Annotated in this window: 43 protein-coding genes and 2 riboswitches (1 of these 45 running past the window's edge); of the genes, 22 read left to right on the plus strand and 21 right to left on the minus strand. The window is 39.7% G+C overall.

Annotated features, from left to right (window positions below):
• Positions 1-128: 128 nt before the first annotated feature.
• A complete protein-coding gene (gene tpx, locus GQR55_RS11280) occupies positions 129-710 on the minus strand; it encodes a thiol peroxidase (RefSeq protein ID WP_166420662.1) in 582 nt (193 codons plus the stop codon).
• A 232-nt stretch (positions 711-942) separates the two neighbouring features.
• On the opposite strand from tpx, the gene GQR55_RS11285 reads away from it, so the two are divergent.
• Together GQR55_RS11285 and GQR55_RS11290 are read left to right on the plus strand one after the other, a co-directional pair.
• On the plus strand, positions 943-1,947 hold the full coding sequence (locus GQR55_RS11285; protein WP_010553397.1) for a response regulator: 1,005 nt from the start codon (positions 943-945) through the stop codon (positions 1,945-1,947).
• A gap of 3 nt (positions 1,948-1,950) precedes the next feature.
• Positions 1,951-2,922, plus strand: coding sequence for a diguanylate cyclase (locus tag GQR55_RS11290; protein ID WP_166420663.1), 972 nt, complete (start codon positions 1,951-1,953; stop codon positions 2,920-2,922).
• Between the two features lie 428 nt (positions 2,923-3,350).
• On the opposite strand, the gene GQR55_RS11295 is transcribed toward GQR55_RS11290, so the two are convergent.
• The 4 genes from GQR55_RS11295 to GQR55_RS11310 all read right to left on the minus strand — a co-directional run bounded on the left by GQR55_RS11295 (position 3,351) and on the right by GQR55_RS11310 (position 8,914).
• Positions 3,351-4,865, minus strand: a complete 1,515-nt coding sequence (locus GQR55_RS11295; RefSeq protein ID WP_166420664.1) for a SpoVR family protein — start codon at positions 4,863-4,865, stop codon at positions 3,351-3,353.
• Positions 4,866-4,884: 19 nt separating this feature from the next.
• A complete protein-coding gene (locus tag GQR55_RS11300) occupies positions 4,885-6,168 on the minus strand; it encodes a YeaH/YhbH family protein (protein WP_166420665.1) in 1,284 nt (427 codons plus the stop codon).
• 31 nt (positions 6,169-6,199) lie between these two features.
• Positions 6,200-8,122 carry a PrkA family serine protein kinase gene (locus tag GQR55_RS11305; protein WP_166420666.1) on the minus strand — a complete coding sequence of 641 codons (1,923 nt, stop codon included), beginning with the start codon at positions 8,120-8,122 and terminating at the stop codon, positions 6,200-6,202.
• 210 nt (positions 8,123-8,332) lie between these two features.
• Complete coding sequence (locus GQR55_RS11310; protein WP_002960323.1) at positions 8,333-8,914, minus strand: Fe-Mn family superoxide dismutase; 582 nt, start codon at positions 8,912-8,914, stop codon at positions 8,333-8,335.
• Between the two features lie 266 nt (positions 8,915-9,180).
• On the opposite strand from GQR55_RS11310, the gene GQR55_RS11315 reads away from it, so the two are divergent.
• The 5 genes from GQR55_RS11315 (at position 9,181) to GQR55_RS11335 (ending at position 17,957) form a co-directional block, all read left to right on the plus strand.
• Complete coding sequence (locus GQR55_RS11315; RefSeq protein WP_004335359.1) at positions 9,181-9,519, plus strand: Grx4 family monothiol glutaredoxin; 339 nt, start codon at positions 9,181-9,183, stop codon at positions 9,517-9,519.
• Between the two features lie 348 nt (positions 9,520-9,867).
• Positions 9,868-10,047 (plus strand): hypothetical protein, encoded by a 180-nt coding sequence (locus GQR55_RS11320; protein WP_166420673.1) that lies wholly within the window; start codon positions 9,868-9,870, stop codon positions 10,045-10,047.
• A 641-nt stretch (positions 10,048-10,688) separates the two neighbouring features.
• A complete protein-coding gene (gene gltB / locus GQR55_RS11325) occupies positions 10,689-15,146 on the plus strand; it encodes a glutamate synthase large subunit (RefSeq protein WP_166420674.1) in 4,458 nt (1,485 codons plus the stop codon).
• Between the two features lie 9 nt (positions 15,147-15,155).
• Positions 15,156-16,571 carry an FAD-dependent oxidoreductase gene (locus GQR55_RS11330; protein ID WP_007584567.1) on the plus strand — a complete coding sequence of 472 codons (1,416 nt, stop codon included), beginning with the start codon at positions 15,156-15,158 and terminating at the stop codon, positions 16,569-16,571.
• 363 nt (positions 16,572-16,934) lie between these two features.
• Positions 16,935-17,957 (plus strand): GGDEF domain-containing protein, encoded by a 1,023-nt coding sequence (locus GQR55_RS11335; RefSeq protein ID WP_346774259.1) that lies wholly within the window; start codon positions 16,935-16,937, stop codon positions 17,955-17,957.
• Between the two features lie 370 nt (positions 17,958-18,327).
• Here GQR55_RS11335 and recN read toward each other — a convergent pair whose 3' ends face one another.
• From recN to nadK, 3 genes are all read right to left on the minus strand, one after another.
• Entirely contained in the window at positions 18,328-20,001 is a 1,674-nt protein-coding gene (gene recN / locus GQR55_RS11340) for a DNA repair protein RecN (RefSeq protein WP_166420676.1), read from the minus strand.
• 75 nt (positions 20,002-20,076) lie between these two features.
• Complete coding sequence (locus tag GQR55_RS11345) at positions 20,077-20,634, minus strand: hypothetical protein (protein WP_166420677.1); 558 nt, start codon at positions 20,632-20,634, stop codon at positions 20,077-20,079.
• Positions 20,635-21,024: 390 nt separating this feature from the next.
• Positions 21,025-21,909, minus strand: a complete 885-nt coding sequence (nadK, locus tag GQR55_RS11350; protein WP_166420678.1) for an NAD(+) kinase — start codon at positions 21,907-21,909, stop codon at positions 21,025-21,027.
• Positions 21,910-22,063: 154 nt separating this feature from the next.
• Here nadK and GQR55_RS11355 point away from each other — a divergent pair, with 154 nt between their 5' ends.
• Both GQR55_RS11355 and grpE read left to right on the plus strand, forming a co-directional pair.
• Positions 22,064-23,029: an HrcA family transcriptional regulator gene (locus GQR55_RS11355; RefSeq protein ID WP_166420679.1), complete on the plus strand. Its 966-nt coding sequence runs from the start codon at positions 22,064-22,066 to the stop codon at positions 23,027-23,029.
• A 58-nt stretch (positions 23,030-23,087) separates the two neighbouring features.
• Positions 23,088-23,699 (plus strand): nucleotide exchange factor GrpE, encoded by a 612-nt coding sequence (gene grpE / locus GQR55_RS11360; protein WP_166420680.1) that lies wholly within the window; start codon positions 23,088-23,090, stop codon positions 23,697-23,699.
• Between the two features lie 35 nt (positions 23,700-23,734).
• Here the strand turns inward: grpE and GQR55_RS11365 are convergent, their stop codons facing one another.
• Positions 23,735-24,937, minus strand: coding sequence for a Bcr/CflA family efflux MFS transporter (locus GQR55_RS11365; protein WP_166420682.1), 1,203 nt, complete (start codon positions 24,935-24,937; stop codon positions 23,735-23,737).
• A 196-nt stretch (positions 24,938-25,133) separates the two neighbouring features.
• Here GQR55_RS11365 and GQR55_RS11370 point away from each other — a divergent pair, with 196 nt between their 5' ends.
• Entirely contained in the window at positions 25,134-25,931 is a 798-nt protein-coding gene (locus GQR55_RS11370; RefSeq protein WP_165728240.1) for a M48 family metallopeptidase, read from the plus strand.
• Positions 25,932-25,999: 68 nt separating this feature from the next.
• Here GQR55_RS11370 and GQR55_RS11375 read toward each other — a convergent pair whose 3' ends face one another.
• From GQR55_RS11375 to GQR55_RS11385, 3 genes are all read right to left on the minus strand, one after another.
• On the minus strand, positions 26,000-27,016 hold the full coding sequence (locus tag GQR55_RS11375) for an alpha/beta hydrolase (RefSeq protein WP_166420683.1): 1,017 nt from the start codon (positions 27,014-27,016) through the stop codon (positions 26,000-26,002).
• Positions 27,017-27,189: 173 nt separating this feature from the next.
• A complete protein-coding gene (locus tag GQR55_RS11380; RefSeq protein WP_166420684.1) occupies positions 27,190-27,978 on the minus strand; it encodes a nucleoside-binding protein in 789 nt (262 codons plus the stop codon).
• A 133-nt stretch (positions 27,979-28,111) separates the two neighbouring features.
• Positions 28,112-29,425 carry a Na+/H+ antiporter NhaC family protein gene (locus GQR55_RS11385; protein WP_165728273.1) on the minus strand — a complete coding sequence of 438 codons (1,314 nt, stop codon included), beginning with the start codon at positions 29,423-29,425 and terminating at the stop codon, positions 28,112-28,114.
• Positions 29,426-29,787: 362 nt separating this feature from the next.
• Here GQR55_RS11385 and dapB point away from each other — a divergent pair, with 362 nt between their 5' ends.
• The 6 genes from dapB (at position 29,788) to ribB (ending at position 38,317) form a co-directional block, all read left to right on the plus strand.
• Complete coding sequence (gene dapB, locus GQR55_RS11390) at positions 29,788-30,591, plus strand: 4-hydroxy-tetrahydrodipicolinate reductase (protein ID WP_166420685.1); 804 nt, start codon at positions 29,788-29,790, stop codon at positions 30,589-30,591.
• 362 nt (positions 30,592-30,953) lie between these two features.
• Positions 30,954-32,090 carry a glutamine-hydrolyzing carbamoyl-phosphate synthase small subunit gene (carA, locus tag GQR55_RS11395; RefSeq protein WP_007375827.1) on the plus strand — a complete coding sequence of 379 codons (1,137 nt, stop codon included), beginning with the start codon at positions 30,954-30,956 and terminating at the stop codon, positions 32,088-32,090.
• A gap of 16 nt (positions 32,091-32,106) precedes the next feature.
• Positions 32,107-35,325 (plus strand): carbamoyl-phosphate synthase large subunit, encoded by a 3,219-nt coding sequence (carB, locus tag GQR55_RS11400; RefSeq protein WP_166420688.1) that lies wholly within the window; start codon positions 32,107-32,109, stop codon positions 35,323-35,325.
• Positions 35,326-35,373: 48 nt separating this feature from the next.
• Positions 35,374-35,850, plus strand: a complete 477-nt coding sequence (gene greA, locus GQR55_RS11405) for a transcription elongation factor GreA (protein ID WP_166420690.1) — start codon at positions 35,374-35,376, stop codon at positions 35,848-35,850.
• Between the two features lie 352 nt (positions 35,851-36,202).
• Positions 36,203-37,261 carry a S66 peptidase family protein gene (locus GQR55_RS11410; protein WP_166420692.1) on the plus strand — a complete coding sequence of 353 codons (1,059 nt, stop codon included), beginning with the start codon at positions 36,203-36,205 and terminating at the stop codon, positions 37,259-37,261.
• A 76-nt stretch (positions 37,262-37,337) separates the two neighbouring features.
• A riboswitch (FMN riboswitch) is annotated at positions 37,338-37,523 on the plus strand.
• A 140-nt stretch (positions 37,524-37,663) separates the two neighbouring features.
• Entirely contained in the window at positions 37,664-38,317 is a 654-nt protein-coding gene (gene ribB / locus GQR55_RS11415) for a 3,4-dihydroxy-2-butanone-4-phosphate synthase (protein ID WP_166420712.1), read from the plus strand.
• Between the two features lie 71 nt (positions 38,318-38,388).
• Here ribB and GQR55_RS11420 read toward each other — a convergent pair whose 3' ends face one another.
• Positions 38,389-39,042, minus strand: a complete 654-nt coding sequence (locus GQR55_RS11420) for a nitroreductase family protein (protein WP_166377689.1) — start codon at positions 39,040-39,042, stop codon at positions 38,389-38,391.
• Positions 39,043-39,217: 175 nt separating this feature from the next.
• Here GQR55_RS11420 and GQR55_RS11425 point away from each other — a divergent pair, with 175 nt between their 5' ends.
• The gene (locus tag GQR55_RS11425) at positions 39,218-40,156 is read left to right on the plus strand and encodes a LysR family transcriptional regulator (protein WP_166420693.1); all 939 of its coding nucleotides are present in this window, start codon (positions 39,218-39,220) and stop codon (positions 40,154-40,156) included.
• Between the two features lie 12 nt (positions 40,157-40,168).
• Here the strand turns inward: GQR55_RS11425 and GQR55_RS11430 are convergent, their stop codons facing one another.
• The 3 genes from GQR55_RS11430 to GQR55_RS11440 all read right to left on the minus strand — a co-directional run bounded on the left by GQR55_RS11430 (position 40,169) and on the right by GQR55_RS11440 (position 45,620).
• Positions 40,169-41,059, minus strand: coding sequence for a dienelactone hydrolase family protein (locus tag GQR55_RS11430; RefSeq protein ID WP_166377693.1), 891 nt, complete (start codon positions 41,057-41,059; stop codon positions 40,169-40,171).
• Between the two features lie 230 nt (positions 41,060-41,289).
• Entirely contained in the window at positions 41,290-44,439 is a 3,150-nt protein-coding gene (locus GQR55_RS11435) for an efflux RND transporter permease subunit (RefSeq protein WP_166420694.1), read from the minus strand.
• Positions 44,440-44,441: 2 nt separating this feature from the next.
• Positions 44,442-45,620, minus strand: coding sequence for an efflux RND transporter periplasmic adaptor subunit (locus GQR55_RS11440; RefSeq protein ID WP_166420695.1), 1,179 nt, complete (start codon positions 45,618-45,620; stop codon positions 44,442-44,444).
• Positions 45,621-45,790: 170 nt separating this feature from the next.
• Here GQR55_RS11440 and GQR55_RS11445 point away from each other — a divergent pair, with 170 nt between their 5' ends.
• Positions 45,791-46,054: a YkgJ family cysteine cluster protein gene (locus GQR55_RS11445; protein ID WP_166420696.1), complete on the plus strand. Its 264-nt coding sequence runs from the start codon at positions 45,791-45,793 to the stop codon at positions 46,052-46,054.
• A 206-nt stretch (positions 46,055-46,260) separates the two neighbouring features.
• Complete coding sequence (locus tag GQR55_RS11450) at positions 46,261-46,731, plus strand: hypothetical protein (protein WP_166420697.1); 471 nt, start codon at positions 46,261-46,263, stop codon at positions 46,729-46,731.
• A gap of 107 nt (positions 46,732-46,838) precedes the next feature.
• Here GQR55_RS11450 and GQR55_RS11455 read toward each other — a convergent pair whose 3' ends face one another.
• A complete protein-coding gene (locus GQR55_RS11455; RefSeq protein ID WP_166420699.1) occupies positions 46,839-48,713 on the minus strand; it encodes a TonB-dependent receptor in 1,875 nt (624 codons plus the stop codon).
• Between the two features lie 180 nt (positions 48,714-48,893).
• On the opposite strand from GQR55_RS11455, the gene GQR55_RS11460 reads away from it, so the two are divergent.
• A complete protein-coding gene (locus GQR55_RS11460) occupies positions 48,894-49,382 on the plus strand; it encodes a peptide-methionine (S)-S-oxide reductase (protein WP_166420700.1) in 489 nt (162 codons plus the stop codon).
• A 300-nt stretch (positions 49,383-49,682) separates the two neighbouring features.
• On the opposite strand, the gene GQR55_RS11465 is transcribed toward GQR55_RS11460, so the two are convergent.
• The 4 genes from GQR55_RS11465 to GQR55_RS11480 all read right to left on the minus strand — a co-directional run bounded on the left by GQR55_RS11465 (position 49,683) and on the right by GQR55_RS11480 (position 54,969).
• Positions 49,683-50,234: a DUF4136 domain-containing protein gene (locus GQR55_RS11465; RefSeq protein WP_166420701.1), complete on the minus strand. Its 552-nt coding sequence runs from the start codon at positions 50,232-50,234 to the stop codon at positions 49,683-49,685.
• A gap of 140 nt (positions 50,235-50,374) precedes the next feature.
• Positions 50,375-53,149, minus strand: a complete 2,775-nt coding sequence (locus GQR55_RS11470; RefSeq protein WP_166420702.1) for an ATPase — start codon at positions 53,147-53,149, stop codon at positions 50,375-50,377.
• Positions 53,146-53,694, minus strand: a complete 549-nt coding sequence (locus tag GQR55_RS11475) for a hypothetical protein (protein ID WP_165728258.1) — start codon at positions 53,692-53,694, stop codon at positions 53,146-53,148. The genes GQR55_RS11470 and GQR55_RS11475 overlap by 4 nt, the downstream gene beginning before the upstream one ends.
• 3 nt (positions 53,695-53,697) lie before the next feature.
• Positions 53,698-54,969, minus strand: a complete 1,272-nt coding sequence (locus GQR55_RS11480) for a hypothetical protein (RefSeq protein ID WP_166420703.1) — start codon at positions 54,967-54,969, stop codon at positions 53,698-53,700.
• A 222-nt stretch (positions 54,970-55,191) separates the two neighbouring features.
• Between GQR55_RS11480 and nhaD the strand changes: the two genes are divergently transcribed.
• On the plus strand, positions 55,192-56,439 hold the full coding sequence (nhaD, locus tag GQR55_RS11485) for a sodium:proton antiporter NhaD (protein WP_007375803.1): 1,248 nt from the start codon (positions 55,192-55,194) through the stop codon (positions 56,437-56,439).
• A gap of 101 nt (positions 56,440-56,540) precedes the next feature.
• Positions 56,541-56,713: riboswitch (Lysine riboswitch) on the plus strand.
• 75 nt (positions 56,714-56,788) lie between these two features.
• Positions 56,789-57,671, plus strand: the 5' portion of a protein-coding gene (lysC, locus tag GQR55_RS11490; protein WP_166420704.1) for a lysine-sensitive aspartokinase 3. It continues 521 nt past the right edge of the window; only the first 883 of its 1,404 coding nucleotides appear in the window; the start codon lies at positions 56,789-56,791; its stop codon lies off the right edge, out of view.

The raw sequence follows: 57,671 nt of genomic DNA on the forward strand, positions 1-57,671 counted from the left end.
GGACCGTTCGAATTTCAAAAACTCGGTACACCATTAAGTCAAAACATGCTTAACTGAATGGTGTTAGCCAATTGGCGGTTTTTGTTTTAAGGCCGTCTAATATTAATTAGTACTACTTATTATGCGTATTACAACGTTTTAAGTTTTTCAATCACGCTGCTATATTCTGGTTCAGTAGAAAGGCTTCCAACTAATTGTTTATAAATTATGTTATGGCTTTCATCTAAAATAAATACAGTTCGCGTTAATAAGCCCATGTCTTTGATTATCAATCCGTAATTCTGGCCAAAATCTCGCCAAACAGAATCAGATAGCGTAGTGACTTTATCAATGTTTTCAGCTTTACAAAAACGTTTTTGAGCAAAAGGTAAATCTGCACTAATTGTTAGCATTACAACACTTGGGAATTGTGAGGCTACTTTTTCGTTAAAGTGTTTTGTTTGCAGGCTACAAATACCGGTATCAAGGCTCGGTACTACACTTATCAATACAGCTTGGCCTTTATAATCCTCAAGTGTTACCGGGATGAAGTTGTCATCAACAACTTTAAAGTTTGGCGCGCTATCTCCTACTGAGACACCTTGACCTAATAAAGTGACTGGTTTGCCTTGTGCGGATACTTTTCCTACATCAAGCGTATTTTCTGGATAGTCTGCTGCAATAGCCACAGAGCAAAATGCACTCAAAGCAAAGGCAAGTGAACGTAACATAAGGTATTTCCTTTTAAATTAACGCAATGGGCGTCAGTGTATTATACTGCGCTATGGTAACCAAGTGATTAAACCTGCTAATAGAGTAGGTATTAGCTCTGCGATATAAAAATTGTAACTGGGCTAAACTTTGATTAACATGGAGTTACAAAAGATATCTTTGATAATAAAAATAAAAACCTTTATACAATGATTTTAATGCTCATGACGGGTTTAGAAATAGAGAGATAATATGTCAACATCAGTATTAATATGTGATGACTCGAAATTAGCTAGGCGTCAGTTAGCTCGTTCATTACCTGAAGATTGGGACATTAAAGTTGAATTTGCACTTGACGGCGTTGACTGCATAAAGCAAATAAAATTAATTGAACCAGAGATACTTTTTCTCGATTTAAACATGCCAGAAATGGATGGCTATGAAGTATTAATAGCTATGAAAGAACAAGGGCTTAATATACTCACTGTTGTTGTCTCTGGTGATATACAACCAAGTGCACACCAAAGAGTGCTTGAGCTGGGTGCTATCGATTTTATTCAAAAACCATGTTCCCCCGAAAAACTAGCCAGCATAATTGAACACCATGGAATTAAAGACAAAGCCATGCGTGAACGTCTCTCTCATTCATTAGGAGAGCAAGTTGACCCTGATGTACGTGACATATACCAAGAGCTCACTAACGTTGCTATGGGCCAAGCAGGGGATTTACTTGCGCGCCTGCTTAATGTGTTTGTAAAGCTTCCAATTCCGAATGTAAATATTTTAGAAGTTAACGAACTCGATATGGCGCTACGCTCTATTGATAATAACGCTGCTACATCGGGTGTGTGCCAAGGCTTTATTGGCGGTGGTATTTCTGGTGAAGCCCTATTACTTTTAAATGATTCAAGCTTTAAAGAAATAGCCTCATTGATGAATTATGATGGCGAGTTAAACGACAAGGTTGAACTTGAGCTGCTAATGGATATTAGTAATATTTTGATAGGCGCTATTTTAACAGGCCTTTCAAAACAGCTCGATATGTCATTTAGCCAAGGGCACCCGATTGTACTTGGTCAGCACAGAGACGTGTCTGAGCTGGTAAAATCGAATAAATCACGTTGGCAGCGCACGCTTGCTATAGAGATTAGTTACGGTATTGAAAACCATGATATAAATTGCGACCTCATGCTGTTATTTACTGAAGATTCACTTAAAACTTTGAAGTACAAAGTTGCTTACCTATTAGAAGATTAAGTTATGGCTGCTGATTTAGAAATGACTGAGATCCATTGGTTAATGGATATGTTTAATACCGTAGATGTAGGCCTTGTTGTACTAAATAGAGACTATAAAGTGTGTGTATGGAATGGCTTTATGGAAAACCATTCTGGGCTTTTACCAAGCGCAGTAAAAGATAAAGACCTATTTGACTTATTTCCAGCAATAGACGAAAAATGGTTTAGAAGTAAATCTGAGTCGGTTTTTGTTTTAAAAAACCGCTCTTTTACTATTTGGGAGCAACAGCCCTATATTTTCAGGTTTAAAAATTATAGACCGATTACCGGTAAAGCTGATTACATGTACCAAAATGCGACGTTTATACCGCTTACAAATACGATGGGTGAAGTGAGCCATATTTGTATTATTTTGTACGATGTAACTGATGTCGCGGTAAATAAAAAAGAGCTTGAAGAGTTAAATAAAAAATTAGAACAAGTTAGTCAAACAGATAGTTTAACGCAGCTTGCAAATCGTGGGCATTGGGAAGGTACGCTACGCCAAGAGTTTTTGAGGGTTAAGCGAAGTGGTGGCTGTAGTACATTATTAATGTTTGATATTGATCACTTTAAAAAAATAAATGATGAATACGGGCATAGTTGCGGCGATGAAGCGCTCCGTCATCTATCAAACTTATTACGTACAACGCTACGCGAAACAGATATAGCTGGCCGTTACGGTGGTGAAGAGTTTGTAGTAACTTTACTTGATACTGATAAAGAGGGGGCGACTATATTTGCTGAACGTTTAAGAGTACATATTGAGTCAAATCCAGTTAAGTATAAACACTTTGAAATAAAAATGACGGTGAGCATTGGCTTTGCTGGCAATAGTAATGATTTTAAAAATCATGAGCGTTGGATAGAAGCTGCCGATAAAGCGTTATATCACTCAAAAAATACAGGCCGAAATAAAGTGACGGCCTATGAAGATATAAAAAATGACGCTTAAGCGTCATTTTTTATATCTAGGGCATGTTGATCTTTGGTGGGTGAATTTGCAGCAGTATGTTTGGTTTTTAGGCAAGGCAGAGCCTATGTAGTGTGGTTATTCCCCATGAATAGGCGATAACGCAGCATAAATACCAAACATGCGCTGCCCAAAGGGTTCTTTCTAGGGACGATTAACTCTTTGTTGCCTACATGGATGTCGGTAAGGGGCGTGAGCAGGACGCGGAAGCTTTGCTCGGTTTTTACTTAGCCTACTAGGTTACAAACCTCGCGCCGCGATTTAATCGCCCCTAGATTGAACAAATTTCAATCCACAAAGATCAACACGCCCTAGAATTTAAGATTAAATAATACTGTGTTTGTATATTCTGCTGAGCCAATCCAATAAGTATGAAAACCAATCAATATGAAAAGCTTTATTGCCCCTTACTATTGTGCTGTATGGCGAGAGTCATCGACTGGGCATTGACCAATTATAGAGGCTTCACCAGAACTTGACTCCTGTTCTAGTTTTACTTTAAAGCCCCATAGCCTATAAAGATGCTTGAGTACTTCTTCGTGCGAGTTTGCTAGAGGAATATTGTTATGAGGCACATAGCGTAGGGTTAGCGAACGGTCACCTCTAATATCAACATCATACACTTGAATATTAGGCTCATGATTACTCAAGTTGTACTGCGCTGAGAGTGCTTCTCTCACTGCTTTATAGCCGTTGTCGTTATGTATTGCACCTATTTCTAAATGCGGGTTGTTAGCATGGTCAATAATCGTAAATAATTTAAAATCACGAATTAATTTAGGCGATAAAAACTGGCTAATAAAGCTCTCATCTTTAAAGTTTTCCATTGCAAAATGCAGGGTATCTAGCCAATTACTGCCTGCATACTCAGGGAACCACTTTTTATCTTCCTCCGTTGGATACTCACACATTCTGCGAATATCAACCATCATATTAAAGCCTAACGCGTATGGGTTAATACCTGAATAATACTTACTGTTATAAGGGGGCTGATAAACTACGTTGGTATGGCTTTGTAAAAACTCTAACATGAAAGAGTCGGTCACTTTTCCCTCGTCATATAAATGATTAAGAATGGTGTAGTGCCAAAATGTTGCCCAGCCTTCGTTCATTACTTGAGTTTGTTTTTGTGGATAAAAGTATTGCGAAATTTTACGAACAATACGTATCACTTCACGTTGCCAAGAATCGAGTAATGGGGCGTTTTTTTCAATAAAATACAAAATATTTTCTTGGGGTTCAGAAGGGAAATGACGTACTTTCTTTTTGGTTTCTTGCTGTTGCTCAGGAATAGTTCGCCATAATTCGTTTACTTGCGATTGAAGGTAGTCTTCGCGCTCTTGTTGGCGTTTTTGCTCTTCAAATAGCGATATTTGTTGTGGACGTTTGTAGCGATCGACCCCGTAATTCATTAATGCATGACATGAGTCGAGAAGGGCTTCTACTTGTGTAATACCGTGCTTTACTTCACAGCGACTTATGTAGTTTTTAGCAAATACCAAGTAATCAATAATTGAACCTGCATCTGTCCAGGTTTTAAATAAGTAATTACCTTTAAAAAAAGAGTTATGCCCGTAACATGCGTGCGCCATTACAAGCGCTTGCATAGGTAGGGTGTTTTCTTCCATTAAGTACGCAATACAAGGGTCTGAATTTATCACTATTTCGTAAGCAAGCCCCATTTGTCCGCGCTTATAATTTTGCTCGGTTTGAATGAATTTTTTACCGTAAGACCAATGGCTGTAGCCAATAGGCATACCAACGCTTGAATAAGCGTCCATCATTTGCTCTGCGGTTATCACTTCAATTTGATTAGGGTAGGTGTCTAACCTATAGTGAGCTGCAACACGGGCAATTTCACCTTGGTACTCATCTAATAAATCAAAGGTCCAATCGGGGCCATCGCTCAATCGTTTATCATTCATAATGCTACCTCGCTTTTGGCTATGCAGAGTTTTGCTGTTGACGACCTTTTTTAAATAGCTCCCTAAAAATTGGGTAAATATCTTCAACGCTTTGAATATGCTGTATGACGAAATTATTATGACTGTGTGTTATAGATTCATATTCGCGCCATAGGCTTTGATGAGCACGAGTGGTTATTTCAATATAAGCAAAATAACGTACTGCGCTTAAAAGGTTATTACGTAAAATTTCACCACACTGCGGGGTATCGTCCGCCCAGTTATCGCCATCAGAGGCTTGTGCGGCGTATACATTCCACTCGTTTGCGTGATAACGCTCTTTTATTATTTCGTTCATTAATTTAAGAGCGCTCGAAACAATGGTACCGCCAGTTTCTTGAGAATAAAAAAACTCTTGTTCGTCTACTTCTTTTGCTTGTGTGTGGTGGCGAATATAAACAACGTCTATGTCTTTATAGCTGCGTGTTAAAAATTGATAGAGCAAAATATAAAAGCGCTTTGCCATGTCTTTTGTTGGCTGATCCATTGAACCTGACACATCCATAATACAAAACATTACCGCTTTGCTGGTGGGGTGAGGGCGCTTTTCGTAATTACGAAAACGTAAATCGTAGTTATCAATAAACGGGACCGATTTAATTTGTAGCTTTAATGCTGCAATTTCTTTTTGTAATAAAGCAATTGCCGCTTTATCGCTATGTGGTTCACTAAGTAATAGAGCAAGTTGTTCTTCGAGCTCTTTTAAACGGCGTTTTTTACCTGCACTCATGGCAACACGCCGTGCAAGCGAGCCTTGTAATGAGCGAACAATATCAATATTGCTTGGCATGCCGTCGCTACAAAATCCGGCGCGGTGGGTTTTCATTTGCACTAACTTATCAAGTTGGTTTTCTTGTAAGTTAGGAAGTTCTAAATCTTCAAACAGTAAATCAAGGTATTCATCTTTTGATATTGAAAATACAAATTCGTCTTGTCCCTCGCCCGAATCGCTGGCGTCACCTTCACCGGCACCACCGCCTTGTCCGCCTTTAGGGCGCTCAATTTTATCACCGGTAGAAAACTGATCGTTACCAGGGTGAATTTGTTCCCTATTACCACCTTGCCCTTGATGAAATGTAGGTTCGCTGATATCGCGTTGTGGAATAGAAATACTCTCACCAGAGCTTGAGTCGGTAACGCTGCGTTTGTTTATCGCATCTGAAACCGCTTCTTTAATTTGCTTTTTATAGCGCCTAATAAAGCGCTGACGATTAAGCGTACTTTTATTTTTTCCGTTTAAACGCCTATCTATAAAATGCGCCATATTGACCTCCTATATACTACGACTATGAAGGTTATTGCGATTTTCTAACCCGTAAATACCACTCAGAAAGCAAGCGAACTTGTTTTTGTGTATAGCCTTTTTCGACCATACGGTTCACAAAGTCTTCGTGTTTTTGCTGATCCTCAGCTGATGTTTTAGTATTAAACGAAATAACGGGAAGTAAATCTTCGGTATTAGAGAACATTTTTTTCTCAATTACCGTGCGTAGTTTTTCGTAGCTTGTCCATAGTGGGTTTTTACCGTTGTTATGCGCACGGGCACGCAATACAAAGTTCACTATTTCATTACGGAAATCTTTAGGGTTAGAAATACCCGCTGGTTTTTCTATTTTTTCAAGTTCCGCATTAAGTGCCTCGCGGTCAAATAGCTGTCCGGTATCGGGGTCGCGATATTCTTGGTCTTGTATCCAAAAGTCTGCATAAATAACATAACGGTCAAAAATGTTTTGTCCGTATTCTGAATACGATTCTAAATAAGCGGTTTGCAGTTCTTTACCTATAAATTCTACATATTGCGGAATTAAATAGCCTTTTAAAAAGCTTAAATAGCGCTCTTCAACTTCGCTACTAAATTGCTCTCGCTCTATTTGTTGCTCAAGTACATAGAACAAGTGCACCGGATTTGCGGCAACCTCAGTGGTATCAAAGTTAAACACGCGAGATAAAATTTTAAACGCAAAGCGGGTAGAGAGCCCCGTCATGCCTTCATCAACACCTGCGTAATCACGATACTCTTGATACGATTTTGCTTTAGGGTCGGTGTCTTTTAGGGTTTCGCCATCGTATACCCGCATTTTTGAATAGATACTTGAATTTTCTGGCTCTTTTAAACGTGATAGCGTCGTAAATTGTGCCAATGTTTTAAGTGTACCCGGTGCGCATGGCGCGTTGTATAGCTCGCTGTGCTCAAGTAATTTGTCGTAAATTTTAATTTCTTCGGTTACACGTAAGCAGTAAGGTACTTTTACAATATAAACACGGTCTAAAAATGCTTCGTTGTTTTTATTGTTTTTAAAGGTTTGCCACTCAGATTCATTAGAGTGAGCGAGGATCATGCCATTAAAGGGCAGAGCACTAATGCCTTCTGTGCCGTTGTAATTACCCTCTTGGGTTGCAGTAAGTAAAGGATGCAGCACTTTAATAGGTGCTTTAAACATTTCTACAAACTCCATCAGCCCTTGGTTAGCTAAACATAAAGAGCCTGAGTAGGCGTATGCATCCGGATCGTTTTGAGCAAAGTGCTCAAGCTGGCGAATATCGACCTTACCCACTAGCGCCGAAATATCTTGGTTGTTTTCATCTCCTGGTTCGGTTTTGGCAATGCCTATTTGGTTTAAAATTGAGGGGTAGCGTTTAACCACTCTAAACTGGCTTATATCACCATTGAACTCTTTTAAGCGTTTGCCAGCCCAAGGCGACATAATGGTTTTTAAATAGCGCTGTTTAATACCGTATTCTTGGCTGAGTACGTCGGCGTCCTCTATTGGGTCAAATAATGCAAGGGGATGGTCGTTAACCGGAGAGCCTTTAATTGAATAAATAGGCACTTGTTGCATTAAATACTTTAGTTTTTCAGCAATGGATGATTTACCCCCACCAACAGGTCCAAGTAAATAAAGCACTTGTTTGCATTCTTCAAGCCCTTGGGCGGCATGTTTTAAATAAGAGACTATTTGCTCAATGGCGTCTTCCATACCATAAAAATCAGCAAAGGCAGGGTAGCGCGCAACTACTCTATTTGAAAATAATCGACTTAGTCGTGCATCCGTTGCGGTATCTACCATGTGTGGTTCGCCAATTGCCATTAGTAGGCGTTCTGGTGCGCTGGCGTAGGCAGACTTATCGGTTTTACAAATCTCAAGAAATTCAGCGATACTGTATTCTTCTTCCTGTGCCGCTTCGTATCGTGCTTGGTAATGCTCAAAAATCGTCATAATAACCTCCGAAACCCGCTGTAAAAAGGTGCTTACCTTTTAAAGTCTAGTCACGAATGTGTATTTTTGTGCAATAAAATTAAAAATTTAAGTGAAAAAAGGTCATGTTACTAAAAGCGTTTTATTAAATGATGAGGCGCTTAGGTATGATACACAAGAAACAAAAAAAGACGCCTAAGCGTCTTTTTAAAATTAGCGTTTAAAGGCTAATTAAGCGAAGTTAGCGTTCGCGAATTCCCAGTTAACAAGCGACCAAAAACCTTTAAGGTAGTCTGGACGAACGTTACGGTAATCAATGTAGTAAGCGTGTTCCCATAAATCCACTGTAAGGATTGGAGTAACGCCATCATCAGTTAATGGTGTAGCAGCGTTAGATGTATTAACGATGTCTAGTGAACCATCAGCAAGCTTAACTAACCACGTCCAGCTTGAACCAAAGTTATTTACTGCTTTGTCGTTTAATGCATCTTTAAACGCATCAAAAGAACCCCATTTAGCGTTGATTGCATCAGCAACTGCGCCAGTAGGCTCGCCGCCGCCGTTTGGAGATAAGCTGTTCCAGTAAAAAGTATGGTTCCAGATTTGTGCTGCGTTGTTAAATACGCCGCCTTCTGATGAACATACGATCTCTTCTAGAGATTTGTTTTCAAACTCAGTACCAGGGATTAAACCATTAAGCTTAACCACGTAAGTGTTGTGGTGTTTGCCATGGTGAAACTCTAGTGTTTCTTTTGAAATATGTGGCTCAAGTGCGTCGATTGCATATGGTAGTGACGGTAGTTCAAATGCCATTTTTTTATCTCCATCTTCTTTGGTTGATAGTCCATTTGGTAATACGTAATGCCTGTTGGAACAGAGCGCTTACCTATACCAAGCGGTAATATAGTGTTACTATAATTGTTGAGTATTTTACTCAAGTTTAAGCAAACAGCAATGCTATTGCGAAAGACTATTTCAATTGCGGCTTTATTTGCCCATTTTAAGTTATATATTTGTGGTCACGATGAGTTATTTTCAAGACCTAAATATATTTAGCTATCGTTACTTTGAGGTTGTAGATGGAAACCATTGATAAAATTAAACAGCAAATTTCAGAAAACCCAATAATCCTTTTCATGAAAGGGTCACCAAAATTACCAAATTGTGGTTTTTCTTCACAAGCATCGCAAGCGTTAATGTCATGTGGTGAACCATTTGCATACGTCGATATTTTACTTAATCCAGACATTCGTGCTGAACTTCCAGCATATGCAAATTGGCCAACTTTCCCACAGCTTTGGGTAGATGGCGAGTTAGTTGGTGGTTGTGACATTATTATAGAAATGTTTCAACGCGGTGAGTTACAGCCGTTAATTACCGAAACTGCTGCTAAATATAAAGAAGCTGACGCAGAGTAATTTATTACTCAACCTGAACTCAGGTTATTAAGCTCTTTAAACACAAAGCCACTTTTTAAGTGGCTTTGTTGTTTTTAATCGTTGAAAATCTACGAGTAGGGAAGACTCGCCTGCACGTTTAACCCCACCTCTTTTTGTTATGTAAACTTATGTGCTATTAATGTTTTTCTGCAATTTATACCAATTCCAATAAATAGCTGATCTATTTTACTTGCTAAAACAACCCATTTCTTTGTTGTCAATTTCGTAAAGGGAACAACCATTTACATCAATTTACGCCTAGAACTGAATTGTTTTTTCGGCGTAAAATTCAGATCACATACTTAATGGAATTGGTATTATTTATAAATGGCCATTCCCGAATTACTCCTTGTACTTTTTGTTGAATACAAAGGCACTAAAGCATTCCATTACTTGCTAGCTGATTTTTTTACTGTTGTCGTTTTCATTTATGACAAACGCTTGCGTTACACATTCGACCTAAATGTGTATTTCACTGGTATTGGAATCGACTTGTATGCATTTTAAACAAGTCAATAAGTAGATGCTCTAGCTGAATTTAATCTGCTTGTAATCCAATATGTGAATTTTTTATTTCTTAGCCTCACTACCAATGATCTATTAACTAATTTACTAACTCCGGACTCTGTAATAGGGCAAGTGCATCTGTGGTTCTTACTTTCTAGATCTTTAATTTATGTCTACATGGAACACTGCTTTAAATAAAAATTCACTATTAACGTACAAAAAATGAAATGAACTTTCATAACTATACTAATGAGCAGCAATAATCGGGGATGTTAAGCCATTAAAGTAATGAAATAGCATAAAACTATCTAAATGTTAACTGAATAGCCCCTCCACCACTGAATACTTATTCACTCTTGGTTGTGCTTACGTTTACGTAAGCTGTAACGTTTAGGGCTCGTGTTTTTTACAATATGTTAAACTTGACACCAGTGTCATGAAAAAATAGTGGTTGAAATAACGCTAAATGTTAAAAATAATGATAAAAAGAAATCTTGCTATGAAGTGAGAAATATTCAAGAATGTGAATATGTATTCAAAGTGCTATTGACTCTATTTAAGATAGAGGCTAGTTTTGTCCGTCTGTTAGCAAATCGTCGAGCAGTTCATCCACGCTAACAGTGCAGCAAGGGGAGGGGTCTATGTTATACGACTCAAAGTTAGAAAAAGAAAATTGTGGCTTTGGCTTAATAGCCCAAGTTAATGGTCAAGCTAGTCATAGGCTTATTCGTACTGCTATTACGGGGCTTGATCGCATGCAGCACCGTGGCGGTATATCTGCTGATGGTAAAACAGGCGATGGCTGTGGTTTGTTATTACAAAAACCAGATAGCTTTTTCCGTGCTATTGCTAGTGAACATAACTGGCACTTAGGAAAAAACTATGCAGTGGGTATGATATTTTTAAATTCAGATCCCGTATTAGCGCAGACTGCAAAAAAAATACTTAGCGAAGAATTAGAAAAAGAAACGTTAAATATTTTAGGTTGGCGTGTTGTGCCAACCGACCCATCAATGCTCGGTCCTATTGCTGTACAGCAATTACCAGGTTTTGAACAAATTTTTGTTAGCGCGCCAGAAGGTTGGCGTTCTAAAGACTTAGAGCGCCGCTTATATGTAGCACGCCGCCGCGCTGAAAAGCGCATTGTTGATGACGAAGCTTTCTATATCGCAAGTCTATCTGGTTTGGTAACTATCTATAAAGGCTTAATGATGCCTGCGGATTTACCTAATTTTTACTTAGATTTAGCTGATATTCGTATGACGAGTGCGATTTGTGTGTTCCATCAGCGCTTTTCTACTAATACTCAACCGCGTTGGCCTTTAGCCCAACCTTTCCGCTATTTAGCACACAATGGTGAAATTAATACCATTGAAGGTAACCGTCAGTGGGCACGTGCACGTTCTTATAAATTTGCGTCACCGCTTATTCCTGATTTACAAAGCGCAGCGCCGTTTGTAAACGAAACCGGTTCTGATTCATCAAGCCTAGATAATATGCTTGAGCTATTTTTAGCTGGTGGCATGGATTTATTCCGCGCTATGCGTATGCTCGTGCCACCTGCATGGCAGAAAAACCGTGCAATGGACGACGATTTACGTGCATTTTACGACTTTAACTCTATGCACATGGAACCTTGGGATGGCCCGGCAGGTATTGTAATGTCGGATGGTCGTTTTGCGGCATGTAACCTTGACCGTAATGGACTTCGCCCTGCGCGCTATGTAATTACACAAGATGGTTTTATTACGCTTGCATCAGAAGTCGGTATTTGGGATTACACCGCCGATGAAGTGGTTGAAAAAGGCCGTGTTGGTCCAGGTGAATTATTAGTAATTGATACTAAGCTTGGCAAAATTTGGCACTCAGATGAAATTGATCAAGATTTAAAGTCTCGCCATCCTTACAAGTCATGGCTTGAAGAAAACGTTAAACGCCTTACTCCGTTTGAAGAACTGACTGAGCAAGATGCGGGTAATCGTTCGTTCGATGACGAAACACTGGCTAAATATCAAAAAATGTTTGGTTATACCAACGAAGAGCTTGATAGCGTTATCCGTGTAATGGGTGAAAACGGCCAAGAAGCAACCGGCTCAATGGGTGATGACACGCCATTTGCTGTGCTTAGTGAAGGGCATCGCTCGCTGTATGATTACTTCCGCCAAAAATTTGCACAAGTAACAAATCCACCTATCGATCCACTGCGTGAAAACCATGTAATGTCGCTTGCAACCTGTATTGGTAGTGAACAAAACGTATTTAACGAAACTACAGGCCACGCTAAGCGTCTACAGTTCGATACACCAATTTTAATGTACGCAGACATGCAGCAGCTATTAAATGCTGATGAAGCGCATTACAGCTACTGTAAAATTGATATTACCTACACAGTTGAAGAAGGTTTAGAAAACGCGGTCACGCGTATTTGTGACCAAGCACAAGAAAAAGCAGCCGCTGGCTGTATTATGCTTATTTTAACTGACCGTAACTTTGATGAAGTAAATTTACCAATTCCAGCAGCTATGGCTGTAGGTGCGGTACAAAAACGTTTAGTTGATAACAACCTTCGTTGTGAATCAAACATTATCATTGAAACCGGTAGCGTTCGTGATGCGCATCAGTTTGCTGTGCTATTAGGTTTTGGTGCTACAGCAATTTACCCATACCTAGCGTATGAGTCGCTTGTTGCGATGAGCGACAGCAAAATTATTAATAAATCGTACTGCGAGGTAACTCTTGCTTACCGTAAAGCCATTAATAAAGGCTTATACAAAATCATGTCTAAAATGGGCATAAGTACGGTTGCATCATATCGTTGTTCAATGTTGTTTGAAGCGGTTGGTTTATCTGACGCTATTGTTGATATGTGTTTTAAAGGGGTGGCAAGTCGCATACAAGGCGCATGCTTTACCGACTTTGATGACGATCAGCAAAGTTTGCACAAACTTGCTTTAAGCAAACGTAAATTATTAAGCCACGGTGGTTTATTTAAGTACGTTCACGGTGGTGAGTATCATGCTTATAACCCTGATGTTATTCAAACGCTTCAAAAAGCGGTACGCTCAGGTGACTATAAAGACTACAGTGCTTACGCCGATTTAGTTAATAATCGCCCTATAGCTACTTTGCGCGATATGTTAGCGCTTAAATTACCAGAGCAAGGCATAAGCATCGATGAGGTAGAATCTGCAGAAAACCTATATAAGCGCTTTGATTCAGCAGCGATGAGTATTGGTGCACTATCTCCAGAAGCGCATGAGGCGCTAGCAATTGCAATGAACCGCTTAGGGGGTTGTTCAAACTCAGGTGAAGGCGGCGAAGATAAACTACGTTATGGTACCGAGAAAAACTCGCGTATTAAGCAAGTCGCTTCAGGTCGATTTGGCGTAACGCCGCATTACTTACGTAGTGCTGACGTTATTCAAATTAAAGTAGCGCAAGGTGCAAAACCAGGTGAAGGCGGTCAATTACCGGGTGAAAAAGTAACGCCGTATATTGCTAAACTTCGTTATTCGGTTCCAGGTGTGACGTTAATTTCGCCACCGCCACATCACGATATTTATTCAATTGAAGATTTAGCGCAGCTGATTTTCGATTTAAAACAAGTAAACCCTAAAGCACTTATTTCTGTAAAACTGGTTTCAGAACCAGGCGTAGGAACCATTGCAACAGGGGTTGCTAAAGCGTATGCCGATTTAATTACTATTTCTGGTTATGACGGCGGTACAGGTGCAAGCCCACTGACGTCTGTTAAGTATGCCGGTAGCCCGTGGGAGCTTGGCCTTGCTGAAACGCAGCAAGCACTTGTTGAAAATGGCCTTCGTCATCGAATTCGCCTACAAACAGATGGTGGTTTAAAAACAGGTTTAGATATTATTAAAGCAGCTATTTTAGGTGCTGAGAGCTTTGGCTTTGGTACTGGCCCAATGGTTGCGCTTGGTTGTAAATACCTTCGTATTTGTCATTTAAATAACTGTGCGACCGGTGTTGCAACACAAGACGAAACACTTCGTCAAAAGCATTACCATGGCTTACCAGAAATGGCGATGAACTACTTTAAGTTTATAGCCCAAGAAGCGCGTGAAATTATGGCAAGCCTCGGCGTTGCTAATTTAACGGACTTAATTGGTCGCTTAGATTTACTTGAAGAAATTGAAGGTAAAACAGCAAAACAGAAAAAAATTGATTTATCGTCTGTTATTGCTCAACCAAATAACCCAACAGGTGAGACTCTTTATTGTAGTGCGCCTAATAGCTCGCATTACTTAGGTGAGTTAAACGAAAGTTTATTAGCTAAAGCACAAGATGCTATCGACACTTCAAGCGGTATTTCGCTAGTGAGTCGAATTTGTAATACCGATCGCTCGGTTGGTGCAATGCTTTCTGGCTATATTGCTGATAAGCATGGCAACCAAGGTATGGCGGCTGACCCTGTAGCAATTGAACTACACGGTACAGCGGGCCAATCATTTGGCGTGTGGAATGCTGGTGGCCTTGAAATGACACTCGTTGGCGATGCTAACGATTATGTAGGCAAAGGCATGGCAGGTGGTAAGTTAGTAATTCGTCCGCCACTTGGTTCGTCGTTCGAAAGTCACAAAGCAACAATTGCCGGAAACACATGTTTATACGGCGCTACAGGCGGAAAACTGTTTGCAGCAGGTTGTGCAGGCGAGCGTTTTGCAGTGCGTAACTCAGGTGTGCAAGCAGTTGTTGAAGGTGTAGGTGACAACGGTTGTGAATACATGACGGGCGGCGTTGTATGTGTACTGGGCAATGTAGGCGTTAACTTTGGTGCGGGTATGACAGGTGGTTTTGCTTATATATTAGATGAGCGAAATGATTTTGAAAAACGCATTAATCCAGAGCTAGTAGAAATAGTAACGCTGGATGAATTAACATCGCATCAAGAGCATTTACGCGGTTTAATTGCTGAGCATTTAGAGCTTACTGGCTCATGCCGTGCAGAAAGTATTTTAGCTAACTTTGAATTGTACTTACCGATGTTCAAATTAGTTAAACCAATATCAAGCGACGTAAAAAGTTTACTCGGGCATCGCGCTCGCAGTAGTGCCGAACTACGTGTTCAGGCGCAATAAGGGGGCAGTATGAGCGAAAATGTATATCAATTTATAGACGTGCAGCGTGTAGACCCACGCAAAAAACCAATCTCGTCACGTAAAAAATCTTTCGTAGAAATTTACGAACCCTTTTCAGAGAATCAAGTTAACTCACAAGCTGACCGTTGTTTAGATTGTGGTAACCCATACTGTGAGTGGAAATGTCCAGTACATAACTACATTCCACAATGGTTAAAGTTAATACGCACGGGCCGTATTATAGAGGCGGCTGAGCTTTCTCATCGTACTAACAGCTTACCAGAGGTTTGTGGGCGTGTTTGCCCACAAGACCGCTTGTGTGAAGGTTCGTGTACGCTCGATGAAGAGTTTGGAGCGGTTACAATTGGTAATATTGAAAAATACATTACTGATGAGGCATTTAAAATGGGCTGGAAGCCTGATATGTCTTATGTAACATGGACTGACAAAAAAGTAGCCATTATTGGTGCAGGTCCTGCAGGTTTAGGGTGTGCTGATATTTTAGTACGTAATGGCGTTAAACCAGTGGTGTTTGACCGTCATCCAGAAATTGGCGGACTACTCACTTTTGGTATTCCTTCTTTTAAACTTGAAAAATCAGTAATGCAAAAGCGCCGTGAAATATTCACTGAAATGGGCGTTGAGTTTAAGTTAAATGTTGAAGTAGGTGTTGATATTACACTTGATCAAATTTTAGCGGATTACGACGCTGTGTTTTTAGGGGTTGGTACGTATCAGAGTATGCGTGCAGGCCTTGAAAACGAAGACGCAGCGGGCGTTCACGATGCACTGCCGTTTTTAATTGGTAACACGAACCGTGTAATGGGCTACGACGAGACAAAACAACCGTGTATTGATATGGCTAACCAAAAAGTAGTTGTACTTGGTGGTGGTGATACGGCTATGGACTGTGTACGTACGTCTATTCGTCAAAACGCTGCAAAAGTAACGTGTGCCTACCGTCGTGATAAAGAAAACATGCCTGGATCTAAGCGCGAAGTTAAAAACGCGAAAGAAGAAGGTGTGATATTTACCTACAACGTTCAGCCTAAAGGCATTGTACTGAACGATAAAGGTAAAGTGACCGGCGTTAAAATGGTTAAAACTAAATTAGGCGAACCTGACGCAAAAGGCAGAAGCCGAGCGGAAGAAGTACCTGGTTCTGAGCATGTTATCGAAGCTGACCAAGTTATTATGGCGTTTGGTTTCCAGCCTCATAAAATGGATTGGTTAGAAAAGTACGATGTAGAAATAAACAACTGGGGCGGCATAAACGCACCAGAGCAAGGTGAGTTTACACATCAAACAACTAATCCTAAAATATTTGCTGGTGGCGATATAGTACGAGGTTCAGATTTAGTAGTAACTGCTATTTTTGAAGGACGTAATGCTGCAGAAGGCATTATGGATTACTTAAAAGTTTAATTGTTTATTTTGTATAAACAATTTTAGAAGCAAGCCATGTGGCTTGCTTTTTTTTGTTTTATTAGAATGTAATATCAATGTAATGAGTAACAAACGGTACTATATTAATATCATCTGTTGCTTCCATATAGTACCTATCACTCCTAAGTGAATTTTAAACATTTTTGGTTTCTACACCACAAAATCAGTATTTATACAAAACGAGGATAAGAGATGTATAATATGCATACAGTTATCAGCCTAAATAATAATCTTAGTAGTTGATTTAAATATAAAGTAGGTTCATTATCCCATGCTGTTTACGGTTTGCTTACTTTTTATCTATAAGTTGGCTTTTATATACAAATAAAATAAATAGAAATTATGTACGAATACTCAAACAATTCAGAAAGGAAGCTCATTGTTCGATTTTTCTCTTCGACAGGGTTTATAGCTACATTTTCGATGGCTAGCTTGGCATTTATTAACAACAGCTATTTATTAGCATTTACTTTGGTTGTTTCTTCATTTGTTTACTTATCGGCGTTTAATATAGGCAGAGGTGTAGAGAAATCTGCAACTGTAATTTTATATAACTTGTATGCATTGATGTTTTATCTGGTACTTACAGGAGGAGCACAAGGTACAGGGCCTATATGGATATTTATAGTTTCTCCTGTTACTTACTCAATTCGAGGGCTTAAACGAGGGACGTTTGATATTGTTTTATTTTTATCGGCGATTGTTCTCGGTTTCTATTGCGCTGATACATTTAATATATACGACTATAACCCTGAACAGTTTCCGATTAGAATTATACTCGCTTTTATAATTGTCGCATCGCTGAGTGGTTATTATGAGTTTTCAAGAGAAAAGTACAGCAGTAAATTAATCGCTTTAAGTAAAAAAAATGAATTTCTAGCCACTATAGATCCACTCACAAATCTGCCAAACCGCCGTTATGCTATGAATAAATTGGTTACTTTTAAAACTGAACTAACAAAAAATCATATTCGATTCGTTATTTTATTAGCTGATGTAGATAATTTTAAAAAAATTAATGATCAATTTGGTCATGACTTTGGCGATGAAGCACTTATTCACTTAGCTAAAACGTTTGAGAGAAGTATCCCCAAAGATGCGATTGCTTCAAGATGGGGCGGTGAAGAGTTTTTAATTGCTATCCCAAATGCAGCCATTGAAGATGCAGAAGAAATTGCAGAAAAAATCCATCATTCTCTTAAAAGTTCAGCAGTGAAACAGCTTTCACATAGTGTAAAGTTAACAATAAGTATTGGTGCAATTTCAGCGGGCGTTGAGCGTTCTATCGACCTAGATATTAAGTTAGCTGATGAACTACTTTATAAAGCAAAAGAGCAAGGAAAAAACAGAACTTGCTCCTCTTAATTGTTATGCGTATTAGTCCATTGAAAACGAATCAAGGGATGGCTTTATTTTAGCTTTCCTGCGTTTTACGCTCAAATAACAAACTACATTACACGTAACTTGCATTGTAATTAAAGCCCAATAACTAATGCTTAAATCACTTAGCCCATTTATCTTTTCGTTAGAAAAGTAATAGGCCACAACGGCTAGTTGAAAAACTAAAAAGCTATTTAAAAAGCTAAATAAACGTTGTTTAAAACAAGTATGTTTATATTTACTAAATATGATCAAACAGGTACTTAGTACTAATAACAACCAACTTAAAATTATACAAAAATCAACTAAGGTATTGTGCATTATTTAATCCTTGAAGACGTTCTTTACTAACACATTAAGCGTGAGCCATGATTAGTTCTTTAGCATTTGCTTTAGCGGTTTTGCTTACATTGTCGCCACCAAGTAAACGGGCTATTTCATTAATACGGCCATCTTTATTCAAAGGCAGCATATGAGTAAACGTCTCCCCTTGTGATATTTCTTTAGCTACAAAAAACTGCTGATGCGCACTACTAGCTACTTGTGGTAAATGAGTAACACAAATCACTTGGGTAGATTTACCTAACTGGCGTAATAACTTACCTACGGCAGATGCCGTTGGGCCTGATATACCGACATCAACTTCATCAAAAATAAGCGTTGGGGTTGTTACTTTTTGGGCAATAATTACCTGTATAGCAAGGCTTATACGAGAAAGCTCACCCCCTGATGCTACTTTAGCTAATGGTTGAAGTGGCTGCCCCGGATTAGTTGATACTAAAAATGAGACGTTATCAAAGCCTAAGCTGTTTGGTGTACGATTACTCTCTTGAGTTAGGGCTATTTCAAAAACACCGTTTTCCATTGATAAATTAGCCATGCTTTCACTTATTAGTGTGTTAAGTGTATTAGCATACTCGTAGCGGCTTTTACTTAGCTGATCAGCCGCTTGCTTATAAGTAAGTAACGCGTTTTCTATTTCTGACTCTAGTTGCTCTAAGCGATTACTATTATTACTTATCGACTCTAGCTCTTGAGCAATTGATTGATGAAATTCAACCAATTGCTGTGGCTTTATATGGTGCTTGCGTGCTAAATCCATCGCACCACTTAACCTATTCTCTACTTCACCTAAGCGGGCAGGGTCTAAATCTGTTTGCTCAGTGTAATTACGCACTTCGCGGCTTGCTTCTTCAACTTGTACAGCGGCTTCGCTAAGCAGTGCAGCCACGCTTGCTAAACTTTCGTCATATTGAGCCAGTTCAGTAAATTGTTGAGCGCTATGCTGTAGTAATGAACAAGCATTTTGCTCATCACTTTCATACAAGTGTTGTAACTCACGTTGGCACGATTCTAATATCGTTTGGCTATTACTTAGTTTGTAATGCTCAGCCTCAATTAAATCAAACTCATTTTCTTGTAAGGCAAATTCATCAAGCTCAGCAACTTGATACTCTAACAATTGCTTTTGCGCTGCTTGTTGCTGCTGTTGTTGTTCTAAGTGCTTAAATTCTTTTTGTAAGTTAGCAAACTGTTTATAGCTTTTATTTACTGAGTTTACTAAATGATGATGTCCGGCATAGGCATCTAAAAGCTGTAACTGATGCTCAGCTTTTAATAGGTATTGGTGGGCATGTTGTCCATGAATAGATATCAAATATTGACCAAGCTCTTTTAATTGTGATGCAGTAACTGCACTGCCATTAATATAGCTTTTGCTACGGCCATTTTTGCAAACAACACGGCGTAATAAACATTCATTATCGCCATTGTTTAGCATATGTTGCTCTAAAAATGCTTGAGCAAGCGGTAAATTTGTTAAGTCAAATTGTGCACATACTTCTGCTTTATCAGAGCTTGGGCGCACTGCTGATGCTTCAGCGCGTTCACCCAAACACAGTGATAGGGCGTCTATAGCAATAGATTTTCCCGCACCTGTTTCACCTGTGATCGCGGTCATACCGCTGCGCCATTCTGTGCTTAAATTACTTACAATTGCAAAGTTTTTAACTTCTAAACCAATTAACATACTGTTTATCCATCCAGTCAATTGACTGTTAATTTATACAGTGTTTTGGTTTTTTGCAAATTAATTTTTTATTATTTACGCAACGCTTACATCTTGATCAAACTGTGTATCAGACGTTTGGGGAGAGGTATTAACTTGATCATCAATAATATCAGTGGCTTGTGCGATGTCTTCGGTTTTAAGCAGAGCAATGAGAGGAGGTAAGGTATTTAGATAAAAGCTCTTATTATATAAAATTCCTTGCTGAGGTAACTCAGATACAAAGTACTGTATATTATCAATCAATGGTTGAATTATATCTGTTTGATTAGTTTTAATTAACTCGCTGGACAATGTATTAATTAGTAGGTCGGCGGTGTCTTCAAGCTGTTGCAAGTTCTCGTCTGTATGTGATTGAACAACAAAGAAATTACTGACAACAGCTTGAATACGTGAAATATATTTTGGGCGAATTATTTTAGCGTCAAGTAGCTCATTAAGTTTTGCTTTAAGGCGTATATTTACATGCAAAACACGTTCATTAAATAGTTTTTTTCTAGCTTCAATCGCTTTTTTACGATTACTCTCAATTTTGAGATAACTGTATAAAAGCGTAATTAATAGCAGTAAAGCAAAGAATACTACATAAGTCATTGCTACTCGTTCCTAAATTAGTTGATTATTATTTTGAGCCGCCATTTTGCTTTATAGTACCAAATTTGGCAATAAGAATAGGGCGTGTTGACCTTTCAGGATTAAGATTTGTTCAATCTAGGGGCGATTTAATCGCGGCGAGAGGTTTGAAACCTAGTGGGCTAAGTAAAAACCGAGCAAAGCTTCCGCGTCCTGCTCACGCCCCTTACCTACATCCATGTAGGCAACAAAGAGTCAATTGCCCCTAGAAAGAACCCTTAGGGCAGCGCATGTTTGGCCTTTATGCTGTGTTATCGCCTATTTATGGGGAATAACCACACTACATAGGCTCTGCCTTGCCTAAATACCAAATATACAGCTGCAAATTTAACCTCGAAAGATAAGCGCGCCCTAGTACAAACGACTACCCCAATTAAGTTTTGTACGCAAAACGTTGTAGTACGAGTAATTTTTTGGATGAATTAAGCGCAATTGTTTATCGGCTTTTTTAATGACTACTTCATCGCCGGGCAATACGGCAAGCACGACATGGCTGTCGCAACTTACTTGAAGGCTGTCTGTGTTTTCTAAGCTTAGCTTTAAACGAACTTCATTATCGGCATCTACTACTAAAGGTCTGCTAGATAAGGTATGAGGAAACATAGGTACTAACGAGATTGCATTTAGCTCTGGCGTTAATATTGGCCCGCCACCGGATAGCGAATAGGCTGTAGAGCCTGTAGGGGTTGATACGATTAAACCATCAGAGCGCTGAGAGAATACAAAGTCATTATTTATAAAGGCTTCAAACTCAATCATGTGAGCTACTTTATCGGCATGAAGTACCGCTTCGTTAACGGCTGAGTTTGCACTTTTTAATTCGTTATGGCGATATACTTCTACTTCTAATAAAAAGCGTTTTTCTTCAAGATATTCACCACTGAGGACTTGCTCTAAGCTCGCTTCAAACCCTTCAGGGTTTAAATCAGTTAAAAAGCCAAGGTTACCTCTATTTACACCAATAACAGCAATATTAAAGCGTGCAAGCACGCGTGCTGCGCCAAGCATGTTACCGTCACCGCCTACAACAATGGCTAAATCGGCTTGTTCACCTAAGTCGACTAATTTAACGAGTTTGTCTGAAGGGATATTATCTAATTGACCCCCCGTGCGTTTTTCTACAATTACCTCAAAACCAAGCGCAAGTAAAAATGTATGTAGACGCTGCAGAGTAGCCGCTGCTCCCGGATGATTAGGTTTGCCAATTAGGCCTATGGTGTTAAAAGGAGAGTCCATAATGTACGCATAAAGAGATTTAATAATTGTAGAGTAACTCAAAACAGAAGTGTTTGAAAATACAGATTATAGCAATATTATAAACCATCAGTTTTATTCACTGTGAGTTAGCTGCACGACTTGAAAAACAACTAAACGCCCCGATATCTCTTTCATGCAACAAGATGTAGATACCATGAAACTAAACCCACGAGATCAGCAAATTTTTTCAGCTGTTATGAACATGTACTGTAATGGTGAGGGTTTGCCCGTCCCATCAACAAAAATTGCTAAGCTTAAAGGGATGGCAGTGTGTTCGGCAACGGTACGTAATGCTATGGCTCGCTTAGAAAAAGTGGGCTTATTGTATTCACCTCATACATCCGCTGGGCGAGTGCCGACAAATGAAGGGTTTGATTATTGGTTTGACGAATTTTTTGTGCTGGCTGATATTGCTACTTATTGGCAACCGGAGCAATCACAACTCGTTGAGCTCGCGCATGCCTTGAGCCAAAAATATCAAGTGTGTTGTTGCGTTGGTTTACCACAAGCCAGCTCACAGCAAGTATTTAGAGTGGAAGTGCTTGATTTTGATTCTACCGACTGGCTTATTTTATTAATAGATAGGGCAGGGCAGAGTCATAATATTTGTATTGATAAACCTCATGATTCGTCAGACTCCGTTCGTTATCAATTTGCGACGTGGTTAAATACGGTATTTAGCCAACAGACCTTAATGGAAGGTTTGTACCGTATGCAAGCAATGGCCAATACAGCCCCTAACAATTGTCATGATTCACTTAATCAGTGGACGCGACAACTAAGCCAAAAATTAGGCTCAGATAATAGTATTGTTGTTGGTGAAAATTACCTCTACAAACAAATAGACTGCGAACAAAGTTTAAATATTGGTGTTTCGTTTTTAAATTATGTAGAAGATAAACTTGCTTTTAAAAATGGTGTATCGGTACTTAATAGCGAAAAATTGCCTTTTACTGAGTGCGATGAATTGATTGTAATAAGCGTGCCTTACTTTCAAAATCAAGAATATCAAAGCCGCTTTTGTATAATTTGCCCTAAATCAGCGCAGATTGAAGAAATAATTCAAGAATTTAAATTAATTGAGACATCTAACTCTTGAATCTTTTTATTCAATCCCCATAATTACCGCAGTTGAAAAGAATTGGAGCACGTATTTTATGTCTGAGCAGACACAAAACCCTGAGCAAGAAGTAGAATTAAACGAAGAAATTTCTAAAATGCAGGCCGATGTAGAAGCAGCAGTTGAAGCCGCTGATCAACATTCAGAGCAAGAGCAAAGCCCTGAAGCAGAAATAGCGATGCTATATGCAGAGCTTGAAGCCGCTAAGCAAACAATTGCCGATCAAAATGATGGTGTTGTTCGTGCAGCCGCAGACGTAGATAATATTCGTCGTCGTGCAGCACAAGATGTAGAAAAAGCGCATAAATTTGCACTAGAAAAATTTGCTAACGAATTACTACCTGTAATTGATAACCTTGAACGCGCTATTGAGTTTTCTGACAAAGAAAATGAAACATTAAAGCCGTTACTTGAAGGTATCGATATGACGGTTAAGAGCTTTAATGATGCTGTTTCTAAATTTGGTGTTGAAATTGTAAACCCACAAGGTGAGCAATTTAATCCAGATTTTCATCAAGCAATGTCAATTCAACCAAGTAACGATGTAACACCTAATACAGTACTTGCTGTTATGCAAAAAGGTTACACATTGAATGGTCGTTTATTACGCCCTGCAATGGTTATGGTTTCTAAAGCTGCTGACGCTTAATTAATTTAAGATTATTAGCTTTGATAAAAAATGCCTCATAAAGAGGCATTTTTTTTGTCTTTTTTATAGTGAATTAGCTGTACGAGCATAGTGAGTAACACAGCACTAAACATTAAACTCGAAAAAGGCACTGCGCTTTTTGCATGCATAATAGCGAGTAGCGGGCCAACTAATGCGCCACTACCAAAACGAAGTGTGCCAATTACGGCCGTTGCTGTACCTGTGTTTTTTTCAAACTTCATTAATATTAGCGAGTCTGCATTACTTGCCGTGACACCTAAACTCATCATTAATGGCGCAATAGCAGCCACAATATAATAAAGAGATAAATGTAGTAAGCTAAAGGTTAAAAGAGCAGAGCCCGATATAAACCCACACACAAGTCCTATATAAAGCATTTTACGAGAGCCAAGCCTAGGCACTATTCGCGTATTTAAAAAGTTACCAAACATTAGTGCCATTACGTTAAACGCAAATAACACACCAAATAACTGTTCTGACACTTTATATAAATCTAAATAAATAAAAGGCACGGAGGTTAAAAAGCAAAAAAAGCCGAACGATACAAGCATAGAACTGAGTATGTCAGCACGGGCATCTTTATTACTTAGCACTGTTTTATAGCTATCAAAAAATAACGCGAGGCCTTTTTTCTCATTTTTATGAATAGGTATATCGATTAAATACACTTGTACAAACGCCAATATTAAAAAGCTATATCCAGCAAGTACTAAAAATATACTCGACCAAACAGAAAAGCCTAAAATAAATGAGCCAACAGAGGGGGCTACTAACGGTGCTACCATCATAATCATTGATACATACGACATTCCTTTAGCCGTATTTTGCTGATAAATATGACGAATAATACCCGGTACGACTACGGTTGCCGCAGCTCCTGTAAATGCTTGCACCGCTCTAAGTGTCCAAAACGCATGGATTTCGGTTGTAAATGCGAGTGCAAGTGAGCTTGCGCCAAATAGGGTTAGGCCAATACGAGCAAGTTTGCGACGGCCAATTTGATCGGCAATTGGGCCAAAAAATAACATACCTAAAGAATAGCCCGCTAAGTAAATACTTAACGATATTTGAACATTTGGCATATTAGTTTGTAAATCGTTTGCAATTACCAGCATAGCAGGCAAGTACATATCAATAGCCAATGGAGTAATTGCCACAATACTGGCTAGTAAAGGTAATAAAATACGGGTATTAAAAGACGAGGCTGAGGCGTCCATGTGTAAACTCAACAATCACTAAAAACAAGGCCTATAGTGTAACAGGGCATTGTATTTGGATAAACTTAGTTTGCCTGCTAACTTTATCGTCTTATCTCATCTTTTTAATATAGTGTATATAAAGCAAAGATTTTAAACTGGCACTGTGTTTGCTATTCTATAAGCAATAAAAAATTAATTACTTAAGAGAATTATCATGAAAAAACTAGTACTTGCAGTATTAGCGACAGCCGTTTTGGCCGGTTGTAAAACGTCACCAACAGGGCGCACACAAATAGCACTTTACTCAGACCAAGAAATGAGTGAAATGGGCACTGCTAGTTTTGCCGAAATGAAAGCATCTCAGCCAATTAATAAAGATGCAAAAACAAATGCATATGTAAATTGCATTGCTGAAAAAGTAGTGGCTGTATTACCAAAAGAATACGCGTCGCAAAATTGGGAAGTGGTTGTATTTGAAGATGAATCTGCTAACGCTTTTGCACTACCTGGCGGTTACATTGGGGTTCATACGGGATTATTAAAGATAGCGACAAACCAAGACCAATTAGCAACAGTGCTAGGGCACGAAGTAGGGCACGTAATTGCTGAGCATTCTAATGAGCGTGTTTCACAAAGCTCTATTTTAGATACAGGCATGCAGCTTGGTAGTGCAGCACTTGAAATGGGTAACATTCAATACCGTAATGAAATTATGCAAGGCTTAGGCTTAGGCGCGCAATACGGTGTTGTTTTACCATTTAGCCGTTCTCACGAGTCAGAAGCTGATGAAATTGGCTTAGATTTAATGGCTGAAGCTGGCTTTAATCCAGAAGAGTCGGTAACGCTTTGGCAAAATATGAGTGCAGCAGGTAGTGGTACAACACCTGAGTTTTTATCAACTCACCCAGCGCCAAGTAGTCGTATTAAAGACTTACAAGCACAAATGAGTAAAGCTCTTAGTGAGCAAAGCACTGCTAAAGCGCAGGGTAAAAACCCACAGTGTAAGTTGTAATTTAGCTTCTATAATAAAAACCCCTGTGAGTAATTACTTACAGGGGTTTTTATATTCAGTACTCACCTCTATTTAGTTGTAAGCGCCTTTTTTAATACATCTTTAAAACGATCAAAATCTTCAATTTGCGGCAAATGACCTAAATTATCAAGCTCATATAATTTAGCATTAGGGATAAGTGATGCGGCATTTTTGCCTAACTTATCGTAACGGCCGAGCTCGTAATCTACACCGTCTTTTTTCCAGTTACGACCAGGACCGGTTCTATCTCGTGTGCCAATAATTAATTTAACCGGCACAGTCAAATCTTTAAATTCGGTTATTACAGGTTGGGTGAAAATCATGTCGTATGTTTTAGCATTTACCCATGCCATTTTTTCTTTATCTGGGCCTTGTATTTGCCCTGTTATAAAGTCAGTTAAGGCTGAATATGTGGCATCCCACTTACCATCGTAGTAATTTTTTTGTTGGTATTTTCTTACGCCTTCCGGTGTTTTTGAAAGCTCGTTTTTATAGAAAAAATTAGTATCTTTATAATCAACATATTGTAGGTAGTTTTCAAGCCCAATAGGGTTTAATAAAATTAGCTTTGTAGTTGTGTTTGGATACATTAACGCAAAGCGACTTGCTAACATTCCGCCCATAGAGTGCCCAAGTACAATCGACTCTTTTATATTAAGCGAGTCCATTAACGCGTGCGTATGATGAGCAAGTGCTGCGAACGAATACTGGTAGTTAGTTGGTTTAGACGACTTACCAAAACCAATTTGATCAGGGGTTAACACGCCGTAGCCTAAAAATTGTAGGTATTGTGCAGTGGTAGTCCAGTAGTCAGCGTTAAAGTTTTTACCATGCATAAGTGTAACAACAGGCATGCCAGCTTTAACTGGTTTTAGGTAAATATAGGCCATTTTTAGTGATTGCTTTTGCGACTCAAATGCAAAGTAATTTACTTTAAAATCATACTGGTAATTACTTAAAAGTGCATCATATGAAAGGGCGGATGTATCTTGTGAGGTACCTGCTAAGGCATTATTGGTTAGCAACAATAAAGTAGAAAAACAAATCACTTTAATCGACGACATTCAGTAACTCCTATTAAAGGCGAGCGCTTGGCTTAAAAGTTGGCTTAAAAAGAAGTACAACAATAACTAAGTATTTAAACCTGTTCAATTGAATGTTTTAGGTTAACCAAAAAGCGGAGCTAAAAGTATAGCTCCGCTTAAAATTCACATTATTTAAAATGGATACGAGGTGTTTAAAAAGTCCACTCAACATGTATTTGCGGAACCGATTCAGTAACTTCAGTACCTAGTTTGTTGTGCCAGTACTGAAGCTCCATACCCAGCAGTAAGGTGTTTTCTTTCATTTGCATGGAATGACCCATATCCCACACTAAAATAGGCTGTGCGAGTATCCAAGCTTGTACATCGTTACCAAATTCATCTTCACGCTCAGCAATGTATTCAGCGTGGCCTTTAAAGCTAAACTTTTGCGAGCCAATAGTAAAAGGGTATTCAAACGCTACATCAAGCATCCAGCTATTTGTTTCAATTGGCGCGCCGCCTTTAGCCACACCTTCACTGTCATCAATGTAGGCTGTTACTAAAGTTTGAAAAAAGTTAAACCCAGGTACATCCCAACTTAATTTAACACCTGGTAAGTATTTCATCATTTTAGCGTCACCAGCAACGTTAATACCGCCGGTTAGGCCAACATCGAGTAATGCCCCAGTACCTACTTTTTCACCAGTAATAGCTGACAAGCTAACGGTTGAGTACCACTCGCCATAAAAGTCACTATCTTGATAGCCATCAGTTGTATCGTCTTTACTGTAATCAATAAAAAAGAAGTTATCGCCGTAGTCATAACCAGAGGCATGTTGGATTGAATACACAGTAGTATCAGATTCTTGCTTAGAAAATGGATTTTTTTGGCTGCCATTATTTATATGTACTGCTGTACTGCTCCAATTGGCAGCAAAAGCAGATGATGATAAAGCAAGAGAAGTAAGGGTAATAAAAGGGAGTAATTTTTTAAATTTCATAACTGTTTAATAACTATAATTTTAGTGACACGCGGAAGCAAAGATTATAGCAGAAGAGATTGATTTGTTGATCGCTAATTTAACACATGTTGCAGCCTACTTAATAAGCTGCAACATGCACTAAATCAATTTATTATGCTTTATTACGACGTAAACAAATAATAGCAATTGCAGTAAAGGCTAAAATAAAGCAGTAATAAGAAGACGTTGATACTTCCCACGGACTAATTTTAAAGGTTGCACCTAACAATAGTGCTTGAGCGCCATAAGGCAGTGAGCCTTGCGTTACACAAGCAAAAATATCAAGTAAACTTGCAGAGCGTTTACCGGTTATTTCACCGTCGTCGGCAAGCTTTTTAGCAATAGGGCCAGCAACAATAATAGATACGGTGTTATTAGCAATACACATATTACTTGTCATAACGAGTGCGGCAATACCTAATTGGTCGGCCACTTTGCGATGCCATTTTGCAATGATTTTAGTAATTGCTTGAATTTTTTGAGCAATGTAATCAAGGCCACCATTAATACGAATGAATTCAGATAAGCCACCAATAAACATTGATAGTAAAAATATTTCCTGCATATCGGTAAAGCCTTTGTAAATATCTTTTACAAAGCTTGCGCCTTCATAGCTTCCTGTAAAGCCCATTAATGCAGCAAAAATAATACCGCTAAACAACACCACAAATACGTTTAGGCCAGCAACTGCTAACACTAAAATAAAGGCATACGGAAGTACTAACCAAATATCGTAATCCTTGGTTTCAACAACTTGCGCTGCGGGTGTTAAATAAAACAACAAGCCAATAGTTAGTATTGCAGCAGGGACTGCAATTTTAAGATTTTCTTTAAACTTATCTTTCATTTCACAGCCCTGTGTACGTGTGGCTGCAATAGTCGTGTCTGAAATAATTGATAAGTTATCGCCAAACATAGCACCTGATACAATCGTACCTGCCATTAATGCTGGATCTATACCTGTTTTAATAGACACCGCATAAGCAATAGGGCCAATAGCACCAATAGTACCCATTGACGTTCCCATAGCTGTAGATACAACAGCAGCAATTAAAAATAATCCTGGGAGCAACAAAGCGGGAGGAATAAGTGATAAACCTGCATTTACTACCGCGTCAACACCACCGGTTGCACTAGCCACGGCTGAAAACGCACCTGCAAGTAAGTAGATTAAACACATGGTTATAATATTATTGTGCCCAGCACCTTTAATAAAGGTCTCAACGCATTCGTTTACCGTGCCTTTGTTTAAAATAAACGCAAGCATAATGGCGGGTAGTATAGCTACTGGAGCAGGAAGTTGATAAAAAGCGTAATCAACCCCTTGCGATTGCAAGTACAAACCAGAGCCTAAAAATAGTGCTACAAAGGTCAGTAGGGGAAGTAAAGAAAGTATAGCTTTGTTTTTATTAAATGATGGCTGCATCATATTCCTCGTAAACAGTTTAGTAATACAACAGCCAAAAACTCCTCTTTTAGCTGAATTTAGCGAGTCACTCTTATTTTATTAATTAAGAAGACCGCAGCGCCCGCAAGCCAAAGACCAAATCGACGCGAAAGAGAAGTTTAAATGTATAGATGGCTAAAGTAAACTGGTATTGTTATTATTATTAAATTAAAAGGTCACCTGACTATTGCATGACTTTTAGATAATATCTACAAAGTAACGCTATTTTCAGCGATTAATATTTGTCCAACTGCATAAAAATGCCCAAGCGCGTATTTGCAATGCTTCGGATATATACTCAGATTAGTAAAAATGGATTTAAATTAAATTAGGTAAAAACAATGACTACAAATCGAATAGGCGTTTTTGGTGCTAATGGCAGAATGGGCTTAGCTCTATTAGAAGCAGTGACAATTAAAGAGCAAACACAACTTACAGGTGCATACGTTCGTGGTAGTTCATCGTTATTAGGCATTAATGTAAATCAAGTAAATAGCGCAGCCGACAACAGTGTTAGCTTTAGCGAAGAAACCACAATAGATAATGTAGATGTTTTAATCGACTTTACGCTTCCCGCTGGTATGAAAAACCATTTAAAAACCGCTGTAGCACAAAAAATTCCTATGGTTATTGGTACAACAGGTTTAACAAGCGACGATATGGCGCTACTACACGATGCAGCCAAGCATATTCCAATTGTATTTGCGCGAAACTACAGTGTTGGCGTAAATGTACTATTAAACCTAGTACAAACAGCGGCAACTAAGTTTAGTGACGACTTAGATATCGAAATATTTGAAGCGCATCATCGTCATAAAATAGATGCACCATCAGGCACAGCACTCGCCATTGGTGAATCTATTGCACAAGCTAAAGGCTGGGATCACGACGAAGTTGCTGTATACGACCGCAGCCAAGTCGAAGTGGCTAAATCGCAAAATGAAATTGGTTATTCGGTACTAAGAGGGGGTGATATAGTAGGTGAACACACCGCATACTTCGCTACAATGGGCGAAAGACTCGAATTAACACATAAAGCAAGTTCAAGAATGACGTTCGCTCTAGGTGCTGTAAGGGCTGCAAGCTGGTTGAGAAACAAACCTGCAGGACTTTATGATATGCAAGATGTGCTAGATCTTAAGTAGTTTAGTTACTTTTTTAACTGTTTGGGTCTAATTTCACCTACAGTGACTTGTTTGTAACAATTTACTAAAAAGTGTTAGACCTAAATAGCAACTTCATGTATTATGCAGCCAATTTGCCAAAAATTACTAAATGCGTGTTTCCAATTATACCCAAATGGCTAGTAAATCCTGGGTTTCAGTGGGAATAAAAATAGTTTTAGGCAAGAAAAAATGATAGAAGGTTTAGCGTTTTATATCGGCATCATTTAAGACTGCGTAAAACTATTTAAGCTCACAAAAATCTAGTTTTGACGATCCCTCTGGGTATTGGCGGGGTGTTAAGCAATTGCTTACTCCCGTTTTTTACTGTTAGGAGGTTTAACTTGACTAAATCCGCTCTGTTAGTCCTAGAAGACGGCACAGTGTTTCGCGGTACTGCAATCGGCGCTGACGGCATGTCAGTCGGTGAAGTAGTATTCAATACGTCTATGACTGGTTATCAAGAAATTTTGACTGATCCATCATACGCGGAACAAATCGTAACTTTGACGTACCCACATATCGGTAATACGGGTACCAACAGCGAAGACGAAGAAGCGAATCAAATTTGGGCTAAAGGCCTAGTGATCCGTGATTTGCCACTGCTAGCAAGTAATTTTCGTAACGAGCAATCGTTAGATGATTACTTAAAAGAACGTAATATTTTAGGTATTGCGGACATCGACACCAGAAAGTTAACTCGAATTTTGCGTGATAAAGGCGCACAAAACGGGTGTATTATTGCTGGCGACGAGCTAGACGAAAATAAAGCGCTACAAGCCGCGCAAGCCTTCCCAGGCTTAAAAGGTATGGATTTAGCAAAAGTTGTCTCAACCAAGGAAAATTTTGAGTGGCGCGAATCAAGCTGGACATTAGGCGAAGGATTTAAAACCCTTGATGCTGCTGATGAAAAGTTTCATGTTGTTGCCTACGACTTCGGTGTAAAGCGTAATATTTTGCGTATGCTTGTAGACCGTGGCTGTAAACTTACAGTAGTACCAGCGCAAACCTCTGCCGCTGACGTACTGGCTTTAAACCCTGATGGTATCTTCCTATCTAATGGCCCTGGCGATCCTGAGCCATGTACTTACGCTATTGATGCAATTAAAACCTTTTTAGAAACCGACACACCAATTTTTGGTATCTGTTTAGGTCATCAGTTATTAGCCCTTGCCTCAGGTGCTAAAACAGAAAAAATGAAATTTGGCCACCACGGCGCTAACCACCCAGTTAAAGACCTAGACCGCGATGTAGTTATGATCACGGCTCAAAACCATGGTTTTGCAGCTCAAGAGTCAAGCCTGCCAAGTACGCTTCGTGCCACGCACAAATCGTTATTTGACGGAACGCTTCAAGGTATTCATCGTACAGATAAACCTGCGTTTAGCTTCCAGGGTCACCCTGAAGCAAGCCCTGGTCCGCACGATGCAGCACCATTATTTGACCACTTCATCGATTTGATGCAAGCGCGTAAACACTAATTTAACTGGAGTAATAATGCCAAAACGTACCGACATAAAAAGCATTCTTATCTTAGGCGCAGGCCCAATTGTAATTGGTCAAGCGTGTGAATTTGACTACTCTGGTGCTCAAGCGTGTAAAGCACTTAGAGAAGAAGGCTACAGAGTTATATTAGTTAACTCAAACCCTGCAACTATCATGACAGACCCTGATATGGCCGATGCAACATACATCGAACCCATTCATTGGGAAGTGGTAGAAAAAATCATTGAAAAAGAAAAGCCTGATGCAATACTGCCTACAATGGGTGGTCAAACAGCATTAAACTGTGCACTTGAACTAGACAAACACGGTGTATTGGCTAAGCACGGCGTTGAACTTATTGGTGCAACGGCTGATGCAATCGACAAAGCAGAAAACCGCGAACGCTTTGACGTAGCAATGAAAAATATTGGTCTTGAATGTCCACGTGCTGAGATTGCTCACTCTATGGATGAAGCCAAAGACATCATAACGCGCATTGGTTTGCCATGTATTATCAGGCCTTCTTTTACTATGGGTGGCACCGGCGGCGGTGTGGCGTATAACTTAGAAGAGTTTGAAGAAATTTGTGAACGTGGCTTAGATTTATCGCCTACTAGCGAATTATTGATTGATGAATCACTAATTGGTTGGAAAGAGTACGAAACAGAAGTTGTACGTGATAAAAACGACAACTGTATTATTGTTTGTACCATTGAAAACTTTGACCCGATGGGTGTTCACACTGGCGATTCAATCACTGTTGCACCAGCGCAAACGCTAACCGACAAAGAATACCAGATTATGCGTAACGCCTCTATGGCAGTATTACGTGAAATTGGTGTAGAAACCGGTGGTTCGAACGTACAGTTTGGTATTAATCCAGAAGATGGCCGTATGGTTATCATTGAGATGAACCCACGTGTATCACGTTCATCTGCACTTGCATCAAAAGCAACGGGTTTCCCAATTGCTAAAATTGCAGCAAAACTAGCAGTAGGTTATACGCTTGATGAACTTCAAAACGACATTACGGGTGGCAAAACACCTGCGTCTTTTGAGCCTTCAATCGATTACGTTGTTACAAAAATTCCTCGCTTTAACTTCGAAAAATTTGCCGGTGCAAACGACCGTTTAACTACGCAAATGAAATCAGTTGGCGAAGTAATGGCAATTGGTCGTAACCAACAAGAGTCACTACACAAAGCATTACGGGGTCTTGAAGTAGGCGCTACAGGTTTTAATCCAATAGTGGCGCTTGATGACCCTAAAGCAAAAGAAAAAATCATCCGCGAACTACGCGAGCCAGGCGCTGAGCGTATTTGGTACATTGCCGATGCAATGCGCCATGGCATGAGCGTTGATGATGTTTACGAGCTGACTAAAGTAAACCGTTGGTTCTTAGTTCAAATAGAAGACATTTTAAAAGACGAAGCAAAAATAGCGAAAGTAGGCATGGCGGGTTTAAATGCTGACTTCCTACGTAAACTTAAACGCAAAGGCTTTGCAGATCCGCGTATAGCAGAAATTGCTGGTGTATCAGAAGCTGAAATTCGTAAAAAACGTCATTTATTAAACATTGTGCCAGTATATAAACGTGTTGATACGTGTGCTGCAGAATTTAGCTCAGACACAGCTTACATGTATTCAACTTACGATGAAGAGTGTGAAGCTAACCCAACAGATCGTGATAAAATCATGGTTATTGGTGGTGGTCCAAACCGTATCGGTCAAGGTATTGAGTTTGATTACTGTTGTGTGCATGCCTCGCTTGCACTTCGTGAAGACGGTTATGAGACCATCATGGTTAACTGTAACCCTGAAACGGTATCTACCGATTACGATACTTCGGATCGCTTATACTTCGAGCCAATTACACTTGAAGACGTACTCGAAATCGTACGTGTTGAAAAGCCAAAAGGCGTTATCGTACAGTACGGTGGCCAAACACCACTTAAACTAGCGCGTGAGCTAGAAGCTAACGGCGTGCCAGTAATTGGTACTTCACCAGATGCGATTGACCGTGCAGAAGACCGCGAACGCTTCCAACAACTTGTTGAGCGTTTAAACTTACTTCAGCCAGAAAATGCAACAGTAACTTCAACTGAAGAAGCATTACTTAAATCAGTTGAAATCGGCTTTCCACTTGTTGTGCGTCCGTCGTATGTACTAGGTGGTCGTGCAATGGAAATTGTATACGATGAAGATGATTTACGTCGCTACATGACCGAAGCTGTACAAGCATCAAACGAAGCGCCAGTATTACTGGATCGTTTCTTAGATAACGCGATTGAAGTTGACGTTGACGCAATTTGTGACGGCGAGCAAGTAATCATCGGCGGTATCATGGAGCACATTGAGCAAGCCGGTGTTCACTCGGGTGACTCAGCGTGTTCATTACCAGCACATTCTTTATCACAAGAAGTGCAAGACGTAATGCGCAAGCAAGTAACCGACATGGCGCTTGAGCTTGGTGTTGTTGGCTTGATGAATACACAGTTTGCAGTAAAAGAAGACAAAGTGTACTTAATCGAAGTTAACCCACGTGCTGCACGTACTGTACCGTTTGTATCAAAAGCAACCGGTGTAGCACTTGCAAAAGTAGCTGCACGTTGTATGGCGGGGCAGTCTTTGGCAAGCCAAGGTATTACTAAAGAAGTGATTCCTCCTTACTACAGCGTTAAAGAAGTTGTACTGCCGTTTGCTAAGTTTCAAGGTGTGGATCCAATCCGTGGCCCTGAGATGCGTTCAACAGGTGAAGTGATGGGTGTTGGCGATACTTTCGCCGAAGCATTCGCAAAAGCACAATTAGGTGCAAGCAATACTTTACCACGCGGTGGTCGCGCGTTATTATCTGTTCGTAATAGCGATAAGCCACGTATTGTTGAATTAGCCAAAATCATGACCGACTTAGGTTTTGAACTTGACGCAACTGGTGGCACGGCACAAGCTCTTGAAGAAGCTGGCATTGAAGTACGACGTGTAAACAAAGTATATGAAGGCCGCCCGCATATTCTTGATTATATTAAGAATAAAGAGTACAGCTATATTGTTAATACCACCGAAGGTCGCCAAGCGATCGAAGATTCGAAGGTGTTACGTCGTGGTGCGTTGCAAAATAAAACCAACTATACGACAACCTTGAACGCGGCATTCGCTAACTGTACTGCTAACAAAGCAGATGACCGCAGTAAAGTGACGTCAGTTCAAGAGCTACACCTGCGATTGAACTAAGGAAATGTGCCAAGGCCAACTAGGGCCTTGGTGTTAAGTGAGAAAAGTATGCAATCAATTCCGATGACAGTTCGTGGCGCAGATTTACTGCGTAAAGAGCTTAACGAATTAAAAACAGTTACCCGTCCTAAAATCGTAAGTGATATTGCGGTTGCACGTGAACATGGTGACTTAAAAGAAAACGCTGAGTATCATGCTGCACGTGAGCAACAGGGTTTTTGTGAAGGTCGTATTCAAGAAATTGAAGCTAAGCTTTCAAATGTTCAAATTATCGACGTAACTAAAATGCCAAATACCGGTAGAGTTATTTTTGGTACAACGGTGACTATTGTAAATGTAGAAACCGATGCTGAAGTAAAATACCGTATTGTAGGCGATGATGAAGCAAATATTAAAAATAACTTAATATCTGTTAACTCACCTATAGCGCGTGGCTTAATTGGTAAACAAATGGACGACTCAGTGTCTATTGAAACACCAAAAGGTATAGTTGAGTTCGAAATCATTGAAGTTGAGTATCTTTAACGTATAACTCACTTTAACGTTTTAAATAAAAACCGATGTAATTACATCGGTTTTTTTATGCCTGAAATTTAATATTAAAACTTATACCAATTCCAATAAATAGCTGATCTATTTTACTTGCTAAAATAACCCATTTATTTGTTGTTAATTTCGTAAAGGGAACAACCATTTACATCAATTTACGCCTAGAACTGAATTGTTTTTTCGGCGTAAAATTCAGATCACATACTTAATGGAATTGGTATTATTATTTTGCTGACCTCAAAGTATTAGCTCATTTATACATTCATATTGTATAAAGAGTGTACGTGTTGATATAGGTACATAATCACTTTATTAAAAAGGAACACCCATGGCTAATATTCTTTACCCAGCGCCTTTAAAAGTAGGCTCTAAAATTGCAATTTGCTCGCTGTCATCAGGCCTAAAAGAAAAATACCACGGGCGATTAGATATTGTGATAGAGGGATTAAAGCACCGTGGCTATGAGGTTGTAGAGGGGGAGTTTTTACGCCAAAACAGACCACGTAATGAGCTTAATGCTAAAGCCCATGCCGAGCAACTAATGGGTTTATTACTAGATGATGAAATAGATGCCATTATGCCGCCAATGGGTGGTGAGCTGGCAATGGAGGTATTGCCACTACTTGATTTTAACGCGATTAAACAAGCCAAACCTAAATGGCTAGTTGGGTTTTCTGATGTGAGCACGATTGCATGTGCACTCACCGCTAAGTGCCAATGGGCAACACTTCACAGCGCTAACCTTATGCAGCTCCATCCAGATGAAAAAAACGCGTATAGCCTACAAATATTCGAAACTCTTACTTACGAAGCCGGTAGTAAATTTGAGCAAGGGCCTTCTTCTTTATATCAAAAAAACAAGCCTAATTACGCACAAAACCCGAATGAATTACTAAGCCCTAGTGAGCCCACAAAATGGCAATGTTTAAACTATACAGATAAACGCACCATAGAAATGTCAGGCCGCTTATTTGGTGGATGTTTAGATACAGTCGGCTTATTGCTCGACTCACCATTTTTAGCACTGCATGAATTTAAAAAGGACAGTGCACCCGAAGGGCTTATTTTATACCTCGAAAACTCAGAGCTAACGCCTACCACGGTTGCACGATTTTTACTGTCATTAAAATTAGCGGGCATATTTGACGACATTAATGGCTTGGTTTTAGGGCGAAGTGAAATTACACAAAGTCATTATGATGCCTTTGACTATCGTCATGCGCTTGATGTTGCATTAGGCGGGTGTTTATTTCCCGTTATTTTTGATGCTGACATAGGGCACGTTCAACCTAACTTAAATTTAGTTAACGGTGCTATGTGTTCGCTTATTGCTGATATAAATGAAGGTATAGTAAACAGTGCATCGGTAAACATTCAACTTTCGTAGTATTTATGGCATTTAGTTTTGAAAAACAAGTAAATACAGGCGTATAATATGCTTGCAGTAAGTGCTAACGCTTACTGTTAATTCTCAGGGCGGGGTGAAATTCCCCACCGGCGGTATGTTTAATGTTATTTGTAACTTAAATGAGCCCGCGAGCGCTTTATTTAACTTGTTTTTACAGTGTTTAAATAGGTTAAGTAAAGGTCAAGCAGATCTGGTGAGATGCCAGAGCCGACGGTTAGAGTCCGGATGAAAGAGAATATAGCTTATTTATGTACACCAAAACGTAGCTTTTTGGTGAGCATTTTTAATGCTGTTTTGGTTTAATCCATACGATTTTATTTGTATGGCTTTGCCATGCCTTTCTGTGTCCTGAATCTATTATTTTTTATTTGGAATATAATGATGATTCAGTCTCTACTTACTCAATTCGGCGAAAGCCATATCCGTGTACAAAGCGCAATTGCTGCATTACAGCAAGGGCAAGGCGTACTTGTTGTTGATGACGAAAACCGCGAAAACGAAGGCGACTTTGTTTTTTCAGCTGAGCATTTAACGGCCCCACAAATGGCCGAAATGATCCGCGAAGGCAGTGGTATTGTATGCCTATGCATGGGAGAGGAGCGTATTAAACAGCTCGACCTACCGCAAATGGTAACCAATAACACCAGTCAAAATAACACCGCTTATACTGTCACTATTGAAGCTAAGCACGGTGTTACAACCGGCGTATCTGCCGTTGATAGAGTGACTACTATTAAAGCTGCTACAGCCGATAATGCAAAACCAAGTGATTTATCGCGCCCTGGCCATGTATTTGGTTTAAAAGCACAAACTGGCGGTGTGCTAGTTCGCCGTGGTCATACCGAAGCATCGGTTGATTTAATGCAACTTGCAGGCTTAAAACCATTTGGTGTAATTTGCGAACTTACCAACCCCGATGGTTCAATGGCACGTTTACCTGAAGTTAGTGATTATGCTAATAAGCATAATATGACCGTGGTTTCTATTGAAGATCTCGTGCAATACATTCAAGCTGCGCAGCTTAAAGTGAGTTAAGCCGCTTTAAAAGCAAAAAACCACTTATTTGAATGCAAATAAGTGGTTTTTTAATGTAATAAAAATATAACTTATAAAACTTGAATTATTTGCTCTTTAGCTAAACGCGATTTAGGTAATTTAGCATTATAATCTTCTGCGTCATCATGGTAGCCAAGTACTAAAGCTACATCACAAATGTAACCATCTAGCTCTTTTTCAAAAACTTCGCCAATCAACTGTGCATCAACGCCTTCCATAGGAGTTGAATCAATACCTAAGCGTGCTGCTGCATGCATTGTGTTACCAAGCGCTATGTAAGTTTGCGCTTTAGTCCACGTTGCGTTATTGCCTTGCTCATCAGTATTCATATCAACAAACGCGAAAGCACCAAATGATTGTTCGCGGTTTTCTGCTTTAGTACGACCGTTTTTAATGTCTGCATCAATTACTTGTGCGTAATCGTCACGTGTATATTTAGGGTTGTAAGCAAATAAAATAACGTGCGACGCTGTTTTAATATGAGGCTGATTAAATTGAAACTTATTAGCAAAGGTAGTATGCATACGTTCTTTTGCTTCATCAGATTCAATTACAACAAACTTCCAAGGCTGCGAGTTAATTGATGAAGGAGAAAGACGCATAGCTTCATATACTACGTCTAGGTCATCTTGAGGAATACGCTTAGTTGTGTAACGTTTAGTTGTGTAGCGTTTTTCTAAATCACTAATAATTGGGTGAGTCATTATTTTTCCAAATAAATAAATTGAGCGAGTTGTTATTAATTGGTTTGAATTTAAATAATTCAATAGTGACCAATCAGTTTTAAATAAGAATATTTTACGGATTTGATAATAGCGCTTGCTTTGCATTTAATAAACATCATAATCATTGAAACATTATCAAATATATATAGATAATATGAACATAGAAGATTTAAAACTTATTCTAAAAGTAGCTGAGTTTAGAAGTATTACGCTTGCAGCTGCTAAATTAGATATGCGCACAGCAACTGCGAGCGCGGTAATTAAGCGTGTTGAATTAGAACTGGGCAGTGAACTGTTTGTACGTACTACACGTCATTTAAGGTTATCAGCCGCTGGGGAGCGCTATATACCTCAGTGCGAACAAGCTTTAGCAATACTTGAGCAAGCAAAGCATAACCTCAAAGGTGAGCATGACGAAATTGAAGGCGAATTACGTGTTGCTCTTTCATCCGATTTGGGGCGAAATTTAGTTATCCCATGGATTGATGAGCTGATGGATAATTATCCTAAGTTAAGCCTCCGAGCGCATATAAGTGACAGTAATATTGATTTTTATCGTGATTCAGTTGATATAGCACTTCGTTATGGCTCGCCAAGTGACGCTAGCGTTTACGGTTTTAAAATTTGCAACGTACCGCGCTTATTATGTGCAACTCAAGAATATTTATTACAAAATGGCTCTCCTGAACATCCAGACGACTTAGCTAATCACCAAGGCTTATTTTATCAACTACAAGATATTATAAATAACACATGGGAGTTCACCGATGGTGAGTCAAAATATAAAGTTAAAATGGATGGTCGGCGCGCGTCTAACGATGGTGACCTAGTGAGGCGATGGTGTGTTGCGGGTAAAGGCTTAGCAGTAAAGTCAGCACTCGATATAGCCGATGATTTACTCAATGATAGGGTGGTTACTGCTTTGCCAGGTTATCAACACACTAATGGCGAATTATGGCTTATTTGCCCAAGTAGGCAGTCAATAACGCCTGCGGTACGTTTACTACGTGATGCATGCAGAGCAAAATCCCAAACTATTCTGCAGCAGTTGGTAAATAAAGGAATTATTGATAAAAGCGTATTAAAGGATTAATACGCAATCTGATTAACTTAGTTTTTTATTAAAAAACTCAATAGTACGCTGCCATGCAAGTTCTGCTTTTTTCTCATCATAACGCCCAGTAGAGTCGTTATGAAAACCATGATTTGCCCCTTTATACATATGCATAGTGTATTCAACGTTATTGGCTTTTAAATCTTGCTCGTACTGTGGCCACGATGCGTTTACACGTTTATCAAGCTCACCTAATTGAATCATTAACGGCGCTTTAATATTTTTACGTAAACTCTCACTTGCAGGAGTGCCGTAAAAAGGCACGCCTGCGCTGATTAAATTACTATCTACTGCGGCTAAGTAATTAACAATGTAGCCACCAAAGCAAAACCCAACAGCGCCTAGCTTACCGTTGCTGTTAGCATGCGATTTTAAAAAGTGTGCAGCGGCTACAAAATCGTTTTGAATTTTAGCGCGATCCATTGTTTTTTGCATGGCACGACCCTCATCGTCGTTACCAGGATAGCCACCTAGTGGAAACAACGCATCGGGTGCAAACGCAATAAAGCCTACCTTAGCTAAGCGCCTTGCTACATCTTTTACGTACGGGTTTAATCCACGGTTTTCGTGTACCACTAGCACAACAGGGAGCTTACCTTCTACGTTTTTAGGTACGGCTAAATATCCCTTGCCCTTACCATATCCGTCTGGTGAATCGAATTCTTCGTACGTTGCCGTAATATCGTCATCATTAAACGAGACTTGCTCAGCAAACGCGTAATTAGGTAATAGCGCTGATGTAAGTACAGCCATCGAAAAACCAAGTGCAGCAAGGCCACCGAGTTTTTTCATAAACGTACGGCGGTCCATTAAATCGTGGGCGTATTCATCATACCAATCAAAGGCTTCTTGCGGGATGTGATCTGATAGCGGGGTATTCATGGCTGTTCCTTAACTTTATTATGTATATTTATTATTTAAATACCATAACGTATTAGGGATAAAAAACGAGCAATATTTCTTTCAATTATTAGGACTGTTGATGGAGTCTATGTGTTAAAAAATGAGTAGTAGAAGTAATATTAGTAAATAGTTAAATATTATTTTTAAGCTTAAAATAAAAAGCTCGGCATAGAGTATGCCGAGCTTTTTTGGTTGGGATATTACTTAACTTAGCTATTAGTAGGCGCTGGTTGGGCATCTACAAGTGGCGGCTTGCCACGCATTTTACGTACTAATCGCTTAGCATCTTCTAGTGCAACGTACTGGCACGGTATAAGTATTAGTGTAATTACGGTGGCAAATAACACACCAAAGGCAAGTGATACAGCCATTGGTATAACTATTTTAGCTTGTAAACTCGTTTCAAAAATAATTGGCATTACACCAATAAAGGTTGTGATTGAGGTGAGTAGTATCGCTCTAAAGCGGCGTGCACCGGCTTGCATTACAGCATCTTTAGTCGCGACACCTTCAGCGCGTGCTTTGTTTACAAAATCGACCATAACGAGGGAGTCATTTACAACCACGCCCGCTACAGCAATTATGCCAAACATCGATAAGCTACTCATGGTCATACCTAAAATCATATGCCCAAACATCGCGCCAACTACACCAAACGGAATAACCGACATAATAATAAGTGGCTGCGAGTAAGAGCGAAGTGGAATCGCTAATAAGGCAAATATAATCATCATTGATATACCAAAATCACGAAGCTGCTCTGAAGCGCTATCCATTTCTTCTTGAATGCGCCCAGCTACATCACTTGTAACCCCAGGGTAGCTTTTAAGTAATGTTGGTAAGTATTCATCACGAATTTCTTCTGCAATAGCAAAAGGTTCGGCTTGGTCGGTATTTACCGCAGCCCATACGTTTACAGTACGTTTAGAGTTTTCGCGGCGAATACGGTTTACACCGTCAACTAGTTTAACTTCGGCTACTTCACTTAGCGGAACTTCAGCGCCAGTAGGTGTAATAATACGCACACTTGCTATGTCACTTATTGAGTTACGTTCGTCTTCTGGGTAGCGGATCATGACTTTAATTTCTTCGCCTTCACGCAATATTCGCTGCGCTTCTAAGCCGTAGTAACTAAAGCTTACTTGCGATGCGACATCAGCAAGCGTTAAACCCATGCTGTAAGCCAGTGGTTTTAAATCAAGTTGTACTTCGTCAGTGGCGCTTTGCATTGAGTCGTTTACGTCGCCAACACCTTCCATTGTTTGTAATTTAGCTTTTAATTTACCTGCTACTTCTTTTAGTACGTCAGCATTTTTGCCTTCAAGTTTAAAGCTAACGTCGCCATCATCTCGGCCACCATTCATTATACTGTCTTGAATAGTCATGGTTTTAACGCCAGGTAAAGCGGGCATTTGTTCGCGCCATAATGCACTTAGGGCAAAGGTATCGATAGGGCGTAAATCAGGCTCTACCAAAATGGCCATAATGTTTGCTTGCGTTCTGCCGCGCAGACTTACCGATAAATCGCGGATCATCGGTTTACCGTATTGCTCTTGTAATTGTTGATCGACCTTTAACAAAACGCCTTCTATTTTGCGTGCGGTTTCAAGCGTTGCTTGCTCAGACGAAGCAAGGTTCATTTCAATATCAATACGCGGAAAGTCGTGCGGTATTTTAGGGTTTGGTACAAATTTAACTAAACCACCTGCAAACATACCTGCGCTTACAATAAGCAAACACATAAAGCCAACAATTACGGTATAGCGATAGTGAATACAGCGGCCAACAAAAGGAAGGTAGTAGTTGTTCACAAAGCCTTTTAAACCACTATCAATTACCATACGTAAGCGATGTAATAGGTTTTTAGGATTTGGTTTACGTGGATTCATTGCTGCAATGTGCGCAGGTAAAATAAGTTTTGATTCAATGAGTGAAAAAATCAAACATAAAATAATCACGCCACCAATTGCCTTAGAAAAAGCAGCACCAGGGCCGGTTGCGAGTGTTTGTGGTAAAAATGCCGCAATAGTTGTTAGTACACCAAAGGTTGCTGGCATCGCAACACGTTTTACGCCGCGTACTACGTTATCAAGTGTATGGCCGTATTTTTCTATTTCGGCACTGGCTGACTCGCCCACAACAATGGCGTCATCAACAACAATCCCGAGCACAAGTATAAAGGCAAAAAGAGAGGCTAGGTTAATTGTTACGTCTAAAAAGCCAATGGGCATAAACAAAAAGGCACCTAGAAAAGACACCGGTAAGCCCATCATTACCCAAAATGCCAAGCGTAGTGGTAAAAATAGTGCCAGCACTATCATTACTAACAAGCCACCCCAAATCATGTTATCGACCATCATATCAAGTCGACCTTCAAGGTAGTAAGTTAAATCAACAATAGGAGATAGCTTAACACCTGCAGGTAAAAGTGGCTCTTTAGCCGCCATGTAGCTTTTAAGGACTTTTGCTACATCGGTAATATCTTGATCTTTTGATGCGTTAACTTCAAACGAGAGTGAATTTTTACCATTGTATTTTGAATACTGTAAGCCTTCTTCAAAGCCATCGTTAATGGTTGCTACATCGCCTAAGTAAATTTGTGCGCCATCAGCAAGAGTAATAAGGGGGAGCCTTTCAAATTCAAAACCACGGTAGGCTTGTTTTTCTACACGCATCGAAATATAACCGTTTTCAGAGCGTATTTGCCCCGCCGACATATTTGCCGAAAAGCTTTGCACAGCGCCTGCAATATCTCTAAATGTTAAGCCATATTCGCGCAGTTTATCGGGGCTGACTTCAATACCAATTTCGTACTCTAAACCGCCATTAAAATTAACCAGGTTAACGTGAGGCAGGGCTTGTAACTCATCTTTTATATCGTTGCCAAGCTCTTTTAACTGGTAGTTACTCATGTCGCCATAAAGCGCGAGTATCATTACCTCTTGCTCAAACTTATCACGGCGAACAACAGGGCGTTCCATTCCTGCAGGAAAGGTATTTATTGAATCAACTTGTACTTTAATTTCATCAAGTACTTCTTGTGGGTCGTATTGCTCTTCTATTTCAATCCACGCTTGAGAAAAACCACGGTTAGAGTAGGTAATTAGGCGTTTAATGCCTTCAAGACCTTCGAGGTTTTCTTCAACTTTTATGGTTATGCCTTCTTCAACCTCTTGCGGGGCAGCCCCAGGATAAACTGCTTGTACGCTTATCCAGTTGCTTTCAAATTGTGGGAACATTTGTTTGCGAATAGTCATGGCCATTAAAAGACCGCCCACTAATATAAATATCATTAGTAGGTTGGCAGCAACGGGATTTCGGGCAAACCATGCTATTAACCCTGTTTCACGAGTGTTCATGGCTATTCCTCTTTCAGCGCAAGTTGAGTAATGTCAGTTTTATTAGGCGCAATATCTTCAATTTTTACTGCCATACCTTCAGTTGGATACTCAAGTGCTGAGGTAATAATTTGCTCACCGTTTTTTAAGCCTTGGCTGGCTATAATCATCCCGTTTTGTTCGCGTATAATATTTAGCGTTTTAAATGATAATGTTAGATCGTCGTTTAAAATCACAATTTTATTATCTTTAACTAAATGGTGCGCAACAATAATTGCGTTATCAAGCGGGCGACCTTCAATTGTAGCGTTAATGTACGAACCAAAACGAAGTGGGCGTGTTTTATCGCCATAAGGTGTTGCAAGTTGTGCTACCAAATAGCTCATGCGGCTTGTTTGATCAACCACGCCTTCAGTGCGAATTACTTTGGCTTGCCACATTGTTTGCTTGCCCGCATATTCAGCGTTAAATGTAACGTTTGAACCTACGCCGCCATTTTTTAAATATTGCAGTTCTTGGTCGGCAACCGGTAAACGAACCTCTGCAACCGAGGTTGCGCTCAGTGCACCAAAGCTATTACCTGGGTTTACTACTGAACCTAAGCTAATTGTGCGCTCGTTAATAATTGCATCGTACGGTGCTTTAATATAAGTACGTTCAAGATTGCGGCTTGCACGTTTAACACTTGCTTGAGCAGAGCGGTAACGCGCGAGCTTTTCGGCTAATTGTGGTTTACGTAAATAAAGCTCTGATGCAATAGCATCGCTAGAGTCGGATTTAATACGCTCCCACTCAGCTTTTGCTACATGCGCTTGTGCGCGTTCTATTTCAAGTGCTGAGCTTGCTTGTGCTAAACCTGCTTGCGCTTCAATAAAGTCAGCCTCGTAATCATTTGCATCAATTCGTGCTAAAATATCGCCTTGCTTTACAAACGCACCTTCAACAAATTGATCTGACACCAAAATAACTTGCCCACTTACTTGTGCTATTAATTCTGTACGGTCTTTTGGTTTTACTATGCCGTACGATTTAACATCGAGCGTTATAGAATCTAAAAGTATGCTTTGAGTCGCAACTAAAGGGCGAATGTCTTGCTCAGGCTTTTCTTCCGGTGGCTTTTTCATGGCCATAAAGGCGAAAGCTAAAGCAATACCGCCTGCTAAAACTGCAATTGGGAGTATTATTTGTTTTGTAGTAGCCACAAGGCATTCCTTCATAATTGGTGGTGACAGAGCAATAATACGCAATAAAGTGTTTACAAGGCGTTTTAAGATGTAACAAAGCATTACATATGTGTATTGCAACTTAGCGTGTGGGCTAATTACGTTCCTAAAAAGGAATAAAAGTAAGTGTTTTTTATACAGAGGATATTATGAAAACCGAATCAATGACTTGCAGATTAGGCTGCGGTGCATGCTGTATTGCGCCAAGTATTAGCTCTCCAATACCAGGGATGCCAAACGGTAAAAAAGCCGGAGAGCGCTGTATTCAGCTGGATGAGCGTAATTTATGTAAGTTATTTGGTGATTCAAGTCGGCCTAAAGTGTGCAGCGATTTTAGCGCCACGTTTGATGTGTGTGGCTCAACAAATGCGCAAGCTCTAGCGCTTATTACAGAACTTGAGCAGTTAACTTAGCTGGTGGGTTTAATACACACATATTTACAAAGATTAATTAAAATAAAAAATTCTTTATAAATTATTAAAATAGTTTTTATCTAATTAATGATTAAATATTAGACATATTTAGTTTTGTTGCTAATATAGGAAAATGTGAAATGCTTTTATATTAGCTTTAGTTATAAATTATCTTGTGCAATATTAATTTTTAAAAGGAAAGAGAAATGAAAAATTTACTTACCGCTTTTACTCTAAGTGTGACTGTATTAGGTTGTTCAAACTTACCAATCAAAACTGATATTAAAGAAGATCATTTTCGATTCGAAAACTTTAAAAGAGAGCAGGGAGTAGAACGAGAATACGTTAACTTGATGTGCTATAACAAAAAACCTACACAATGGGCTGAACCAAAGCAGTATCCAAGTGGTCAGCATGATTTATGGGTAAAGGCGAGTGCTTCAAACCCTGATGTTTTAAACAGTCAAAAAGAAGCTTTTGTTAATTTTAACGTTAATTTAGATTCTGATAAAAGCTACATGCTAAATAGAAAAAGAGAGGGAGATAAAATTTCAATCTGGATACAAGAGGTTGAAACAGGTGCAGTTGTTTCCCCAGTTCTTACAGATGAACTTAGTCGCCCTCTACAAATTGATAATGAACTTAGAAAAAGACAATGTCGCTCTGGTTCAATATAAGTTGAGTAATCAAAATTTTTAATATTTAGTGCGCTGTATGTTTTTTACTAAATATTTATTCAGATACCTTTTTTAATAAAGAGGTATCTGAATACGATAACTCACATCTACCAACTATACGTTGCACTTAACGTATATTGCTCACCGCGTCCTGGTGTCCCTGGTATTTCCTCAAACGATTCATCCCATAGGTTATCCGCAGCAAAGGTAATAAATAGGTTTTTTAGTATCGGCGGGGTGATTTTAAGCGTTAGCTGAGTAAATAAAGCGTTATTGTCACCGTTTCTAAGTGCGTTTTCGTGCTGTGTACGCCACTCATTATCGACTCTAAATTCTAAAATATCAGTTGGATTCCAAACCGCGCCAAGTGTAAGGCGGTGATCAGGAAAGTTTAATGCATAAAAGCTGGCATCTATATCGGCAGCACCGTAGTTTTCTGATTTGTGCAAATAAGTGTAACTGGCTATTAATTTTGCGGTATCAAAGTGTTTAGTGGCTAAAAACTCTATGCCGGTAGTATTTATATCTACCGGGTTTGCAAAGCGCGCAGAGCTTGAATCAAAGTTATAGGTCCAATCGGTTAAGTTATCGTCTTTGCGATAAAAAATAGCCGAGTTTAGCTGCCAGCTTTGCTCTTCCATTAATAAACCTAGCTCTAAGTTTTTAGTGGTTTCGCGCTCAAGGGTGTAATTACTTCTAAATAAACCGCCAGAATCACTGCCGCCAATGGCGGTATAGCCCGCTACTTGGCTCGCCTGCGCGTACGATAAATAAAGCGTGCGATCAAAACCTTTACTGTTTTGTGTATTGAGCGTTACATCACCAATAAGTGACAGTTCAGAGTCGTCTCTATTTGTATCGTCAAACGCAGCACCTAAGCGAAATGTAAGTTGTTTATTACCCTCAAGTGCCATTTTATACTCTGGCAATACACTCACTTTATAATAGTTACGCGAGGTGAAATTGTTTTCAAGCGTGGTCGATTCAATTGAATCGTCAATAAACTGCACTGAGTAATTTACAGCAAATACATCACTTTGAGCATGGCGACCTGATAGTCCTAACGACTTAACTTCACTTTTATGAAATGCTTCAAATGCACTGGGATTTTCGCGAGAGTAAATATAGTGAGCGTTGTGCTTACGATAATAAGCCGACACTTCAAAATTACTATCCTGCGCATAATTTTGCTTATGGTTTAGCATTAATAAGCGTGTTTCTAGGTCTTCAGTTTCGTTAACGCCAAATGGGGTGTATAAATTTGGCCAACCAAAAAACTTATCTTGAGCACCAAAAAATAAATCTGTTTGAGATTGTGAGCCTAATAATTGAACACGACCAGCTGTACGCGTAAAATCGTGATCGCCAAAATCTATAGTTCCATCACTTTGTGAATGAGAATACTCCCCCTCAAAACCAAGCGTGTAGTTATTTAAGCTATTTAAGCTATCTAACTTAGTGCTTTTTGCGCCATGAATGCTTTGTAAATTAAAGTCATTAGTGCCAGTACCAAGCGATATGCTGCCACCGGTAACAATTGGCTTCCAACCAAACGATACTGTGCCCACAGAGCTATTCATACCGTAAAGTGCGTTATCAGCACCTGTTAAAATAGCGGGGCCGGTAAGCATTTGCGGTGCAATAGGAATTTCAGCAAAGTAATGACCAGACTGTGGGTCAAGTAAAGTAGCACTACCAACTCTAAAGCCGGTATTTTCAAAAATACCGCCGCGTATAGTTACATCAGCCTGCGCTTCAGCCATATTACGTGATTGCAAATCAACACGCGGGTCGTACTCTAAATTAGATATTGGAGAGTCAAATGTACCTACAGGGAGTTTATTTGCAGTGGGCGATGCCTCAACGGTTATTTGTTCGATTGCTGATGATTCTTCAGTTTTATTAGTTACAGCTTCGCCGTAAGCAAAACTGCTCACGCTGCATAGCAGGGCAGGGAATATAAAGTGGGGGATACGTTTCATGTTGTGTGTCTCATCTTTTTATATGCAGTTACGGTAACAATTAAACGCTAAACACATTTTTAAGGCGTGATAAAATAGCTAAATTGAACAACTGCGATTTTGAGCGCGATTGTACATTAATATCTTAAAAACTGCATTTGATACTCATTCGCAACGTTAACTAATTTGGTAAAATTTATTATGAATATAGAACAACAAGATACTATTTACTTTGCTGGTGGCTGCCTGTGGGGCGTACAAGAGTTTTTAAAGCATTTACCGGGTGTAATTAACACTGAAGCTGGGCGTGCCAATGGCACAAGTACCGATACGCAAGGTGAATACGATGGTTATGCAGAGTGCGTAAAAGTCATATATGATTCTGAAGTTGTTAGCCTTAATATGCTTTTTGACTACTTTTTTGAAATTATCGACCCATATAGCATTAATAAGCAAGGCGACGATGTAGGCCCCAAATACCGAACTGCCATTTATAGCAAAAGCCAAGATCATTTAAAGGTCGCTAGCAATTACATAAGGCAGCGAAGTGATGCCGATAAGATTGTGGTAGGGGTAGAGCTGCTAACTAACTACGTGCCAAGCGATCCTGAGCATCAAGACCGCTTAACTAATCACCCAGATGACTATTGCCACATACCGCTTGAGTTACTGCATAAGTATAAATCGTAAATTTAACACGGTGTTTTTGTAGACGTGCAGCTTGCAGACGTGACGAGCGTAGCTCGTAATTTGGAGTGAAATAAGCGCATAAAGATAATTAATTAGAAGCTGCGCTTCTCGCGCAAGCAAGCTTATCGCCTACAGATAAAATAAAGTTCAGCGTTTACAGGTAAAGATTAATCGGTGTTTTTTGTAGACGTGCAGCTTGCTGACGAGCGTAGCTCGTAATTACATAAGTCTGTAAGTCCTAAAAACAAGCACCCACAAAAAAGCTCACATAACGTGAGCTTTTTAAAAACTAACTAAAACTTACTGCTGCTTTTGCGGCGGGAAGTTACTTAAAATTTCGCTCACTGTTTTATTAATTGATGCTTCACGTTGTTCTGGCGATTGATTTTTCTTTAATCGACCTTCTTTCGCGCCGCGCCATACTAGCTGGTTTGATTCGCGGTCTACAATATCAATAATTAGTGTACCAACTTCGTATTCACGCGCAGTTGTATCACGTTGAAAACCAGTACCCCAATAACCCCAATGCGGGCGGTAGTTTACATTAAATGTATCTACTTCAAGCTCTTTATCAACCGATGCATGATAGTTAACAAGTACATCAGCTTGCGCTGCATCAACTAAGCTCATACCTAATGTTTGGCTCAGCTCTGCGTTAACGGCAGTGCGAACACGCTTTTCCATTAGGCCATTAATTTGATAGTTATTTGTGTCTTTAGTTAGGCTGGCGTTTTCTACCCAAGCAAATGTTTTAAAATTACTAAAGTTGGCTGATTTATCGTAATCCCAATCTGGGGTTTGTGTACAGGCTGTAAGTAGTGCTAGCGCTGCAACAATAAGTATGTTTTTCATTACGTTTGCTCCAATAAAATGCATTAATTTAAAATAACACACATAGTTTAAATGTGTGTTATTTAAACGTCCTAAATATTAGTCTAATTGTCAGGGCTGAACGACTAATTAACCTCTGTTAATTAGTCTCGATTCATTAGCTAATGTTCAACTTCAATCCAATCTTTTTCATCTACCCAGTTTTGTGCACCGTCTTTTACTGAGCGAATAGGCACAATATAGTCACAACTTATTTGCGGTTTAACTGAGGCGAATATAGGTACAAAGCCAAAGCTTAGCGCAGTTTCTATAATCGCTTTTTGATTTTGCGGATCGATATCAGCTGCTTCATCTATGTAAATGGGTATACGGTATAGGTTTTGTTCTTGGTCACTTAATAAGTAACGAATAAACAACATGCCACACAATAACTTAATCGTAATACGTGTGCCGTTAGAACCCGCCGAATCTATTTTTTCAAAATGCTCTGTTTCACCTGCGCGGTTAACTACTTCAAATCGAATATCAAATAAATCGGTCAGCGTTAAACCTGCTTTGTCTGAGGCGAGTTTAATTAAGTGATCTTTCGCTTCGTTTACCGCGCTTTCGCTGTATGGTTCTTGGCTCAGTAAATCAAGCGTGTCGCCTTGCTCAAACTGATGCGACGTGCTGATAATTGTATCTATACTATCCACCAGCATTTTGCGCGGTATTACGTTAATTTTAAACGCTTGCAGGTTTGAAATACGATGCTGACTTATGCCTTTATTAAAGCTGTTCATTTCGCGGCGAAGTCGGTCTAAATCTTCTCGCAAGCCTTTAATAGTGGCGGCCACTTCAGTAAGCGCAACGCGTGCTTGGCGCTCAACAGCGTCGCGTTCGTTATCAATGTTATGAAACGCGCTAATTAGCTTTTGGTATTTAGTATATTCGTCGTTTTCGTTGTCGAATTTAGTAATACCCGCGTTATATACATGCAAATAGGTGTTGCGCACGTTTATGTCAAAATTACGCAGCTCTTGGCAGTCTTTATTAAAGTGATGAACAAGATCGCTTAAGTTATCAAAGTCGACCGTAATATCAATCATGTACGGGGTTACTTTACCGCTGTATAAATCAAGGGTGTGGTCAATTCGCTCGCTTTTAACTTGGCGCAGGCGCTCTGTTTGGCGATTAATTTGCTCTTGTTTCGATTTAATTAACGAGCGGCGATCGGCAATTGAGCCACTATTTTTTTGAATATCTTGCAAGTAGTCGTCAACTTGTTCGCGCTCAGCTAATAATTGCTCTTTTAGCATGGCTTGCGCTTCGACTGACTGCTGCATTATATCAAACTGCTCTAAGCGTTTTAGGGCGCTCTCTGCGCTCATAAGCTCATCGTATAATTCGTCTTTTTCTTTTTGCTTGTCGGCAACGTTTGCAGCAACATCGCGCTGTTGCTTAAACTCTTTAAGTGAATGCTCAAGTGCACTTAGCTGAGCGGTTAATTGCTCTTTGTTTTCGCCGCTTTGCATTTGCACAGGCGAGAGCTTTTTAAGCTTAATGCTCGCACCTGGCAGAGTTAGTACACCGCCTTTAACGTTTTCGCTAAGTAGCGATAAAAATTCACCAAACGCGTCTTCGTCATCAATGGTTATATCGCCATTAGTGGTGGTTGCAAACGAGAGAATATCTGGGTTTAAAATCCGCGATATTTCTTCTACTTCTTTTAACGAGAGGTCTTCGCGCATACGGGTAAACAAATTAAACTCAAGGTTTTTAAGTTGCAGCTTTAAGCTCTTAATTTGTTTTTGTGTTTCGCTAATACGGTAGCCAAGCGTATGTAGGCTTTGCCCTTGTGCGCTGGTTATAGAGTGTGAAAGCGACTCGTAATCTTGCTTTAACTGAGTCAGGCTGGTTTTAAGGGTGGCTTTATTTACCAGTTCAAATTCGCTTTTAAGCGCATCGTAATCTAAAAACCACTGCTCAATTTGTGTTTGTCTGCGCTCTATATCGCGCGACTGCTGTACGTATAGGCTTTGCTTTTGCTCAAACTCGTGTTTTTCGTGCTCTATATCTTCAAGCGCTATACCCAGCTCGTTAAGTTGCGATTCTTGATAGGTATCAAAATCAATCAGTGCTTGGTCAATTTTAGGCGCATACGCCGCTAATTTACCTTTAAGCACGGTTTGGTTTTCAAGCATTGATTCAAGCGCGGCTATTGGCTCTTGCATTGACTCAAGGGCTTTTAATTCGCGTTTTGAGCGATTTACTTTATCAAACGAGCGACGCCATACTTCATAAAAGTCGACTTTAGAGTTCGACATATGGCGCTCAAACACACGTAGCATAAAGCGTTTTACGTCGCTTGCGCCTAATTTGTGTAAGTTAAGAATACGTCTAAATATTTCTTTATAAATAGAGGAGTCTTGCACATTATTAAGCGGGATCATTTTTAAGTTAATGTCGCCGTCAAATGGGGTTGCGCCGCCAGTAAGTAGCGCGTTTAACTCTTGTGCTTTAAGCTCAATAGGATTGTAGTTAAGCGATTTTAAATGGTTGAACAGCTTGGTAAATTTAATAATTGTTTTACCTTGCGTGTACTGCTCTAAATCAAGTTTACCTTGATAACAAAAGTACTGATGCGCGTAACCGGCAATTTTACCAAGCCCGGCAACGCCAATTACTACAGAGCCATGAGGCAAGTTGGCTTCGAGTAAAATGTACGACTGATCGGATGAAAAATAAAACTTTCGGGTTTCATCTAAATCGTGTCCGTCCCATTCTGTTAAGCGTAAATCGTTAATAAGTGGAAACTGCAGGGCGTTAATAACCGAGCTTTTACCTGTGTTATTTGGCGCGCAAATAGAGCTGCTTTTATCAAGCGGGATCACACATTTTGCATAGCCTGCGGTGTTAAGTAGGGCGAGTTTACTTAGTCCGTATAGATTTTTCATTCCTCGTCCTCTGTAATATAGGTTTCTTCGTTTACTTCCATGAGTGCATCTATGTAGCGGTGAATTGGCGCTTGTAGCATAAAGCCGCCTTCTACTTCACGGGCTAAACCTAAGCGCACCATGCGCAGGTATACGTCTTTACGCAGGTCCGATCCCGAAAATATCTCAAGCTGATCAAACAAATGTTTGTTAATTTGCACCAGCGTTTGCATAAGTTCTAAATCGTTTACGTCGTCAAACAATGCGCGCATTGGGTCTTTACCCGTATTGGCGTAGTGTTCAATTAAAATGTAAATAGTGAGCGCGATAGCGCGAGATATCTTGCCCATATTTGGTGTGCTTTCGTCGCTACCAAAATAATAAAATCCACGGCTGTCGCGTTTTAAATCGTTACCTAGGGCTGTAAATAGGGCGGTGTAGTCTTCTATGTGTTGGTCAAGCTCTTGCCACATTACGTTGTCTTGCTCGCAAATGTGATAACCCGCTACTAATTTTTTATTAATGGTTTGTAGATGGGTTAGCTCGTCTAAGTTTATGTGTGTCATGGTTTATTTACCTGCCTTTGAATCTGGCTGAGGCTCTGAATTAAATGGATATAAAGAAAAGTGCTGACCGGCAATTTTTACGCGGGCTTTTTCATCGCTTTGAATTATTTTAATATCGCTGTCGCTGACTAATTTTTGATACAAAAATAGCATTTCGTCGGCATCGAGATTTGGGTAGCTTTCGTCTAAAAATTGCAGCAAGGGCTGCGGTTTTTTGCGTTTTTTATTAAAGCGCTTAGCAAAGCTGGTTTTAACATCGTTGTAGTCAGGAATATTAGGCGTAACAAATGCAGGCACGTCTTGCTGGTCAGGCAATTGGTATTCTTCGTGTTCAAATTCAACCAAGCTTGCCATGTAAGCCACAATATGGCGTTGCTGACCAAGCGAATATCGCTGTGCGTCGCTTACAAAATGTGGCTGCACAGCACTTAACATGTTGTCTACGCCATTTTTACGCACAAGCCCAAGTACTTTGGCTGCTTGGCGAGTAATTAAGTTATTACGGCGTAACTCTTCGCGCAGCGGCATAAGCATATCGGCACTTTTACGTAAGCTTTCTCTACCCACTAAATGCATTTCGAGTATGCGTGTACGTAATTGCTCCAGCATGCGTTTGTCGTTGTAGGCTTTACCTGAGCGCTCAATGTGCAGTATTTGTTTACTTATTTGCTCTTCAATGAGGGTAAAACATGCATGAAACTCACCACGAATATCAACCATTTTAAGCATTGGCTCTATGTATTCGTCAAAGGCTTCTATTACCGCTTTATAACGCTTTTGCAGCGATTGCACCGCATTATTAGATTTAGCTTGTTCAACAATATTTAAAATGGCGTTTTCGTTGTGCGCATAGAGCTTCATTATTTTACGCACCCGATCATCCATAATACGGCTATAGCGGCGTAAATCGTCAAAGTCTTCTATTTCGCCAGCGTTATCTAGGCGATTACCTAAACGTGCAAGGTCGTCGACTAATACGCTAATTTCTTGCGCTAAGCCTAAATGTTCTTCTTGCAGTAAAAACGTAGCAAAGTCGGCAATGGCACGATTTATTTCAAGCTGCGATGATTTAGCCAGTGGAATTAAAATATCTTGGTTTAACAAACGATTTGTTTCTTTATAAATACGCTCGTTTGACCAAGTAGGCTGTTTTTGTTTAATGGCGTTTTGTACGTCTTTCAGGCTAAAGTCAGCCATTTTAAAACGTTTAAATAATAGCTCTAGTACACCCCAATGTTCAGTTATGGTGTTTAGTAGCTTTTTAGCTGGGATCATAAGAGGTTACAACATCCTAGTATTTTATTATTGAGTTCTTTTAGAAGACTCATTATTACGTATTTTTAATTAACCTTGTCTGTATATAGTATTCGTTTTTAAGACCATTTAATAATAGTTTTTGCATAGAGGCAGTGCTAAAATTCGCGCCGAAAATAGGCACATGAAATGGAATGTTATTTGTGTGTTCTTTAAAACTATATCAAAGGTTGTTTAACTACCATGGTTTCCTCGATTATTCTAACCCTGATAGCGATTGCATTTTTACTGATCGTTATAGAAGATATAATCCATGTCAATAAAGCTAAAACCACGCTGTTTTTTGGTACGCTTTGCTGGATTCTTCTTTTTATATACCCTCTACACGGGCAAAGCCCCGATACGATTCAACACCTTTTAAATGAAAATATTTTAGAAATCGCCTCGTTATGGCTATTTTTAATGGCTGCGATGACCTTTGTAGCGTATTTAAATTCAAAGGGGTTTATAGAAAATATTGTGCACCGTGTTATGCCAAAAAGTATTAGCGAAAAAAAGCTCATGTTTTTGGTGGGTGGTTTTGCATTTTTGTTTTCGTCGATTTCAGACAACGTAACAGCTACGCTTATATCGCTCGCGGTTGTTATGTCGTTAAAACTTGAACCTAAAAAGCTCATTAAATACGCCACGCTTATTGTGTTTGGGGTTAACTCAGGTGGGGTATCGCTAATAACAGGTGACGTAACCACACTGATGATATTTTTAGACGGCAAAGTAACCATTGCTCATTTATTACTACTTATAGCGCCAGCTCTTGCAAGCGTTATGTTGCTAGCCGCGTTACTATCTATCGGTATGAAAGGGCGTGTTGAGTTTGCTGGTGCAGGTAAAACCCGCATCGAAAAAACCGACATTACCATTGCTGTTATATTTTTATCTACCGTAGTGAGCACACTTATGCTGAGTGTAGTTTACAGCGTACCGCCTTTACTCACCTTTTTGTTTGGCTTATCAGTGATGTTTTTAGTCGCGCAATTTTTAATGCGCAAAAAAGACATTAACAAAGACATAATCGACTTTGTTCGCGATATAGAATACGACACATTATTGTTTTTTGTAGGTGTACTTTTACTTGTAGGCGCACTTAAAGAAATTGGTATGTTGAGTAAATTTACCGACCTATATACGGTAATGGCACCCGAGTACGCAAACTACTTAATGGGCATATTATCAGCAGGGGTCGATAACGTACCGCTTACTGCTGCTTTATTAAAAGCCGATATAGTAATGAGCCAACAACACTGGTTGTCGTTTACGTATGCAACGGGCGTGGGCGGTTCAATGCTTATCATTGGGTCGGCTGCGGGCATTATTGCCATGAGCAAAGTTAAAGCGCTTACCTTTATGAGCTACTTGCGTTTATCGCTGCATTTATTAATTTGCTACACCGTAGGTTATGCAGGCTCGTATTACATGGGCAGTTTTATTTGATGCATAAATTATTAAATGCTTGACAGCTAGACGTCTAAACGATAACTTTCAAAGCCCCGCTACTTAGTGGGGTTTTGTTTTATTAGCCACTGGTTAATAAAGCATTCAGAAGAGGTGCGATACTTAGGTACTTAATGTTAGGCGACGAATGCCGATGATCATTAAGGAGGGAAGTACTCGCCGAGGAAAATAATGGTACGTCGTCATTGTTTTTCGGTTTATGGGGCTGAATCCTCAAAACTGTCACCAATATAGGTGGAGAGCTTCTGGCAGTGGACTTATCTTCAAGCATTCCTTTGCCAAGTTCTTCTTGTTTTATTGCGATTTGGATATCGCGAAAGGAGACTAAATGACTACCCAATCAGCGCCACAAACAGTGCCTCAAACAGAGTTAAGCGCAAAATCAGATTACATCGTTGCCAAATTTGGCGGAACAAGTGTTGCCAACTTTGAAGCGATGAGTCGCTGTAGCGAAATTATTGTTGCAGATAAAAGCGTACGTATTGTTGCCGTGAGCGCTAGTGCCGGCGTAACTAACCACTTAGTTGCACTGTGCAAACCAAGTATTACCTCAAGTGAGCGCCAAGAGCATATAAACGGCGTGCTTGCTATTCAACACACTATTTTAGATGAGTTATCGCTAGATGCCGATTTAGCGGTTGGCTTTAACGAAACCCTAAAAGCATTTCAAACATTGGCTCAAGAGTCACTAACAACCGATCAGCAACACGACGAGCTACTTAGCTTTGGTGAGCGTTTGTCGTCTTATTTATTTGCTCAGGTGTTGCGTTTACAAGGTTTAAACGCCGATCGCTTTGATGTGCGCAAGGTGCTTAAAACCGACAGCCAATTTGGTAAAGCAACGCCTAATGTTGCAGCCACAGCGCAAGCCGCTAAAGAACATTTAATCCCGTTATTAGACGCTCAAGTAATTGTGACTCAGGGCTTTATTGGCAGTGACGAATACGGTCAAACAACAACGCTTGGACGTGGTGGTTCAGATTACAGCGCTGCACTTTTAGCTGAAGCAATTAACGCTAAAAGCGTGCATATTTGGACCGACGTAGTGGGTATTTTTAGCACCGACCCGCGTTTGTGCGCAAAAGCGACGCCAATTGCACGTTTAAGTTTTGATGAAGCCGCTGAAATGGCGACCTTTGGCGCAAAAGTATTGCACCCAGCGACTATTTTACCAGCAAGCCGTAGCCACATTAATGTGTTTGTAGGTTCTA

The organism is Pseudoalteromonas sp. Z1A8, from assembly GCF_011378855.1.
Classification (GTDB): Bacteria; Pseudomonadota; Gammaproteobacteria; order Enterobacterales; family Alteromonadaceae; genus Pseudoalteromonas.

Excerpts from the sequence above, each read along its gene's own strand:
- tpx (WP_166420662.1), bottom strand. The coding sequence starts at position 710 with ATGTTACGTTCACTTGCCTTTGCTTTGAGTGCATTTTGCTCTGTGGCT.
- GQR55_RS11285 (WP_010553397.1), top strand. The coding sequence starts at position 943 with ATGTCAACATCAGTATTAATATGTGATGACTCGAAATTAGCTAGGCGT.
- GQR55_RS11290 (WP_166420663.1), top strand. The coding sequence starts at position 1,951 with ATGGCTGCTGATTTAGAAATGACTGAGATCCATTGGTTAATGGATATG.
- GQR55_RS11295 (WP_166420664.1), bottom strand. The coding sequence starts at position 4,865 with ATGAATGATAAACGATTGAGCGATGGCCCCGATTGGACCTTTGATTTA.
- GQR55_RS11300 (WP_166420665.1), bottom strand. The coding sequence starts at position 6,168 with ATGGCGCATTTTATAGATAGGCGTTTAAACGGAAAAAATAAAAGTACG.
- GQR55_RS11305 (WP_166420666.1), bottom strand. The coding sequence starts at position 8,122 with ATGACGATTTTTGAGCATTACCAAGCACGATACGAAGCGGCACAGGAA.
- GQR55_RS11310 (WP_002960323.1), bottom strand. The coding sequence starts at position 8,914 with ATGGCATTTGAACTACCGTCACTACCATATGCAATCGACGCACTTGAG.
- GQR55_RS11315 (WP_004335359.1), top strand. The coding sequence starts at position 9,181 with ATGGAAACCATTGATAAAATTAAACAGCAAATTTCAGAAAACCCAATA.
- GQR55_RS11320 (WP_166420673.1), top strand. The coding sequence starts at position 9,868 with ATGGCCATTCCCGAATTACTCCTTGTACTTTTTGTTGAATACAAAGGC.
- gltB (WP_166420674.1), top strand. The coding sequence starts at position 10,689 with ATGTTATACGACTCAAAGTTAGAAAAAGAAAATTGTGGCTTTGGCTTA.
- GQR55_RS11330 (WP_007584567.1), top strand. The coding sequence starts at position 15,156 with ATGAGCGAAAATGTATATCAATTTATAGACGTGCAGCGTGTAGACCCA.
- GQR55_RS11335 (WP_346774259.1), top strand. The coding sequence starts at position 16,935 with ATGTACGAATACTCAAACAATTCAGAAAGGAAGCTCATTGTTCGATTT.
- recN (WP_166420676.1), bottom strand. The coding sequence starts at position 20,001 with ATGTTAATTGGTTTAGAAGTTAAAAACTTTGCAATTGTAAGTAATTTA.
- GQR55_RS11345 (WP_166420677.1), bottom strand. The coding sequence starts at position 20,634 with ATGACTTATGTAGTATTCTTTGCTTTACTGCTATTAATTACGCTTTTA.
- nadK (WP_166420678.1), bottom strand. The coding sequence starts at position 21,909 with ATGGACTCTCCTTTTAACACCATAGGCCTAATTGGCAAACCTAATCAT.
- GQR55_RS11355 (WP_166420679.1), top strand. The coding sequence starts at position 22,064 with ATGCAACAAGATGTAGATACCATGAAACTAAACCCACGAGATCAGCAA.
- grpE (WP_166420680.1), top strand. The coding sequence starts at position 23,088 with ATGTCTGAGCAGACACAAAACCCTGAGCAAGAAGTAGAATTAAACGAA.
- GQR55_RS11365 (WP_166420682.1), bottom strand. The coding sequence starts at position 24,937 with ATGGACGCCTCAGCCTCGTCTTTTAATACCCGTATTTTATTACCTTTA.
- GQR55_RS11370 (WP_165728240.1), top strand. The coding sequence starts at position 25,134 with ATGAAAAAACTAGTACTTGCAGTATTAGCGACAGCCGTTTTGGCCGGT.
- GQR55_RS11375 (WP_166420683.1), bottom strand. The coding sequence starts at position 27,016 with ATGTCGTCGATTAAAGTGATTTGTTTTTCTACTTTATTGTTGCTAACC.
- GQR55_RS11380 (WP_166420684.1), bottom strand. The coding sequence starts at position 27,978 with ATGAAATTTAAAAAATTACTCCCTTTTATTACCCTTACTTCTCTTGCT.
- GQR55_RS11385 (WP_165728273.1), bottom strand. The coding sequence starts at position 29,425 with ATGCAGCCATCATTTAATAAAAACAAAGCTATACTTTCTTTACTTCCC.
- dapB (WP_166420685.1), top strand. The coding sequence starts at position 29,788 with ATGACTACAAATCGAATAGGCGTTTTTGGTGCTAATGGCAGAATGGGC.
- carB (WP_166420688.1), top strand. The coding sequence starts at position 32,107 with ATGCCAAAACGTACCGACATAAAAAGCATTCTTATCTTAGGCGCAGGC.
- greA (WP_166420690.1), top strand. The coding sequence starts at position 35,374 with ATGCAATCAATTCCGATGACAGTTCGTGGCGCAGATTTACTGCGTAAA.
- GQR55_RS11410 (WP_166420692.1), top strand. The coding sequence starts at position 36,203 with ATGGCTAATATTCTTTACCCAGCGCCTTTAAAAGTAGGCTCTAAAATT.
- ribB (WP_166420712.1), top strand. The coding sequence starts at position 37,664 with ATGATTCAGTCTCTACTTACTCAATTCGGCGAAAGCCATATCCGTGTA.
- GQR55_RS11420 (WP_166377689.1), bottom strand. The coding sequence starts at position 39,042 with ATGACTCACCCAATTATTAGTGATTTAGAAAAACGCTACACAACTAAA.
- GQR55_RS11425 (WP_166420693.1), top strand. The coding sequence starts at position 39,218 with ATGAACATAGAAGATTTAAAACTTATTCTAAAAGTAGCTGAGTTTAGA.
- GQR55_RS11430 (WP_166377693.1), bottom strand. The coding sequence starts at position 41,059 with ATGAATACCCCGCTATCAGATCACATCCCGCAAGAAGCCTTTGATTGG.
- GQR55_RS11435 (WP_166420694.1), bottom strand. The coding sequence starts at position 44,439 with ATGAACACTCGTGAAACAGGGTTAATAGCATGGTTTGCCCGAAATCCC.
- GQR55_RS11445 (WP_166420696.1), top strand. The coding sequence starts at position 45,791 with ATGAAAACCGAATCAATGACTTGCAGATTAGGCTGCGGTGCATGCTGT.
- GQR55_RS11450 (WP_166420697.1), top strand. The coding sequence starts at position 46,261 with ATGAAAAATTTACTTACCGCTTTTACTCTAAGTGTGACTGTATTAGGT.
- GQR55_RS11455 (WP_166420699.1), bottom strand. The coding sequence starts at position 48,713 with ATGAAACGTATCCCCCACTTTATATTCCCTGCCCTGCTATGCAGCGTG.
- GQR55_RS11460 (WP_166420700.1), top strand. The coding sequence starts at position 48,894 with ATGAATATAGAACAACAAGATACTATTTACTTTGCTGGTGGCTGCCTG.
- GQR55_RS11465 (WP_166420701.1), bottom strand. The coding sequence starts at position 50,234 with ATGAAAAACATACTTATTGTTGCAGCGCTAGCACTACTTACAGCCTGT.
- GQR55_RS11470 (WP_166420702.1), bottom strand. The coding sequence starts at position 53,149 with ATGAAAAATCTATACGGACTAAGTAAACTCGCCCTACTTAACACCGCA.
- GQR55_RS11475 (WP_165728258.1), bottom strand. The coding sequence starts at position 53,694 with ATGACACACATAAACTTAGACGAGCTAACCCATCTACAAACCATTAAT.
- GQR55_RS11480 (WP_166420703.1), bottom strand. The coding sequence starts at position 54,969 with ATGATCCCAGCTAAAAAGCTACTAAACACCATAACTGAACATTGGGGT.
- nhaD (WP_007375803.1), top strand. The coding sequence starts at position 55,192 with ATGGTTTCCTCGATTATTCTAACCCTGATAGCGATTGCATTTTTACTG.